This is a genomic window from Helicobacter sp. (assembly GCF_022511165.1).
In the GTDB taxonomy this organism is placed as follows: domain Bacteria; phylum Campylobacterota; class Campylobacteria; order Campylobacterales; family Helicobacteraceae; genus Helicobacter_C.
Genome location: NZ_JAFLSB010000003.1, coordinates 1 through 54153, shown reverse-complemented (window position 1 = coordinate 54153; position 54153 = coordinate 1). Strand labels below are relative to the sequence as shown.

Sequence of the window (54153 nt, the reverse complement as noted above, 5' to 3'; positions counted from 1 at the left end):
ACAAAGGTTTTGCTCGGTTACCTCGTCCTTGAGATGAGACTTCGCATAACTATCCTTAATCCTAAAGAGATGACTTGGAGGATAGGACAAAAGAGCTTAAAGTCTAAAAAGCCTTAAACCTCCCAAAGCTCTAAAAAACTCAAAAGCCTCAAAGAGCCTCAAAACTCTAAAAAGTCTTAAAGTCTAAAAACCTAAAAGAGCCTAAACCCTTAAAAGCTAAAGCCTAAAAAGCTCAAAGCCCCTAAAGTCCTAACCGCCCAAAGCCACTGAGCGCAAATCTTAAGGAAAAATAGAAAAAATAAAAAAGAACCCGTGCTTAGGCTTAAGCCCTTGAAGCATTCATACTTTAAGGCGCAAGCCCTAAGCTTCAAAGTGCAAAAGCCCTAAGCCTCCAACCAAAGGGAGGCTTAAGCTATCTTAAGAAAGCTTAGTTAAGCAATCTTAAGATATTTTGCTGAATAGCATTGGCTTGAGAAAGCGCGTAGCTACCAGATTGAGCAAGGATATTGAGCTTAGTAAATTCTGAACTTTCAGCTGCAAAATCCACTTCACGGATACCAGATTCAGCGGCTTTAACATTCACTTGAGTAATAGTGATGTTGTTAAGAGTGCTTACCATTTGTCCTTGAACAGAACCAAGGTCAGCTCTAATCTTATCAAGCATTTTTTGAGCAGATTCTGCAATATCCATTGTAATCATCGCACCGCGTAAGGTAGTTACCCCTGCACCAAGGTCTGCTGCACCAGAAGCAATCACTGCATTGAAGTTTTCCCCAGAAGCAGAGCGCACATCTTTGTTAAACACACCTGTGATGTCTCTTAGGTTCGCCGTAGTTTGTGCTACTTTGCCTTCATTATCATACCCAGTAGCGCTGATGTTTATCCCGCTTATCACGACATCTCTTGCGTCTGTTCGCACAAGTGAAAGGCGTCCAAAGTTTTTAGAACCACCATTTTGCAAATTTTGCCCACCATTAACAGTTTGAATTGCTAGAGGCTCGGTAATAGCTCCATTTTGTGCTTGACCACGAATTGAGAGCTCAATACCGCGTCCGTCTGTGCTTCGCAAGTTTAATCGCCCGATATTATCTGTGTAAGCTTCCACACCTGTGTGCATTGTAGCCGCATTGAAAGCTTGCAACAAACGACCATCGCTATCGTTTTTCTTAATCCCAATAATATCGCCAATAGAGAAGCCATTAAGCACCACGCCACCTAAGCCCCCAGAGGCAATCGCACTATCAGAAGTGGTAATAGCATTGGCTACTGCGCGAATACCTGTTTGGTCAGAGTTTTTGTTAATCACTTCTGCCAATACGCCAAGTCCAGTCCCTGCTGATGAAGAAACCCTTACAGATTCCAAAATGGCATCATTCACACCATCAACATTTTTGAAAACAACAGTTACTTCACCAGATTCAGTAACCATCGCACCTGTTTCAAGGCGCACTTGCCCGATTTTACCAGATGTAGCCGCACCAATTGAAGTTTTAATGGATTGGTTAGAATACGCACCCACTTGGAATTCTTTATTTGTAAATGAACCAGAGAGCAACGCCATACCATTATATGTAGTGTTGTTACCGATGTTGTCCAAACCTTCAATCAAGCGCTTAATGTCCATTTGAATCATTGAGCGAGATTGTGTGCTTTGTCCATCTTGTGCAGCTTGCACCGCTTTAGTTTTGATAGTATCAAGAATTTTAAGCTGTTCGTCCATCGCTTTGTCGGCGATTTGGATAATCCCCATACCATCATTTGTATTTCTAATCGCTTGTCCTAGCGCACTTGCTTGAGAGCGCAAACTATCAGCAATCGCCATACCTGAAGCGTCATCCGCAGCCTTGTTAATGCGAAGACCTGAACTCAATTTCTCCATCGAATTTTTGAGGTGATATTGAGTAAAGGTAGATTGAGCGTGCGCATTAAGCGCGTTAATGTTTGTATTGACTTGGAAAGCCATAGTAACTCCTTTTTTGTGTTTTCCTTAGGCGTCCTTGCCTTTAGGTTGAGATACATATCGGTAATAACGCAAGAATTTTAATAAATTTTCATAATTTTGTTGATTTTTTTGGGATTTTTGAGCTTTTTTAGAGAGTAAAGAGAGGTTACTTTTAGGGACACTAGGGAGATTAAAATCAATAAAGTAGCTTCTATATTATAAAAGCAGTAACTTTGACATTGCATAATTATTTCTATTTAAGTTAAAAGAAGCTTGTCTTTTTGTCTTTGGCTTAGATTCGGGCTACCTTATAGATTCTAAAGTCTTTGCTTAAAATCTATAAAGAGATATTATTTTAGGCAAGATAAAGGGCAATGTTATGTAAGGAGATTCTATGGAAGATGTATTTGACCCCAAACGCCTCACAATGAGCATACTTGCCTCGCCAGATATGGCAAACTTTAGCGGGGTAATGCACGGAGGAGAGCTAATGAAGCTACTTGATAGAGTAGCCTATGCGTGTGCTACGCGCTATTGCGGCTGTGGTGTGGTAACCATTGGCGTAGATGGTATGGTGTTTAAAAACCCTATCCCCATTGGCTCTTTGGTGCATTTCCTCGCCTCTGTGAATTATGTGGGGAGCAGTAGCTGCGAAGTAGGCATAAAAGTCATTAGTGAAGATATTAAAAATCGCTTTGTTACCCACACTAATAGTTGCTACTTCACAATGGTAGCCATTGATCCTAGCGGCAAAAGAGTGCAGATTCCACCGCTTGATCCCACAACTCCTGATGAAAAAAAGCGATTTGAAGATGCACGAAAACGCAAAGAAATACGAATGAAAATTAAAGAATAAAGCTAAAGCATAAGCCTAAATCCTTTTTTGAATCCTCTTATTTTGTAAATAAGTGCGCTCATTGTGCGCTTGTTTGCGCTTCACACGATCTTGGTTTTACCTTGCTTAAAAGCTCATTTGCTTGTTTAGACGAAAGACGCTCACTAAGATAGGCTTTAATATGAGGAAAAAACGCAAGAAGCGTTGGCATTAGCTCTCCTAAATCTTGAGATTGTCTAAGGCGATTAAGGGCATTTTCATCATTATGAAATATAAAGCTATTAAGATTAAAATCCGCAATCTTCATACGATAATACACATTGCCATCAGCGGTTTGCTCCAAAACTTGCGAGGGCAGAATCCTATCTGTCATAAAGCCATTTTCTGTATCAAAAAAGATATTATATCCGCAAATACTTTGCTTTGCTTCAAGGGCATTGAGGGCTTCATTAATGCTCTCTTGTTGTCTATAACATTGCTTATCTGCCACACCCAAAAGCATAAAAAAATCAAAATCCAATAAATGCTTTGCAAGGGAGCTTTTCTTAAAAGTATCTATATCAAATACTTCATCTAAGCGAATTTGAAACATCTCTGGAGCTACGCCCTTAAAACCTTGTTCCTTATAGGCTTGATAAGTAAGTGAAAGCATAAACTTTGCTTCAAATGGGCTAAGACACATTGGTTTTTTCTCATCTTTAGCATATTTTTCTCTTGCGGCAATCGTATTAATTTGTGTGACTTCTTGTGAGGAAAGCACAAGTGGAACTTTGATATATCCTGCCTCATCTTTTGGCGCAGAATCTATAAAGCTAATATTTAAAAACTTGCTCCTATCCGTCTGATCTAATACGAAAAATGCGTCCTCATACATCTCTACATCATCGTGAGAAAGCACATCTTTGTAATGCTCTAGCTCGGATTTAGCAGTGCGCAATAGCTCATCAAAATACATCCCATTTTCATAAAATTGTGATAATACATAAGCCCCTAGCACCAAAGAAGCCATATAATTATGATACAAAGATAAATCAAAGCGATGCTCGTTAATTTGGGTGTAATTAAAACCTTGCTTCAAATATTCTAATGCCAAAGGGAGATTTTCTTGTATATTATCACCCAAAAGTGCTAAAGTAAGATAATCAAGCCCATAAAGATAATTTGAGATAGTAATATCATTATATACATTTTTCAGTGGATCTCGCGCAGTTGAGATAAAATCCTGTGCTTCAGCAGAATGGGTATTATGGGCTTTAAATAACTCATAAGCGCTAGTTAATCGCCTTGTGTGTAAATGCACCTCATCGCTACTGCTTAAAGAAGTGTCAAATTGCTTATGATAAAACAAAAGTTGCCCAAACACTTGATCTATGGGTGCGCGGAGCTGCAAGACTTCATTTTTTATAAGCGCAATGGCTTGTCGATAAACCTTATAATGCTCTTCAGGGATAAAATCATCAAAATTATCCAAATCTTTCTCGACTTCTTCGCGCATCCTGTGGCTTATCATATGCTCCATTTCTCCATTGATAAGCATTAGATGATGTAGCCCGTGTAATGCCAAAATACGCACTTGGATACGAGATTCTAAAATATTGCTTAACTGCCCGCTTTCTTTGGCAAACTCAAATCGCCCATTAAGCAAATTACTCAAGGTATCAGTATTTCCTCTCTCATAATCCAAAAACAAAAGGGCAAGAGCAAGTTGGATTTCTACATTATATTTTTCGAGCAAAGGTAGCTGCATATAGTCTTTGACTGAATGACACAACACTCGCCATTCTTGGACTAATCCCATTAGCCTCTCAACCAAAGCTACATCAACTTTATTGCTTGTATTATTCCTATAAGCTTGCCACAAAAGCTTTTTAATCTCTTCTTCTTTTTCTGCCACAGAAACAAGCTCATACCCTTTGATATTTTCTTGTGAATCTTGTGGTAAAAATGATTGGGTATCTTCTTTTATCGGTGCATAGTAAGAGAGAATCTGATCGAGCAAATGATGAATTTCTGCTTTATCATCATATGTTAAGCTAGGCTCTTTTACTTCTTTGAGAGTTTCTTTTTCTTCCTTTGCCTCATTTGCTTCTTTAGCGGAGAACATATCATTACAAGCCACAAAGCCCATAATAACACAAACTGCCCAAACACCATTCCATACTCTTCTCATATATTCTCCTTATTTTTTAAGCTCTAGGGCAAAAGTATGTCTCTCCTCACCCACACGCACTTCAAGCTCAAGCTTCCCTACTTGCAAAGCAGAGGGCGCATAAAGCACAAAGCCTCCTCTTGGACTCCCCTTTGGCTCAAGTGTATTTTTTTGCAAAATGCTTGAGAGTATCACGGCGCGATTGCTTCTTTGCCAATCAAGCTCAATGCTTGTTATCATTCTTTCACGCGCTAAAAATTGCATTTCATCATATATATAAAATCCCCCCATATAGCCTCGATAGATAAAAGGTATCCCCCGACTTGGCATTGGAGAAGAGGGGATAAAAAGATGATAAGATTCTACAATAGAGCTAAAATCAAAATTTTGGGTTTTTAGTTCTTTGTCATTTAAGGCTGTGATAGGCTTTCCATTTTGATAAAGTGATATATCTTCTTTTGCAAAAATCACATTTTGTAAAGAAAGATTAAGGGCAGAAATAAAAAGCGCAAGAGGCACTGCATTTACGCCTCCTACAAGATGTTGCCCCACTTCAAGGCGCACCTTGCTTTTTGGCTTAAATGAATCCACAATTTGCACACCCTCATTATATAAGCTTACATTTGCAACCTCAAGCGTATAACTCGCACAAGCGTTAAAAACACCTCCATATATAAAACTAAAAATACAAAAAAATATCTTATATAAAATATGATTCATAGCCCTAAAAATCTACTCTTCCTTGCTTTTAGCTCCACCAATACAAAGTAAAACCACAGAAAACAAATTTGCCACCACTGCGCCTACGACAAGTGAAGTTGCAATCTCAATATCACCAAAGATTTGCAAGAATATAAAAGCAGGTATGAGATGAAAATCAGCCACAAGAGAGCTTGCTAAAAGCTCGGCAGAAAGGCTAGTTTTTACCCCTATGCGCAAAGTTGTAGCGATGAAATTAATCGCTGTGGCGATAAAAAGTATGATGATATTATTCTCATACAAAAACCCTAATGTGAAAGTCAAACTCATCAAACTAAAAAATACAAAAAAGACTTTGCCCCAATCCATTACTTACTCCTTATAAAGTTCCTTGCTCATACATTGCGCGTAATCGCTTCTTTTCCTCTTGCTTTTTGAGCTTTTCATTCTCTTTTTTATAATATTCATCGAGATTAAAACCAAGAAGCAAGGCAAGACGAGGCGCAACAAACATTGAGCTATAAGTTGCCACAATCACCCCTACAAGCATAGGAAGTGAAAATCCTACAATAATCTCCCCACCAAAAAGATAAAGCGTAAGCACCACAAAAAACACAGTCAAGGAAGTCAAAAGTGTGCGTGAGAGTGTGCAAGAAACCGCCTCATTAATCACATATTTCATATCTTTTTGCCGCTTAATCATCATTTGCTCTCTAATTCTATCAAAGATAATAATCGTATCATTAATAGAATAGCCAATAATCGTAAGTAGCGCGGCTAACACATCGAGGTTAAAATCTACATTTGCAAGTATAACTATACCAGAGACGATAATCACATCGTGCATAAGCGCTAAAACCCCAGCAAGAGAAAATCTCCACTCATAGCGAAAAGAAATATAAATCATCATCGCAATAAGCGCGATGACAAGCGCGATGATACCATTTGTTTTAAGCTCATCGCCCACTTTTGGACCCACAGAATCCACTCGGCGAAGCTCAAAAGTGCCGCTTGGCTCTAAAAGTGTAAGAATATCTTGTGCCATATTTTCATTCACATCTGTAGGAATATAAGGAATCTTCAAAAGCACTTCCTCTTGTGAGCCAAACTCGCTTACTTGTGAATTTTTAAACCGCTCATCTTGTGCGAGGAGTGTGCGGATTTGCGCTAATGGTGCGGCTTGAGTGTATTGAAGCTGCACCACAGAGCCACCGGCAAAATCAATGCCTAGATTAAAACCTTTTAGCCCTAAAAGCACAAATGAAGCGATGATTAAAAGAATAGATATTCCTAATCCATAGGAGCTATACTTCACAAAATCATATATTTTTACTTTTTTAATAAATTCCATTATTTTGCCTCCTTGCGTACTTCTTGTGTAGTTTGAGCAGGAAGGCTGATACCAAACCATAAGGCGATATTACCACTTTTTACAATTTGATTTAAAATCGCCTGATAAATGCCGTGTGTGCCAATGATTGCTGTAAGAATAGAAGCACTTATACCAATCCCCATTGTGATAGCAAAACCCTTAATCGCACCTGTGCCAAAGGCATAGAGCAATACAGCGGCAATAAGGGTGGTGAGATTAGAATCAAAAATCGCTCTAGATGCGTTTGCATAGCCCATTTCTATGGATTTAGCGATACTAAATCCCCCACGCAAAGCCTCGCGGATTCTTTCATTAATAATAATATTCGCATCAACTGCCATACCCACTGTGAGCACAATCCCCGCCATACCCGGCAAAGTCAAAGTCGCGCCAAAACAAGCCATTACCGCAATAATGAGCACAATATTGACAAATAATGCCACCACTGCAATCACTCCGGCAAGGGCATAATAGGCTATCATAAAAAGAATGACAAGCGCAAAACCACTTATAAGCGCAATCATCGAGGCTTTGATAGAATCTTCTCCTAAGCTTGGTCCCACACTGCGCTTTTCAAGCACTTCCATAGGCGCAGGGAGCGCGCCACTCTTTAGCGCAATCGCCAAATCACTTGCTTCCTCTACGCTAAAGCCACCGCTAATTTGTCCGCTTCCACCGCCGATTCTCTCCCGAATAACAGGCGCAGAATATACCTTGCCATCAAGCACAATCGCCATACGCTTACCGACATTTGCCCCAGAAAAATCACCAAAAATCTTCGCCCCCTTTGCATCAAGGCTAAAGCTTACGATTGGTTGATTATTTTGATCAAAACCAGCTCGAGCATCTGTAAGCATTTCGCCATCAAGGATAGGCACAGCTTTAAGCAAAATGACTTGATGAGATTGCGCTTTTTTTGCGCGTATATCTTGCTCTAATGAAGCAATATCTGCCTCTAATTTTTCATATTGCGCAGAATCTACTTGAGTAGCCAAAAGCTCATCTTTAAGTGTGCTAAGGGTTTTTTCAAGCTTTTGCAACTCGCCTGAATTCACAAAAGGCAAAATCACATCATTATATTTTTGCGCCTCAACCTCACTCATTGTGCTAACCCGCGCATTGCGCTCCTCATCAACTGCCATCATCTGCAAATGCGCAGGCTTAGCTATCAAATCCCTTGCTCTTTGTTCCTCTTGTAATGTCTTAATGCCCGGTAATTGCACAAGAATATTATCCTGCCCTTGTTGCGTAACGCTTGGCTCACTTAAGCCAAATTCATCAAGCCTATTGCGTATCGTGCCAATGGCTTGTTTGAGCGCATTCTCTTTAATTTCTTGCTCATACTCTGGGCTAAAGCTAAGGATATACTGCCCTGCATTCTCATTTATCTGCAATCCATTTATACTTGCTAGAATCTGCTCCAATTTTGGTTTTTCATCACTATCAAAAAGCTCAAAACTCACATTATTTTCAGTCGCTTTGAGATTATCGATAAGAATCTTCTCACGCCTTGTATCAAAGCTAATCTGTGAAGCAAGGGAAGAGAGCCGAGCTTTAATCGCCTCTTGTGTTTTCACACCCAAAAGCAGATTAAGCCCACCTTGCAAATCAAGTCCAAGCGAAATCTTACGACCACCTATATCTGTAAAAGAGGGCAAACTCAAAGCAATACCAAATATAGTGGCAACAAGTAGCACCCAAAGCCTATAATTGATGCTTTTATTTGCCAAAGAAGATTGAATATGCTGCTTTGCCATTTTTATGAATCTTGCGTAAGCTCATTTTCATCAAGTTTATAAGCAATAAATTCTCGCGAAAGGCGCACAATCGTATCATCATTTAAACGCACACTAAAAAATGTTTTCTCTGGCTTAACAATTTCAGCAATCAGCCCACCTGTGGTAATAATCTTATCGCCTTTTTGAAGCGCATCAATCATCTCTTGATGTTTTTTGCGCTTTACATTTGCTGGACGAATAAGAAGAAGATAAAAAATCGCTATAAAAAATACAATAGGAAGTAATGACATTATTACTTCTTGTGCTCCACCTTGCCCTTGCATAGTAGTCCTTTATAATAGAATAAATGCGGATTCTATCTTAGAATAGTTAAGATTTGGCTTTGCTGATTTGATGGTTGATGAGCAAAAACAACGAGCCAAGAATCCCTGCAATGCTTGAAGCAAGGAGAATTGCGACCTTTGAGACATCAGCAGATTGCACATTATCAAAGGCAAGATTAGAGACAAACATTGACATTGTAAATCCAATACCCGCAAGCATTCCTGCGCCAAAAATATGACTCCAAGTTACGCCTTGAGGACGAGCAGCAATCTTGCATTTTTCACATAAAAAGGTTAAGCCTAAGATTCCAACAGGTTTGCCCACAACAAGCCCAAGCATAATACCAAGCATAATATGATCAATATGGAAATCTATCTCTGCACTAATATCCACCCCTGCATTTGCAAAGGCAAAAAGAGGCATAATGATAAAAGCACATAAAGGTTGCAAGGCGTGTTCAAGGCGCAAAAGAGGATTCTGCACTTTGGTAAAATCTTGTGCTGCTTTATCAATCGCACTCATTTGGTCGGTATCAAGCAAGATATTTTTACGATCCTTGTCCTTATTTTCAAAGATTGTTATCATCTCCTGCACCACGGCAATAAATTCTTTTGTCTCAATTTTTGGCTTCACAGGCACACAAAATGCCAATGCCACTGCGGCGATAGTAGCGTGAATCCCCCCGTGATGCACACAAAACCAAAGCACAATTCCTATGCCTATATACACGCTTAAAGAGCGCACCCCAATATAATTCATAAAGCTCAATATACCTATAATGCCCACTGCGGCAAGTAAATATGATAAATGCAATCCTTCGGGCGATGGATAAAAAATCGCAATCACAGCAATCGCGCCTAAGTCATCAGCCACAGCTAAGGTTACAAGAAAGACTTTTAAGGCAAGAGGCACACGCTTACCCAAAAGCAAAATCACGCCTAAAGCAAAGGCAATATCTGTTGCCATTGGGATTCCAAAGCCGTGATATGAGGGGGTATTCATATTAAGCGCATAATAAATCACGCCCGGGACAATCATACCGCCTATTGCACCAATCACAGGAAAGGCAGCTTTTTGAAAGCCTGATAAATCCCCAAAAAGCAGCTCACGCTTAATCTCAAGCCCCACCATAAGAAAGAAAATTGACATCAATACATCATTAATCCAATCGTGTATGCTAAATCCATAGAATCCTCCAGCAAAACTAAAGCCAAAGGGTTGCTCCCAAAACTCCTTGTATAGATGCGATAGGGGAGAATTTGCAACTATCATCGCACTCACAGCACAGAAAAAGAGAAAAATACCACTAAAAGATTCTGCGCGAATAAAACTACTTAATGCCTCCGAAATCCTACTTGTCGTTTTCTTCATATATTCCTCCTTATTATTTAAATCACGCTCTGCTTATCTTTGAGCTTTTGAATCTCATCTTCAAGCTTTTGATGCTCTTCTTCCACACTCATACTCTCAACCTGCTTTTCTTGCCTCATCGTGCTAAGATATACCGCCAAAAGCCCAAGCACAACAGCAATAGAACTCGCTATAAGAATAGAAATCTTAGACATATCAATGCTTATCATATCATCTTTATAGGCTAAATTTGCCACAAAAATAGACATTGTAAATCCAATACCTGAAATAACACCCACAGATAAAATATGCGCATAGCTCAAATCTTTAGGTTTTGCAGCAAGGCTTAGCTTCTCACCCAAAAAACAAAACAAAAAGACGCCAATAGGCTTACCTACGACTAAACCTAAGGTTGTGCCTAGCATTACACTATTTAAACTTAAATCTATACCGCTTTGAATAGACACCCCTGCATTTGCAAAGGCAAAAAGTGGAACAAAAAAATACGCACACAAAGGCTGCAGGACAATTTCAAGGCGCACGAGAGGATTTTGGGCATAACGCGAATAAGTCCCTATGGTATCAAGCATATGCACGAGTTGAGAAGTTTTTGCCATATCAATCTTTTTCTCCGCATCTTGAGTATTAAACATAAAATTTTTGATATTTTTGACACTCCCTTTCCAAAAACTCATCTTTTCAATATCTTGAGCGTGTATCACATCATTCCAATCATTTGTTGCCACTTTCATTTTATCAAATTCTTTGAGCATATTGACAAAATATCGCCTATTCACACGCGTTCTCCCCGGGATTGCCATTGCCAAAATCACCGCTGCAATGGTTACGTGTATGCCGCTATGATGCACGCAAATCCAGAGCAAAATACCCACCAAAAAATACAAAGAGAGGTATTTTGTATCGCGATAATTGAGATAAATAAGCACAGCAATGAGTATCAATGAGGCATAAATCCACTGCATATCAAGCCCATTAGAATAAAAAATAGCAATCACCAAAATCGCGCCTAAGTCATCAGCCACAGCTAAGGTTACAAGAAAAATTTTAAGAATCTTAGGCACCCTATCACCAAGCAGCATTATTAGCCCTAGCGCAAAAGCAGTATCAGTACTCATTGCCACACCAAAGCCATTTTGATAGGCTGTGCCTGCATTAAAATAGAGATAAATCATCACAGGGCAAATAATCCCCCCAAATGCCGCAAGAAAAGAAAAGCTTACTTTTTTGAATCCAGCAAGTTCGCCATAGAGCATCTCACGCTTCATTTCTAAGCCCACAAGCAAAAAGAAAAAAGACATCAATATATCATTAATAAAATCAAGCAAACTTACTTTCAGCACAAAATCATCAAAAAATACACCAAACTCGCTACGAAAAAATGAAAAATACATCTCCGCATAAGAAGAATTTGCCACAAGCATAGCTGCCACAACACAAAAAGCAAGCAAAATACCACCAAAAGATTCGTGGGTAATAAAGCGATATAAACCCTCTTGCAATTTATCTTTAACATACGAATGTCGGCTAGGTGTAATCGTTACCTCTCCCATAGTTACGAAAACTCCTTGTATGAATAAGAATTTTGTGTTTAGGATTTTTTTGCAGATAAAACAAGGGCGCATTATACTCAAAGTAAGGTTAAAATGTAATAATCTTTACTTGCAGATTCTCTCCTACATATTTTATCCCATATTTCACCCTGCCTAAAGCTTTAAAAAAGCATATTTTAATCTCTCTTAATCTTAAAATATAAATTTATAGATTCTAGAAATAGCCCTTAAATATTGACTTCATATACCTGCTCACTGCCTTGCTTCAGTGGATAAATAATAAAGCCTCGTATGGATTTTTTTTGTTGATAAAGTGTATTTAAAAAACGCATATACCCCCTCACTTGCTCCTTTTGCTCTTCCTGCTCTCTTGCCCCACTTTTATAATCAAGCACAAAGCATTCTTTCTCATCATATAAAAGCGCATCAATGCGATAAAGACAAGATTGCTCGATATAGCTTACCTCACAAAGCATTTCCTTACCCTCTCTTAGCGCACTAAAGAGTGGATTCTCTATGGAAGCAAGGGCATAATCTATGGCTTGAGCAATGCTTTTAGAGCTTAAAGCAAAACCATAGCGATTAAAAAGAATATGCGCTATGCTCTCTTTATTTAAAGCAAAGCCTAAATAAAGCTCAAATACACTATGCAAAGCATTTCCAAAAATAATACTTTGCCATTGTGTTGCCTCAAAAATATGATGAGTTTGCTCTTGTTTAATAAATGCGCTTTGTCGCCCAAAATGTTGCATAGACTGAAGCACATTGATTTTTGTAGAATCTGCTTGCTTTTGCACAATATGAGTGTTTAGGGTGGGCAAAATATCTTTTTCATCATTTAAAAAGAGGGGTTCAAATGCGCTTAATTGCTCTTTTCTAGCAATACTTAAGCCATATTTTGCACGTGTAAAAGCTACATAAAGCACATTAAGCTCTTCTTGTTTGAGGCGATTTTTATGCGCCTCTAATGCCTGATTATACGCTCTATCAAAGCCATCACGCCCTCTGCTTTTATAATATATGCGCCCAATGTTTAGTCCATCATAGGCGTGTAAAAATCTACTCGTATCATTTTTTGGCTTATTCATTCTATCACACACAATCACATAGTCAAATTCCAAGCCCTTTGATTTATGAATTGTCATAATTTTTACGCCATCATTGCTTTGTGTAGGAGCATCACATTGTATTTTTAAAGCCATCTCTTGCACCTCATCAATACTCCCACATTCACAACTTAGCTCCAAAAATCGCATAGAAGTGCTTTGAGCTATACAAAAACTCTCAATCAAAGCAAGGACAATTTCCGCAGGGCGCATAGAATCATTAAAAGAGAGCGAGGTAATCTTAGAAATCACATTCGCACTCTCTTCATACGCCCTCCCCCATAATTTGCATATTTGTTTTTCATAAAATTTAAGCGCATTATTGATTTCATAGGAAGTAGGCGATACGCTAGATTGCGAAATAGATTCTAGAATCTGTGCATTAGAGTGTTTTTTTAAAGTCTCCTCTGCGCTTTCTTCTCCTGTATTTTTTGTCATTTGAGCAAGGCGTAAAAGCTTAATATAATTCAGTGCGCTTAAAAGTAGTCGAACTTCTTTTTTGCTAAAAAGCGAAGTGCTTGTTTCTGTAACAACGCTAATGTGTGGATTATGCGCATTTATATAATCTTTAAGCAAAAGGGCGTCCTCATTTTTAAACACCAAAATGGCAATTTGATTTTCATTTGCTCCATTATGGAGTAAAGATTCTAGCTCATCATATACCTGCACACTCAAAGTTTGGGCATCTTTGGTAGATTCTAAAACGCGCACATATCCACCCTGTATCGTATCATTAGGGCATTGGCTAGGAATATATCTTTGCTTATAGCATTCTTGGAATATACGATTATTAAAATCAATTACGCGTGGCTTTGAGCGGAAATTATAAGGGAGATTTTCTTTGTGTAAATCTCTTGTTGCCTCATCAAATACACCCGAAAAACTCCCCCGAAAGCCATAAATGCTCTGCTTTTCATCACCTACAACAAAAAGGCTTTTTTCATCAATTTTTTTACGCGAATCTCCTGATTTTATCTCATCAATAATAGGTTTTAGAATTTGATATTGCGTGAGGCTTGTATCTTGAAACTCATCAAGCAAAATATGCGTAATTTTATCATCAAGGCGAAAGTAAAAAAAATCTCTATCAATATTGCACCTTAAAAGCTCATAATTTTTTAGCATTACATCATTATAACTTAGATAATTTTCAATGCGATTTTGTCGCTGCTTGAAGCGATTAAATTGTGTAAGATACGCTCGAAGTAGCCTAAATACATCTTGTTCTTTTTTGACAAAATAAATTTTCATTAAATCAAAAATCTCCTCGCGCACCTTATCAAATGCACTCAAATCATATTTTTTAAGGTAAGAATGCTCATTCCATTTAAGGATACAATCAGGACTTTTTAGAATCTCTTCTGCGCTGCTTTTGCAAAAAAGCCTTTTTGCTCTTTTATCCCCTCCTTCAATCGATTGAATATAAGCATTAATACGCTCCATTCTTGCCTTTATCTCTTCATCAATCTCTTCTGGGCTAAGCCTAATAGGCTCTAAATCATCTCCTAGCGCATTTTGAATATCTTGAGCAGGAAAAAGGCAAAGTGAATGCAAAAAAGATAAAAATTGAGCGATACTCATTTTATGAAAGAGGCAAAATTTCACAAGAGAATCTACATCTTGTGTATGCAAAGATTGTAAAAAACGCTCATTTATAGCACCAAAATCCACATTCCCCACTTCAAAATACGCTGATACCCCCACATACCAACAAAATTTTTTTAATACAGCATAAAAAAACGCATCAATAGTCGTAATGCGTGGATTACTCTGCATAAATTCTGTATAGATTCGTTGGATATTTTGGCTTAAGATTTGATGATTTAATCCCTTTTTCTCGCATAAATCTTTATAAACAATATTTGCTGCATAAGTGTTATTATTAAGTGATATTTTTAAAGAATGCAAATGCTCATAGATTCTGTGGCGCATTTCATTTGAGGCTTTTTTAGTAAAGGTAAGAGTAAGAATCTGATGCGGATTTGCTCCACAAAAAAGCAGATAAATAAAGCGCAAGGCAAGGCTAAATGTTTTACCACTTCCTGCTGAAGCCTTAAGTGCTAAAAATTGTGCTTGTGTATGCGCCATAGCTATCCTTTGTAGATTCATTTGAGATAAGGATTATATCTCAAATAATCAAAGAGCTTAATGATAAATCTAATCAAAAAACAAACCTTGATTACACTTTACTAAACTTTTATGATACAATAACGCTTAAAATTTATCATTTATTTGAGTAAGAATTTTATGAAGGAGTTTATAATGTCAAAAAGTCTTTATGATACATTAGAAATTAGCGAAAATGCCTCAAGTGAAGAAATAAAAAAAGCCTATCGCAAACTTGCACGCAAATATCACCCAGATATTAATAAAGAAGCAGGTGCGGAAGAAAAATTTAAGGAAGTCAATGCTGCTTATGAAGTTTTAAGCGATGAAAATAAAAAAGCCCAATATGATCGTTTCGGCGATGCGATGTTTGGCGGGCAGAATTTTCACGACTTCTCACGCGCACAAGGAAGCAATGTCAATCTTGATGATTTGCTCTCCTCACTTTTTGGGCAGGGTGGCTTTAGCGCAGGAAATGGCAGTAGATTCCATTTTGGCGGTGGATTTGGTGGCTTTGGCAGAGATGATGATTTTGGCTTTAGTCACTTTAATACGCCAAATCTCAATATACAAGATAGTATTCAAATTCCATTTGAAAGCGCCGCACTTGGCGGAAGCTATCATTATAATGGGCGAAGTGGAAGCTTTGATATTAAAATACCTGTGGGCATAAAAGATGGCGAAACAATCCGCCTCAAAGGCAAAGGCAATTCACATAATGGACGAAGTGGGGATTTGCTCTTAAAGGTGCAAGTGGCTTCATCGCAAGAATACACACGTGATGAAGATGATTTATATAAAGATTTTGATGTGCCTCTTATCATCGCACTTTTTGGGGGTAAAATCACTCTACCTACGCTTTATGGCGATGCGACTATTACGATTCCGGCTAATACCAAAAATAACCAAAAATTCCGCATCAAAGGCAAAGGTATTAAAAATCGCAAGAGCGGTGATTTTGGGAATTTATATGCAAGGGCAAATATCATTTTGCCTCATACAGATAGTCTAAGCGAAGAACTACAAACAATGCTAAAAAAACAACTCGCATAAGGAGCATATTATGTATAGCTATGATGAGCCAGTATATCTTATTAGTGTGGTGGCAAAGATTCTAGAAATCCACCCCCAAACCCTGCGACAATATGAAAAAGAGGGACTTATACAGCCCGGACGCACTGATGGAAAAATGCGCTTGTATTCTCAACGCGATATTGACAAAATCAAAACAATCCTCAAACTCACGCGTGATATGGGGGTAAATCTCGCGGGAGTAGATATTATCTTGCGCCTCAAAGAAAGGCTTGATGAGCTTGATAAAATGACAGGAGATTTACGCGAAGATCTTGCAAAACATCAGGGCAAAAGCAATGTCTTGCAAACAAATGAAAGTTCCTATGAGATTATTTTATTTCAAAAAAAATAAAGTTGTCCCTTGCTAAATCTCGCCCAACTACTCCGCCCGCACACATTAGAGGAATTTATCGCTCAAGATCATATTCTTTCCCCCCAAAGCACACTTTTTAAAATGCTCAAAAATAATGCCATAGCACATTGTTTTTTTTATGGACCTCCGGGAGTGGGCAAAACGACTTTGGCACAAATTATTGCAGAAGAACTCAAAAAACCATTTGCCCTCTATAATGCTACAACCTTTAAAATCGAGGAATTGCGCCAATTTATTAAAAACTATGAAGGAGGCTTGTATCAACCGCTTGTATTCATTGATGAAATGCATCGTCTAAGTCGCACACAGCAAGAAGTGCTACTGCCTATTATGGAATCTTATAGTGCTATTATTTTTGGAGCAAGCACCTATAATCCCTTTGCCTCCCTCACTAATGCCATTCGCTCACGAAGCTTTCTCTTTGAGCTAAAACCCCTCACCGATGCGCATTTAAATGAGATTCTTACGCGTGGGCTTAACTATGTAGAAAATCATTTTCATAAAACCCCACATATCACACAAGAAGCAAGAGATTATCTCATATACTCAAGCGCAGGAGATGCCCGAGCTCTTCTTAATCTCCTTGATGCAGCTCTAAGCACGGGAGAATCTCATATCACACTGACTATGCTTCAATCCCTGCGCCCCTATGCCCTGCACGATGGTGCGAGTGAGGCACAAAGCCATTATAGCCTTATAAGCGCGCTTATTAAATCTATTCGCGGAAGCGATGTAGAGGCAAGTATTTACTATCTCGCGCGTCTTGTGAGCGCAAATGAAAATCCAGAATTTATCGCGCGGCGACTTGTGATTCTTGCAAGTGAAGATATTGGTAATGCCAATCCCAATGCGCTTAATCTAGCCACAAGCACACTCCTTGCAGTAAGCAAAATCGGCTATCCTGAATCTCGCATTATTCTCTCTCAATGCGTGATTTATCTTGCCTCTTCACCTAAAAGTAATACTGCCTACAAAGCAATTGATAAGGCTTTGGAGGCGATAAAAAATGGACTTATGCTTGAAATACCAGAGCATATTATGCCCTACTCTACGCATTATCTCTATCCACACGATTTTGGTGGCTATGTAGAGCAAAGCTATTTAGATAAAAATGGTGCGCAACATTTGCCTTTTGTAGAATCCACCACAAAAGGCTTTGAAAAAACACTCAATGAATGGCTTTTAAAAATTAAGCAAGAAACAAAAACATAAGGACAAATAATAGGGATACATATGAAAAATAAAAATTTTCTTGCCTTATTTTTTATGTTTTTTTATACCTGTAATGCCCTTGCGGCGGGGATTGATGCAAATCCAGATAAACGTGGTTGGCATATTGAGCTTAAACGATTCTCGGCAGATTTTAGCTCTACTTCTATACAAGGACAAAAGGAATATGAAGAATTCTCCGATAGTCGTATCAGCGGGGATTCTCAACTCATCGCGCAAGGAAATTTTAATTTTGGACTTGATTTTTATGCGCCTCGATATGTTGTGTTTAACTCTATTTTTGCAGAATATGGGCGCACAATCCTCATACGCGATAATGAGCGTATTACCAACACAATGGTAGATAGAATTATTCTCTCCACAGACTACACACACAGAATCTGGTATGTCCCTTCTTTTGTAGGAGGCTTTGAGGTGGGACCCTTTGGAAAAGCAAGCTACCAAAGTGGATTTGAAAATAAGCAAAAAATTACACGTCTTAGCGCTGGAGCTAAACTCTTTGATGGAATCTACCTCAAAGATTTCTCTGTGAGTGGCTTTGCTGAAGAAAACTTTACTGAAAATATCTCCGCAGCAAGCTATGGTTGGGAAGGTAGAATCAATATAGAATATAAAATCAACGAAGATTCAAAATTTTCTTATTATACAAACTTGCGCCATTATCTTTATAGCTCCACACCCGATACTTACAATCCCCTTTATCAGCTTGAGGTAGAAATTCGTTTAGATACAAAGCTCTATAATAAGCTTGCTATCGCACCTTTTGTGAAATATTATGCCCTGCAAGGACGGCACATTAGCAAATTGGGAAGTAACCTTTTTATCGGCTTTTCACTCTCCTTGAAACACACTTTTGTTGATGCAACTAAAAGGCAAAACTACAACTCCCTTACAAAAACAACTCCTTAAGCAGAGGAGCTAGAATCTTTGAAAGTTTTTATAAAAATATCTTTTTTGAATCTTACTTAATTTAAAAAAGCAGAGTAGCTTATAACACTTGTAAATTGAACCTTTATACCTTAGCTATCAATTTTCAAAATCGCCAAAAATGCCTCTTGGGGTAATTCCACTTTGCCTATGGCTTTCATTCTTTTTTTGCCCTCTTTTTGTTTTTCAAGCAATTTTCTTTTACGCGTTATATCCCCACCATAGCATTTTGCAGTTACATTTTTGCCCATAGATTTAATATTTTCTCTTGCAATGATTTTACTTCCCACACTCGCTTGAATCGCTACTTCAAAAAGCTGCCGAGGGACAATTTCTTTCATAGATTCAACTAATGCTCTCCCTTTTTCATAACTCTTTGATTTATCCACAATAATAGAAAGCGCATCGACAACTTCCCCTGCTACGCGTATATCAAGCCGAACCAAATCTCCCTCTCTATATCCAATAGGCTCATAATCAAAGCTCGCATAGCCCTTGGTGCAGGATTTGAGCTTATCGTAAAAATCCATAACAATCTCATTGCTAGGCAAAGCATACACGAGCATAACGCGCGATTGCGTGAGATAATCCATTTTTTCCTGCATACCTCGGCGATGTGAAAGCAAGGTAATGATATTCCCCACATATTCACTAGGGGTAATAATACTCGCCCTCACATAAGGTTCATAAATAGATTCTATCTTTTGTGTTGGGGGAAGCTCACTTGGATTTTGCACAAACACCATTGAGCCATCAGTAAGATGCACTTCATATACCACCGTGGGCGCGGTTGCAATGAGCGAAAGTCCAAATTCTCTTTCAAGACGCTCTTTCACTACTTCCATATGCAAAAGCCCCAAAAACCCTACGCGAAAGCCAAAACCTAGTGCCACACTTGTTTCAGGCTCAAAACTTAGGGCAGAATCATTAAGCTTAAGCTTATGCAATGCTTCACGCAATTCCTCAAATTTATCTGTTTCAATGGGATAGATTCCAGCAAATACAAAAGGTTTTGCTGCCCTAAAGCCACTTATTGGCTCATTTGTAGGATTATTTGCATCAGTAATTGTATCGCCAACTGCCATATCTGTGAGCGTTTTTAATCCAAGCGAGATAATACCAATCTCTCCGCATTCAATTCTTTGTGTTGGAATCTTTTGCACAGGGTGGGGATAATAGAGGCTTAATACCTCATATTTCTTACCACTGCTCATCATCTGCACTTCTTGTCCTACGCTCAATGCACCATCTTTTAATCGCACCAAAGCCAATGCGCCCAAATAATTATCAAACCACGAATCATAAATAAGGGCTTTTGTGGGTGCATCACTCTCTCCACTTGGAGCGGGAATATGCTCAATAATATACTCTATGAGAGCTTTTATCCCCTCTCCACTCTTTGCACTTACCTTGAGCGCATTTTGACAATCTAAACCTATGGTAGATTCTATATCCTCGCACACGCGCAAAGGGTCGGCTGCGGGCAAGTCAATTTTATTAATCACAGGCACAATTTCAAGATTATTTTCCATTGCAATATACACATTAGCAATCGTCTGTGCCTCCACACCCTGACTTGCATCAACAACAAGCAATGCCCCCTCGCAAGAAGTGAGTGAGCGTGATACCTCATAGCTAAAATCCACGTGTCCGGGCGTATCGATGAGATTGAGAATATAAGTTTTACCCTTGTAGGGGTAGTTTAAACGCACAGATTGTGCTTTAATCGTAATACCCCGCTCCTTTTCAATATCCATAGTATCCATAATCTGTGCTTTCATCTCACGCTCACTTACTGCTCCGCACTCTTGTATCAATCTATCAGCAAGGGTGGATTTGCCGTGATCAATATGAGCGATGATTGAAAAATTACGAATATGACTTTTCATTCATACCCTTTATTTGGCTTAATTTAGCGCATATTATAGCAAATAGATTTTAGCTCAATGTAACATACTCTTTAAAATGGCTCTAATCATTGCTATCCTAGCCTTGAAATTGCATTGTATTATTACATCATTTATGCAAGAAACCTTTGGAAACATAACGTTGCATTTGAGTAACATCACCCATAAGTCCGCCAGAGAGGATAAATACAAGCTCTTTGTGTTTAAAAGATTCTAAATGTTGGCGTATAAGGCAAAATGCAGGGCTATCATAAATCAAATCACACGCCACCCCTTTATTTAAAAGATACTCCCTCATCGCCCATATCTCCTTATGAGGCTTAGCAAACTTAAAGGGCGAATGCAGAATCTGCAAATGTGGCACATTTTCTCTCTCGCATTTCTTCTTGAGTTCTTTCTCGCTTCCAGCACAATTTAAAGCTATTAAAGTCGCTTTTGGAAAAAAATAATCCAAGGCTTTTTGCAAAGCAATCACCCCTACCCCGCTCCCACTGCTATAAAAAATAATCGGCTCACCCCCTATGCTTTGGGCTAATTCTTGAGCAAGTGTATTCATACCTTTGAGGGCGCACTCTACACTCCCACCTTGTGGGATAAAGAGGCTATGCTCATCAATGAGAGTTTTGGCATAAGATTCTAGGTGTGTAGTGCTACTGCCTCTTGGCAAGATATAAGGTTGCATACCATATTCAAGCGCATAGGCAAGATTCCCCATAACCATATTATTTTGCATAGCATCTCTGCTTAGATTCGCTTTATAAGAAAGATTTTGCATAGAATCTAAGTCCTTTTGTGCGCCAAGAGAGGGCATCACATATTTAAACCCTACACCCTTAAGCTTAGCCAAATAAGCCAAAGCAAGCATTGCATTGGATTGATTGCCCCCATAGCTTATCCAAGTTTTATATGCGTCTAATTCCAACAAAGCAGCAAATTTTCGTGCCTTATTGCCATTGCAAATGGGGTGGATTAAATCATCGCGTTTGAGATAAAATGAACGCCCAAATAATATCTTTTGCTCTATAACAGAGCGCGAAAAAGCAAACATTATTTACCTAAGCAAAATGTGCCAAAAAGCTTATCGAGTAATTCTGCGCTTTCATAGGGGTGAGTGATAGAGCTTATAGATTGTAGCGCATCTTTGATATGGTAAGCAAAAAGCTCTAGTTCTTCATTTTCAAACACTTCATAAGAGGTATGAATAGAATCGAGGGCATTTTTCACACAAGAAATTGCATAGCTAGAAGTAAGTATCAGGCTTTGATTTCCATTTTGCAAATTAATCACTTCTTTGAGGGATTCTATAACTTCTTGTGCTCCTTGTTTTTGCGCACTTATGGCTAATGGAGTGGGTAATATAGCTTTTTTATATGTATGTAAAAATGAGCGTAAATATGCCTCATCACATTGTTTTGGCAAATCAGTTTTATTGAGAATCACAAGGATATATTTATCTGCATAAGCTTTCAATATGTCTAACACTTCTGCATCTTTTTCATCAAAAGGGCGCGAAGCATCAAAGAGAGCAAGAATCATATCGCTTCTTTGCAATGCCTCTTTTGTCTTAGTAATCCCTATACGCTCAATCTCATCATCACTTTGGCGGATTCCGGCTGTATCAACGATGCGCACCAAGGCGCCATTAATATGAAGATTTTCTTCTATTGTATCGCGCGTTGTCCCCTCTGTCGCGCTCACAATCGCTCGTTCATACATAAGGAGCGCATTTAAAAGGGAACTTTTGCCAACATTTGGTTTGCCAATAATACTCAATGTATAACCCTCAATCAAACCACTGCGCGCAAGAGAAGATTCATATACTTGCTTTAATTCATCTCTTATTTGTTCCAAACGCCCTAATATATCCTGCCTATAATCCTCTTCTATCTCCTCGCTATAATCGATATTAACCTCAACAAGGGCGAGAATCTCAAGCAAAATTTCGCGTATGCGCTCTACAAAAATACCCACATCGCCTTTGAGCTGACGCATTAAAATCTTATTTGCCTCAAGGCTTTGAGAAGCAATAAGTCCTGCGATTGCTTGTGTTTGAGATAAATCAAGTCGCCCACCCAAGAAAGCGCGCTTGGTAAATTCTCCCGCAGATGCTACTCTTGCACCAAGTGCGAGGCAAACCTCCACAATTGCTCTAGCACTCACAAATCCGCCGTGGCATTGCACCTCGCATACATCTTGAGTTGTATAACTATGGGGGGCTGGAAAATAAAGCACAAGAGCTTCATCAAGTGCAACTCCTTGTGTATCGTAAATAGAGCATAAATGTGCATATCGTGGCTTAAAAAAATCTCTATGTGTAAGGTGCAAAGCGATTTGATAGGCATCTTTGCCACTCAAGCGCACAATACTAATCGCTCCAATGCCAACAGGTGTGGCAATAGCAACAATTGTGCTATCGTCTAAAATCGTTAATGATGATGTATTTCTCATCAGCCTCATTCTGCCGCACAGACACATACTTATCGGGAAACATATCACGCAACTTATTAAGTGCGATATAGACAAGAATCCCCTCAAGTGTCTTTGTCTGCGCTTTGCCATTAGCCCGAATAAGACGCGCTACATCTCTTAGATATATATCCATTGTTTCTTCTTGATTTTTCAAAAACTCTGCAATCTCTAGACGCAATGTGTAACCATATTTTGGATTAATCCAATTAAAAAGCAAATAGGAAAGTGCCTTATAGCGATAGCCTCTCTCACCAATAAGTAAGGCGCAATCGCGTCCATCAATATACACACAAAGCATATTATCAGCTTCTAAATGCACATCAAATTTATCAATTTCAAAAGGAAGCACCGCAAAGAGAGATTCTATCTCACTGCGAATCTGTGCCACATTTGAATCGTGATCTTGCTGAAGGGGAGCATCTTGCTTTCCCCAAATATCTTGTGAAAAATCCTGCTCAAGAGAATGCGAGTCATAGCTTGTATTTTTTGTAAATCCCGCCGAATGCTCTCTATACTCCTTGTGTGAAGATTCTCTATATGGCTTTGAATCTGTATATTCTCTTGTTTCTTTACCTTTGCTTACTTTTTCTTGTTTTGTATCTACAATAATAATTGCTTCTTTTTTGCCTAATCCCAAAAATCCATTACTAGGATTTTGCACAATCTCATATTCTAAATCGGCAACTGAACAACCAAGCTCTGTTGATGCCTTAATCAAAGCGGCTTCTAAACTTTTTTCTACAATTTTTTTCATTTTACCCCCTTTTGTTTCTTTTCTTTATGCGGTGTTGGATTATGATGATGTGCGTTATGATGCTCTGCAATCTCCTTTGCTTTTTTGTTTTCCATTACTTTATTAAGAGCCATTTGTTGAATAATAGAGAAAACATTATTAATTGTCCAATACAGCACAAGCCCCGCTGGGAAAGGAAAGATAATAAAAAATAATGTAAAAACAATGGGAAGCATTTTAAAAACTTTTTCTTGCATTGGATCTGTGAAATTTGAGGGTGTGAGTTTTTGAGAGATATACATACTTGCACCCATAAGTAAAGGAAGCACAAAATAAGGATCAATTGCGGATAAGTCATTAATCCATAAAATCCATTCTGAACTTTTCAGCTCCACTGCATTATGGAGCACACGATAAATGGCAAAAAACACAGGAATCTGCAAAAGCAAAGGCAAACAGCCACCAAGAGGATTTGCGCCGTGCTTTTTATATAAATCCATCATATGCATTTGAAGTTTTTGTGGATCATCTTTGTAACGCGTTTGCAAATCTTTCATTTTAGGGGCTAAGTCTTTAAGTTTTTGCATCGACATCATACCCCTATATGTGAGAGGATAAAGCACAATACGCACAATAAGCGTCAAAAGCACAATCGCCCAGCCCCAATTCCCGCACAAATCATAGAGATATTCAAGAAGGATAAAAAGCGGTTTAGCAAAAAAAGTAATACGTCCATATTCTACGACATCAGTAAGGCTTTCATCGATTTTTTGAAGTTCTTTGTAGATTTTTGCACCTATATATCCAGCAAAAGTCGCATTCCCCTCAAAACGTACATAAGGCATAGGATTATGTGCATTGTCTCCACTCATCACAACATACAAGCCTTGAGGCGCATCAGTAAAAAACAAACTTGTATAATACCTATCTACACTTGCTATAAAGCTTGAATAGCGCACATCAGCCGCAGTTTTGGCAAGATAATCGCTTGTAGCGTCCCCATCTTCGATTTTTGTCAAAACCCCATCTGTGCTATTACGTGTTATTACACCACGAAAGGCATAAGTATCAGGGTCAGCAGTAGGGCGCATACCATTACTCACAAAATACTCTATATCAGGGTTATTAATCTCTATGCGCACATCATAGCGGAGATTTGGGTGAATAGTAAGATATTTTGTTAGCACAACATCGCCAAGATTCTGTGTAAGAGCAATTTCAATAGGTGCACTTTCTAGGGTAATCTGCGATATGCTTGTTGTATATGGAGTGTTAAAGGCTTTTTGATTAAGGCTACTATCACTAAAACGCACTTCCATTGTATGAAGCCCAGCCTCATCAAATAAGGGCAGTTTATCCAAGGTTTCTCTATGTGATACTTTCATACCTAGCACTTCGCCTATCATACCAAAAAGACTCTTTTGCTCACCACGTGTAAAATGCTCATCTTTAAGATAAACCTGCTTAATCCTTCCAAGCGCATCAATATCTATATCGAATGTATCAGAGTGAATCTGCACGAGAATGCTTTGTTTTAAAGATTGCGAATTACTTATAGTGGGGGTATGCGTAGCCTGTGTGTCTTCTAATAAAGATTGACTAGGAGCAGTAGGAGATAAAGTGTCTTGGGAGCTAGAGATATGAGAATTTACCTTATCTATGTTTTCATTGCCTGAAGTATTTGTAGATGTGGGAGTTTGAGCAGGAGTTTGTGGGAAAAAATACGCATATACAGCAAAAAAAGCGATTGAAAGACCTACTGCAATAAGCACACGCGAAAATGATATGCCATTATCTTGTTCATTAGGACGATACATAATTATAACCTCTAAAAAAGTGATTTAATGATATAAACTCGCACAATGTAAGTTTGGTTAAATGTCTGCATTATATCTAAAAAACTTGTATTTGCAGTAGGGACGAACCAATATTTCACCTTTTTGCGCTTAAATACAATGTTTTTAAACAGAATCTTTGCTTGAGGATAGGCAATGCCTCCTGCAAAAAATGGATTGCAACTTAAGATTCGCAATAAAGACTTATAAATAGCCAAAAAAGGGTTGTCAAAATAAAGAAGCCATAATGTGTATTCAGAACAACTTGGATAATACCGACAAGCCCCTACGCTCAAAGCAGAAAGGTATCTTTGATAGAATCTAATGCCTAAAATAAAAATTTGCCGCATTATATACAGCATCAAATGCAATCCTCGCGATATTTTATGCCCTTGCAACATTAGCATTCCATTTTATATGAGGGCATTCTAGGATAAGAAACTTTTGGCAATTTTGCGCATATTTCTTGAATCTTAGCAAAGCCAAAAAGCAAATCTGTCTTTAATGTCGCAAAATCAAGGCAAGTAATACCTTCTTTAGCGACAATAACAAATATAAAATCCTTATAATCCATACGATTTTCATATACGATTGCTTTGATGCGCCTTTTTACAAGATTGCGCTTATTTGCCTTGCCAATTTTGCGAGAAATACTCAAGCCAAGATAAAGTGCTGCTTGGCGAGATAAAATAGCGTGGAGAATTTTTTTTTCTTTAAAATGATGAGGCTGAAAATGCGAGATTGAGAGTGCATAAAGCACAAAATGCTTATGAAAAAAACGTTTTGCATTTTTATAGATAAAGTCAAATTCTGCCTTTGTTTTTAGAGAATCTAACTTTATCAAAGACTAAACCTATACTGAAAGTCTTTTGCGACCTTTTGCTCTCCTTGCATTAATCACACGGCGACCATTTTTTGTTTTCATTCTTGCACGAAAACCGTGAGTGCGTTTTCTAGGTGTATTGTGAGGTTGATAAGTTCTTTTCATATTTTAGCCTTAAATTATAAAGTAAAGTCGATGATTATGCCTCTTTTATGCTTAAAAATAGGTTATTTTGACTGAAAATCCCTACTAATATCAAGGATTTTTAGCAAATCTTTATTCGCCTTTGTAATTACCCGAAATTCCACCCGCCTTGATTTATCATCATCTTCAAGCGGTTTAGCAAAAGATAAGCCATTGGCACGAAATACCTTAACCAACCACTCCTTATAGGGATTAATATTTTGAAGATTAAAACAATATTTAAGCACCTCTAATGCCCTTGCTTGTGAGAGTTCAGCATTACCAAGATAGCGCTCCTCAAGCGTATGGGCTGCAAACCAAGTTTGTGAAGTATGCCCCTCAATGCGAATCTCCTCAATATTATCTCGAAATCTCTCCAAAGATAGAATCTTCACATAACGTGGAAAAAAATCATCTAAAATATCTTTAAATCGCTTTTTTACCTGCTTTGCTCCAGTATCAAATAAGACTTCAGGCTCATTAAAGCGAATCGTATTATCCTCATCAATAGAAGCGTCCCACGCTTTTAAATCCTTACCAAACTCTTTAAGCAACGCCTCATAAAGCTCTTGTTGCAAATTAGAATAATCTTTTGCAATGGTGCTCATTGCTTCATTGAGTTCTAAAAGTTTTTGATTTTGAATCTTAAGATCCTCTTGTGTTTTTTGCGTAATAAGCATAAAAGACACCATAATGAGCAAAAAAATCATCATAATACCAGCCATCATATCAGAAATACTAATCCATTGATTATGCTTCATACTCGCCCTTTTTATTACCTAGAGCCGATAATTTCACGCACACGGCGCAAAAACCACTCGTAATTCTCCTTAAAATTCTCCATACTTGCGCTCATTTGAGAATCAAGCGTATTAAATGTGCCTTTAATCTCCTCTTGTAAGGATTTATTACCCTCTATATTTTCATTGATTGTATTTTGCACATTACGATAAAGTTCAATGAGCTGCATACTATTATGCTGAATCTGCGCATTAAGATTGCCTAAATGCGAGAGGAGATTATGTTGCAGAGTGCCAAAATCTTTTACCACCTGCACACCCATATCTTTAGGAATAGCCACTGAATCTTTGGTAAGTTTTTGCATAATTTTAAGATATTCATTCGCAAGTTTTTTGATAAATCCACTCATTTGCTCATATTGGGCATTCACATAAGCATCACTTTTTGCACTAAGTTCATTTAGCCCCTCAAGTCTTGCTTTTATCATCTCTTGCTCTTTATTCAACATACTCTCTATATTATTATTTGCAATTGTAAGATACTGCTCTTGCATACTCTTCATATCTTTGAGCATATCCTGCATCACTACTTCATTGTGGGAATTGAGATAAGAAAGACTAGATTCTAGGCTCTGCACAATTGCGGTATGATTTTTAGCAATATGCTCTCTTAAACGCGCAAATTCTTGAGCATTATGCTCACTTGATTGCGTATTTTGTGTGATATTTTGCTCCAAAAGTTTGCTTAGGCTCACAATATGCGTATTTGCACTACTTATAATCTCTTCAAACAAGCCCTTGCTTTGCTGCACAAGCTCATTGCAATGCGAATTAAAACCTGTGCTATGAGACTGAAGTATGTTGCCAATATGCTCTTTGGCCGAACTTGAGCTTTGATCGATAAAGCTTCTTAGATGTTGCATATTTTGCTCTGCATATGAATCTAAATGCGTAAAATAAGCACCAATCTGCCCCTTTAGCTCATCAATATGCTTACTTGCTGTATGTTCTAGCTCGTCCATATTCTGTGTAGCTTTCACAAAGAAGTTATCCATATTATCTAAACATTGTCGTGCGTGTGCGCCAAGTGTAGCAATTTCTTGAAGTTTGGCATTAAGCATTTCACCCTTAGCACGCATATCTTCAATAAGCCCTAAAGTCTTAGCATAAAATTCCATTGCGCTTGTATTTTGTGCAACCACAGATTCCAAAGTCGCCTGTGTGCTATTCATCGCATTTGCGCTTTCATTCATTGCTTTATGTGTTTGAGCAAGCAACTCTTGGGTATGTTCGATAGTTTGCTTGTATTGCTCCTGCCAAGTAAGGAGTTGCCCCACTGCATTATTAAGTTCTTTAAAATTCTCGCCAAATTGGTTTTGTAAATTATGATTAAAATCCCTAATAACAAGCTCAAGTGCGCCAATAAGTTCTTTAGAAGCACCCGAAGCAAGTTGTTTAATTGTGGCTTGTAAAGAGGTATTAATATCCTGTAAAAGCGTATGTGTAGTTGTATTTATAGTGCGCATCTCCTCTGCAGTAGGCAAAGCAAGAATCTTATTATTAAGCTCTATGATACCTCGCAGGTGATCAAGATTGCTCATTTGTGTCAAAACATAATCCATATTCATATCTTGCGCACTTTTCACACCTTTTGATTTTTGTATAATTGAAAGCGCAATAGCTAAACCCATACCTAAAATAGAAGTGTAAAATGCTGTCTTTAATCCATTTAAGAGCAAAGGCACAGAATCTTGTAAAGCAAGAGTATCAAACCCAATAAGTCCTATAAAAATCCCTACAAAAGTCCCAAGTACCCCTGTACTCATAATGATTGCTTTAAAATCTTTATGTGCAAGATCACCAAAGGTGCGAAAATCCCACACAAATAACCCCACCATTAAGATAGTAAAACAAATATTTACAAGCCAAATAATCTCTTGCATATTTCCTCCTTAAATGCTATTTTTGCTCGGTTGTAACATATACATCATTAATGCCTTTATCACGTAGCATTGTGGTAACTTCAAGAAAATACTCCAAATTGCTCTGTCTATCACTATAGATAATCACCTGCACATCTTGATCAAACTGCCAAACCTGTGCTTTAAGTTCATCAAAAGACAAAGGTGTATCATCAAGAAAAAATTGTCCTTGCTTATTAATTGTAATAGAATGTGATTGTTTATTATGAACATTTTGTCCTTGTGTTTCCTCAAGGCGAGGCACATCAACTTGTATGTGGGAACGCACCACAAAAGATGCGCTTGTGAGTACTATCACTAATAACACGAGCATAATATCAATAAAAGGAATAAGATTAAGAGAATCTATCTTTTTCATACATCATACTTTGTAGAAGTTTTTGGTAAAGGATTATGCGCAATATCCCAAAGTGAGAGAATCACCTCCGCCTTGCGCAATAAAAAATTATAAAATGCAATGGAGGGAATAGCTACAATAAGTCCGGCTGCTGTTGCCTTAAGTGCAAGAGAAAGTCCTACCATAATGCTTTGGGTATCAATGAGTGCATTTGAGCCAATCTCCACAAAAGTAACCATAATCCCAAAGACCGTTCCTAAAAGCCCTATATAAGGTGCATTTGAGCCAATAGTCGCAATGAGCGTCAATCGCTTATGTAATAAAAGCTCCAAGATTCTTTTATCTTCAAAATGTGCTACATCAATTTTATGATACACCCATAAACGCTCAAATACCACACCTAGCATTACCACACTCAAAAAAAGCAAGAACCCAAGCACCCCATAATCCACAATATCTTTCACTACCTCACTCCTACAGCCTTTTGCCATAATCTTTCATATTTGCCCTCGCTTCACGTTCAAGCATTTTTTTCTTAATGCTCTCACGCTTATCGTGAAGTTTTTTTCCTCTCACAAGTGCAATGGTAAGTTTAATTTTATTTTTTTGATTGCAATAAATGTTTAATGGAACAATCCCCAAACCCTGTTGCATAACACTCCCAAAAAGCTTATCAATCTCTTTTTTGTGAAGCAAAAGTTTGCGCACTGCGCGTTCATTTGGCTTAAAATACGCATAAGTATGCTCTAAAAATGAAATATGAGCGTGAAACAAAAATGCCTCGCCTTTAATAATTTTTACAAAACTATCTTTGAGATTTACTCTCCCCGCACGAATGCTTTTAACTTCACTTCCAGCTAAGACGATGCCACTTTCTAGGGTTTGTAAAATCTCGTAATCAAAATAAGCTTTTTTATTTTTTGCAAATACTTTTTTTTGCATCTTATGCCCTTAGCCTAAAAAAGCTACTTCCGCTTCCGCTAAAATACCACTCACTTCCAAGCTCTTGTGCGATATTCTTAAGCGCAGGATACTCTAAAGTTGCACTTACAAATAAATCATTCATTGCCTCTCTCGGTTCTTTTTTACAGAGTAAATCCTTGCTTGTAAGCCTAAACCACTCATAAGTAGGTGCGCTATAAGTAAGAGTGCGATTTTTTATAGCTTTTGCATAGCATTGATATACTTTTTTTGTATCACAAAACACATCTGGCGTATGAATCTCATAATATGTAGGAGATTCTGCAAAAGATTCTATATTTTCGCCTCGCCCACACACATTTGCGCTTTGTGCGCCACTTGCAAAAAAACTCACATCAGCCCCTACTTTTTGAGCAATATGTATCAGCTCATTTTCACTTAGTCCATATTCACAAAACACATTTGCTGCGCGTAAAAATGCTCCTGCATTTGCGCTTCCTCCACCAAGTCCTGCACCTTGTGGGATAGACTTTTGCACCTCTACTTGAAGAGATTCTAGTCTCTGTGTGTTTTTGCCCTGCAGGGTTAAAAAATCCCTCATAGCGCATTTTGCTTTAAAAATAAGATTCTCTTCTAAACTGCAACCAAAATCGCCTTTAAGCACAAAAGTAGAATGCACCTTAAGCTCCATTACATCGCAAAGCCCATTACGAGCTTGAACAAAACGCGAGTTGAGCTGATGAAATCCCTCTTTATGCCCAATAATCTTCAAAAAAATATTAAGCTTTGGATAAATTTGAACAATCACTTGCGCCTCTATTTTTTTACTTTGAGCAGAGATTGAATCTGCTTTAGGGATTGTTTATCCGCAATTTGTGAGGCTTGTTTGTTTGCAGAAGTAATCATTTCTTTGAGTTCACCGCGCAAAATCACACAAGATTCTGGTGCAGAGAATCCTAACCGCACGCTACCCTTATCAATAGAAATAATCCTTACTTCTATATCATCGCCTATCATTACACTATCATCTTGTTTGCGTGAGAGAATGAGCATACTCTATCCTATTTAAAATATATTCTACATTGCCGTTTTCACAAACTTCAATTATAGAGAAAAAATCATCAAAACACACTATATATTTGCCTTTTTGTATATTTTTTAATGTGATTTTTCTACCAAAATACATATCTTGTGCATCAATACAATCTCTTTCAAGCTTTGGATAGGGCAAATAATCAAGAGGATTCAAGATTTTTACACCCTGCAATGATGTAACACTCATCTCTCCCTCGCTTATACGCTCAAGGTATGAAAGCGCACCATTTGTGCCTAGTCTTTGTGCTATCATTTCCCCTATACTGCGCACATAACTACCCTCACTCACACTCACTTCAAAGCTTACAAAAGGGTGGCAATAGGAGAGAAATTGTATATTATAAATATCCATTTGCACTTTAGCAAGCTCAAAATCTATCCCTGCTCGTGCGAGTTGGTAAGCTCTTTTACCCTTGATATGCTTTGCACTAAATTGTGGTGGAGCATACAATATTTTCCCCCTTACAGAGGCAACAGCAGATTCTACATCGCTTTGTGGATATGCTTTAGGCAATGCAATAGACATCATATTTTCAATATCTAAACTCCTTGAATGCGCACCTAGCCACAAAGTCGCCCTATACACTTTAGGTGCTTTATGTAAATGCGCAAAAAGTCGCGTATAACTGCCAAATCCCACAACAAGTGTGCCTTGAGCAAAAGGATCGAGTGTGCCAAGATACCCTCCTTTTTTGCATTGAAAATGTTTTTTTAAAGATGAGAGATAAGCATTTGAGCTTATAAATGGTGGCTTATACGCCGCTATAAGCAATGAATAGCTCATACTCCCCCTTTCTCTTGTAATAATGTTTATCAAATATTATAACATCTATAATATTCTAGTTTTTTAGAACATTTGTGATTATCAAATTGTATGTATTATTTTTAAGGAGCAACTATGGCACAAGAGGTATTCCTCCAACACAATACCCTAATTACTTCAAAAACAGATTTAAAAGGCATTATCACCTATGGCAACAATGATTTTGTGCAGTTTAGTGGTATGAAAGAAGAAGATTTTTTAGGCAAACCCCATAATATTATCCGCCACCCTGATATGCCTCGCATTGCATTCAAGCTTTTATGGGATAGTGTCCAAAATGGTAAGGAATTTTTCGCTTTTGTGAAAAATCTCTCAAATGACAAAAACATTTATTGGGTTTTTGCAAATATCACGCCCTCTTATGATGATAACAATAAGATTATTGGCTACTACTCTGTGCGCCGCTGTCCAAGTAAAAAAGGTGTGGCATTTATGAGTGATATTTATGCCAAACTCCTTCAAGCAGAAACACAAGGAGGTATGAAAGCTTCTCTAAAACTCTTGCAAGATACTTTACAACAAGCACAAACAACTTATGATGAGCTTGTTATTGCTCTGCAAAATACACACAAAACAGATGGATACTATGGCGCAAGTTAGAATCTAAATTACCATAACTTCAAATCTGTATCTGTCTTCTTATAAAGATTCTTGCTTTTGCCCTCGATTTCATACTCAAGCGCAAAACCATATTTAATACCCGTTGTGCCTGATTTCTTCAAGCGAATATTTTCATAGGTATCAGGTGGGATTCTAAGACTTGTTACCGCTGCACTACTACTTGGAGGAATCCGCCTAGAAACTTCCGCTTCATTGACCATCTCTCCATTAACATATAAAGCTATGTATCGCACATTTACAATCTTATCACTTTGGTTTGTAATATTAATATTCACATTCCCATTACCTAGGTTAAATGATGAGGCATTAAGGATCACATCATCATTTCTAATGCTCACCGCAGGAAGCGAATGTGAAGCAAGAATATAACGCGCAGGAGTGTCACCCCTATGATTTTCTGCATACATATCCGCACCATTTGATAAAAGCAATTTTATCATTTCTGGATTCTTTTTCATCACAGCATAATGCAAGGGTGTATTGCCCAAATGCTCATCAGCAACATTCACATCTGCACCCTTAGCAATGAGAGCTTTGGCAAACTTATAATTATTGAGTGCTACGACTTTAAGCAAGGGTGTCTCGCCGTGACTCACTGCATTCACATCAGCCCCACGCTCAATAAGCAAATACAAAATCTCCATATTACCCTTACGCGCTGCATCATAAAGTGGTGTGCTTCCGCGCAATCGCGCCTCTACATCAGCCCCAAGACTAATGCCCTTTCGCACCTCTGTGTAGTTATTGCTAAAAAGCAAATAATTATACCTATCATTTGCCCCATAGCTTGATGCGCATAATGCCATACAAACATACATTATTGCCAATGTATGTGAAAAAAGATTCTTCATCGTTGCCATCTTATTCCTTTTTCATAAAATATTGTTCGCTCAATGCCCTTACTTTCGCATATACACTATCAAATTTCATACCAAAAGTGCGCGATTGCGCAATACTTGTTATAAAATTTGTATCACCTATATAGCGAGGCACAAAGTGCATATGTAAATGCTCTGGTATGCCTGCTCCACCCGCTTTTTTGATATTTAAGCCCACATTTATACCTTGCGCACCATACGCATAAAGCAATGCTACTGCCTTATGCGAAAGCGTGTGTAAATGCAGCCATATCTCCAAAGGAAGCTTTTCAGGAGAATCACAATGAGCAAGTGGTAAAAGCATAAAATGTCCAGGTGTGTAGGGATAGAGATTCATTACGCCAAATACTAACTCATCGCGATAAATCACATAATTTTTTTCATCTTCTTGGGGATTATCTGCAATAGAGCAAAAAACGCAGCCTTGCTCACAAGAGCCAAAATACTCGTTCCGCCAAGGCGCGTAGATTCTATCCATTACCCCTCCTTTACCTCAAATATAACTTGGCGCATCATTACTAAAAAGCACCAAATCATCGGCTTCAGTGCAGGATTTGAGCATATCTTCAAGTGCATTTTTAGAATGTAAAATAATTTTTTGCGCTTTTTGGATATGTTTGCGCAAAATCTTACTATTGAGTTCGCCTGTGATAATAACAATATCAAAAACCTCATCAATAGCTTGTGCAAGCTCGATATTTGCCTCATCTGTGCTTTCTACAATACCGGGTGTTACGATAATTTTCCTGCCATTATAGAGAGAAGAAAGCCGAATAGCCTCTTTCATACCCTTAAGATTCCCATTAAAGCTATCATCAATAATTAATCTCTCATTTGCCTCAATTTTATGCAAACGATGCAAGATAGGCTCTAACCTCCTCACCGCCTTTTGTATATCCTCTATCCTAAGCCCTAGCTCCACCCCCATATAAATAGCCACACTCAAATTTGTAACATTAAACCGCCCCAAAATCATTGTTTTAAACTGATACCACTCATCTTTAATAAAAAGTTCAAAACTTGTGCCATCAAGATTCGCCTCGATATTGCGCACATTTTCAGGGAAGTATTGAATCTTCTTGAGTGTGCTTGGCTCTAGGGTAGCAGGTGGAGTGGGATTATCTTTAAACACAAAAGCCTTTTTTAATCGCGCACTTTGCAAAAGCTCAAACTTTGTCTCTACAATATTATCAATATGCTTGAAATACTCTATATGCTGCTCCCCTATTTCGCCAATAACCGCATATTGAGGATTCAAAAAATGCGCGATTTGAGCAATATCGCCCTTTAATCGCGCACCAGCTTCAGCGATATAAATTTCAGTTGTATAATCAAGGTTATTATTAATATCTGCTACTAAACCTGTATGTGTATTAACACTACGAGGTGTAGCATAGACACGATATTTTTCTTTGAGAATCTGTGCAAGAAAATTTTTTATACTTGTTTTGCCATAGCTCCCTGTTACACAAATAATCATAAGGCGCGACATTATCTTAAGCTTATCACTAGCCACAACGATAAAGCGATCAAGTAAAACTTTTTCATATACACCAGAAATCACAAACGCAAAGCCAAGCGGCATTAAATCAAGCAATGCGCTTGTTATTTCCAAAAAATAACACATTACCTCATTAAGTGCCATAAAAAGTATGAGAATGATAAAAAGCCTAACAATGCGCATTGTAAAAACAAGCTTCTTATCAAGCCTAAAATGCCATATAGCAAGCATCAAAAAATATACTGCGCTTACAGCAATGGTAAGATAATTATCCATAGGGTGTGGGAAAAAAAACACAACCACATATGCAATAAAAGGCACAATACAATAATAAAAATGCCACATAAATTTATGGTGCATCAAAATAACTCGTTTAAAGCTGTAATTATACCATTGTAGATTCAGTGCAGTATAAAATGCAAGGCAAAGAACAAAAATCCATTGAGCTATCATAGTGACAATTAGCATATCTTTGACTTCTCCTATCTCAAAATCTCAAAGTCGTGCAAACTTTCATCAATATCTAATGATGTAACCTCCACACGCTCAATCACACTGCGAATTGTCCCCGCTTTAATAATTTTTTCCAATATATCCAAATCCGCACTCTCACCTTGTGCCACCGCACGCACACTTCCATCTTCTAGGTTGCGAATATGCCCGCTAAGGAGTATTTCCTGCTCGTTGATAGCATCTACCTTTGCTTTGACAAACTTGCGAAAGCCCACGCCTTGCACACGACCAAAAACCATAAATTGCCTACATTCTTTCATTGCTCGCTCCTGTATAGATTTTGAATGACCTCGCCCTGCTTTAAAAAAAAGTAGTGATCCCCTTCTAGGGCAAAAAAACGACTTTTTTTAATAGATTCTGCTATTTTTTGACCACAAAAAAGCGGGGTGGCACGATCATCTTTGCCCCAAAAAATACTTGCCCTCCCTTCAAAAGCAGCAAATTGTGATGAAAAATCCTCATCAACGACATTTTTAAAGGTTTGATACATTCCCTCATTCATATTTTGCACATCACTTGAACGAAATATTTTACCTGAAAAACCACATTTGCGCATCATTTTTGCTAACATAATCTTAGCACGAACCAAAAAAGTTTTAGGCACTTTAATACCAGCAGATGAGAGCAAAATGAGTTCTTTAGGCGCACAAAGCACGGCAACCTTTCCTCCAAAACTATGTCCTACAAGTGTTGATTCTTGTGTTGAAAAACCACTAATTTCAAAAAGAAATTTTTGCACAATCTGTGCATAATCTCGCGTATGCAGAGGCTTTGTATTAGGACTATTACCAAAACCGGGCATATCAACATAAATATGTTCGTATGGAGCAAAATATGCCCCAAAAGCAAGCTTCATCACTTCTTTATTGCTTCCCCAGCCGTGTAAAAAAAGCATTATAGGAGCAGATTCTATGTTATTTGCAAGAGGTTTGCGCCTCTCATAACTTAGCTCAAATTGCTCCCCCTGATACTCTATACGCCTTTGTGCCATATCCCCTCATTTTCCTTTTGCGTGATGAATCTGCTCTATATATTTATAGCTTACCTTGATAGAATGTTTTTTTGGCAAATTGTAGGCTAATTCCTCAAGCACTGATGCAAAGTCCTCAAATAAATAATTTGCCATAGAGCCGGGTATAGGATTAATCTCATTTAAATACACTTCATTATCAATTACAAAAAAATCGCATCGTATTAAAGCTCCTTCAAACGCATTCTCATATAATTTAACAAAGTTTTCTTTAATACGCTCCTCAAGTTCAGGATTAATATCTGCTTTTAACACTTGCGATGTGCGTGAAAAATCTAAATATTTATGTTCAAAATCAAGTAATTCTTTCTTGCTTGGCTCTTCAATAATAGAGTATCTAAAAATATGCTCTGTGCCACTTTTTACCTTGCACCCTGCAAGATTGTATTCCTTAATGCCGCTTCGAAAATGCTCTACTATAATACTATCATCATATTCAAAAGCCAAATCCATAGCGTATTCTAGCTCTTTTGGCTCATTGACTACACTTACACCTATGGAGCTACCAAGCCGCGCAGGCTTTAAAATCAAAGGATACTTCAATGCGCCAATTTGCGTATTTCCACGCGTAAGAACAGCATAATCCAAAGTTTTTACTCCTCTCTCTTTGGCAAAAAGCTTTGTAAAAGCTTTATTAAAACTCATTACGCTTGATTCTACACGAGGACCAATAAATGGAATATGATAGAAATCAAGTAAAGCGCTTATGCTTCCATCTTCGCCATCTGCGCCGTGAATGAGATTAAGCACAATAGGAATTTCAATAGGGCTTAATCCAAAAAAAGTTTTTTTATAAAATCCGCCGTGTTGTAAAAATAATTCTGTGCATTTTTTATATGCACCAGAGCTAAAAAACTTTGACTTCATAGAATCTATTGGTATGAGATAGAATCGATGCTCACAATCTATAAAAATAAAAGATTCAATCTTCTCTCCAAGCACCTTTTTAAGCGCAATAGCACTCACAATGCTAATCTCGTGCTCAAAGCTCACGCCCCCAAAGAGTATAGCAAATCTCATTTTTTCTCCTTATTTGTCTTTTTTGATAATGCCTTATCACGCTCTAATTCTTTGGCAAGATACTTACCTGTGTAGCTCCCGCTTTGAGTATAGTTTTTACTCATATATTCCACCGAGCCACAATCGACAATCTTCCCACCACCAGCACCACCTTCAGGTCCAATATCAATAATATAATCAGCATTTTTAATCATATCCAAATTATGCTCGATGACAATCACAGAATTACCCAAATCTACTAAATGATGAAGCACCTTTGTGAGCCTATCTACATCGGCAAAATGTAGCCCTGTGGTTGGCTCATCAAGCACATAAAGCGTTTTGCCTGTATCTTTGCGACTTAATTCTTTAGCGAGTTTAATTCTTTGAGCCTCACCACCGCTTAGTGTAATAGCATTTTGTCCTAAAGTAATATAGCCTAAGCCCACATCTTGGAGTGTTTGCAGTCTTTGGGCAATTTTTGGCACTTTTGCAAAAAACTCGAGCGCACTATCTACACTCATTGCTAATACATCAGCAATATTTTTGCCCTTGTAGGTAATTTCTAATGTTTGGGGATTATATTTTGCGCCCTTACACGCATCACATTTTACCATTATATCAGGCAAAAAGTGCATTTCGATTTTAATCTCCCCTTCACCCTGACATTTCTCGCATCGCCCACCTTTGACATTAAAACTAAAACGTCCTATATCATAGCCTCGCATTTTAGATTCTTTAGATTCTGCAAAAAGAGCGCGTATATCGTCCATTGCTCCTGTGTAAGTTGCAGGATTGCTGCGAGGTGTGCGCCCAATAGGACTTTGATCTAAATAAATCACCTTATCCAAATGCTCCAAACCTACAATCTCTACACCATCGCATTTTTGCACTTTTTTAGCATTATTAAGAAGCTCTTGGGCAACAGGGAGCAAAGTCTGCAAAATTAGTGAGCTTTTGCCCGAGCCACTCACACCTGTTACACATACAAATTGAGAAAGCGGTATAGATACATCAAGATGAGCAATATTATGAATATTTACATTATGAATCTCAAGCCATTGTGTGATAGTGCGCTGATGAGGATAGGAAATAATTTTTGCACCTTTTACATATTCTGCAGTGAGTGTGTTGCTTTGAAGTAGTTCTTTCACATTACCACTAAAAACGACTTCGCCTCCACGCAATCCTGCCTCTGGTCCAATATCAACAATATAATCTGCATTTAAAATTGTCTCTTTATCGTGCTCAACAACAATAACGCTATTGCCCTTTTCTTGCAAGCTACGCAAGGTTTTAATCAAACGCAAAGTATCGCGCTCGTGTAGCCCAATACTTGGCTCATCAAGCACATACATCACGCCTGTAAGCCCACTGCCAATTTGACTCGCAATACGAATACGTTGAGATTCTCCCCCACTAATACTTCGTGCATCTCTACCTAAAGTGAGATAGCCTAAGCCTACATCATAAAGAAAAAATAATCTCTCGCGAATCTCCTTTAAAATCGGCTCGGCAATAAATTGCTCCTGTGGATTAAGATAACTAAATGCGCTCGTATTGCTAAAAAACTCATATACCTTTTGTATGGGCATATCAATAAGCTCTCCAATACCAAGCCCTGCAACTTTAACGCTTAAAGATTCTAATTTCAAACGATGTCCATTGCAAGTAGGGCATATTTTCTCTGTCGTATAATCCCCCAAATTTTTATCATCTTTAAACATATCATAAGCAATTTGTAATATTCCCTTCCAAGGACGCTTAAGAGTGCTACTGCGCCAAGTAATTTCTACTTCTTTTTCGCTTCCATAGAGTAAAGCATTTTGTTGTGAGCTACTTAGCTCATCAAAACTCATATTTGGATTAATTTTCGCATCTTTGCAAAAAGCATAAAAAAGTTCAGCATAATAATTACGATTAAACCCAAAAATAATCTTAATGCCACCCTTATTAAGGGGTTGGGACTTATCAAGGATTTTTTTCAAATCAATAGCATATTTTGCTCCAAGCCCCAAACAATCCTCACACGCGCCTTTTGGAGAATTAAACGAAAATCCAAGTGGCTCTAGCTCCTCAAAGCTTACCTTGCACTTAAAACACGCAAAATGTTCAGAATAATGCAAATATTTTTTTTCATCATTTTCAAGCAGCTCTACTTCAATTTCTCCATAAGATTCTTTCAAGGCTTTTTCCACACCTTGAGCAATGCGTGTGTGATTCTCAATAGAATTTACCACTCTATCAATCACTACTTTAATGCTATGTTTTTTATTTTTAGCAAGCTTTATTTCCTCATCAAGTCGCACCATTACTCCATCAATCATTGCACGCACATAGCCCTTTTGGCGCAAAGATTCTATTTTATCACTAAAACTTCCTTTTTTTTCTTTTACAAGAGGTGCAAGGAGTATCATCTTTGCTCCATTTGGAAGATGTAAAATCTGCTCAATAATATCTGTTGTGCTCATTTTTTGAGAGATTTTCTCTCCACAAATATGGCAATGCTGCACCCCCACACGCGCATAAAGCAAACGAAAATAATCATAAATTTCGGTAATTGTGCCAACAGTCGAGCGCGGATTCTTGCTTGTTGTCTTTTGATCAATAGCAATAGCAGGAGTAAGCCCCTCAATTTTATCCACATCAGGCTTACCTACTTTATCTAAAAATTGCCGCGCATAGCTTGAGAGGGATTCTATATATCGCCGTTGCCCCTCTGCATAGAGTGTATCAAAAGCAAGAGTTGATTTACCAGAACCCGATAAGCCTGTAAAAACAACAAGTTTATTTTTGGGGATACTTAAGTGAATGTTTTTTAAATTATTCTCGCGTGCGCCACTAATGCGAATGTGATTATAATCTTTCAAACTCTTATCCTTAAAGATACAAAAACTAAAGGCGTATTATATCGTGCTTAATATGTTTTTGTGCTAATAACACACCAATAGATTCTATAAATTCTCCCTCTTTTTTAGAATCCTCACTCCACTCTAAAAACACGGACAAAGTGCAATTTTTGCTATATTCTTTAGGGGTGGGAACAAGCTGCAAGGTAAAGCTAAAATCAGCAAATAAAGGAGAACTCAAAGCTCTTTGTGTGGCAAATGCACCTAAAGAGTTTTGAAAAATAATATAGGCCTGAAAGGATTGGATAGAATCACACATAAGCCTTAATCCTACTTAGATTCTACCCTGCATATACTTCATAAACTACAAATTAAGCATTTTTACATTCAAGGCTGCAGGAATTGCCTCAAGCTGTTTTAACGCTTCACTCGGCACTTGTGAATCTACAAGAATCACTGCCATTGCCTCTTTGTTTTGACGCGCAAGGCGGAAGTCAGCGATATTAACTTGATGGCTACCCAAAATACTTCCTACTGATCCAATTACACCGGGGACATCGGTATTTCTAAAGAGTATAATGCTTCCCTTTGGCTCAATATCAAATTGAAAATGATTGATTGAAATAAGACGCAAATGCTTATCTTCAAACACCGTGCCGCCCAAAGTAATACTCTCATTTTGCGTGCTTAATGTAATAGAAATGCGATTTTTATAGGTATCACTCTCTTGCTTTATAGAAGATTTTACATCAATACCGCGTTCTTTAGCGACAAATGGAGCATTAACATAATTAATCTTATCGCCCAAACTCGCATTAAGCGCACCTACAAGGGCAAAAGTCTGCAAAGAATCCACATATGCACTAATCTCACCCTGCGCCTCTATATGAATAGAAGTAATCACACCTTTATTTGCTTGAGTTGCCAAAAAGCCTAATTTTTGCATCAATTCAAGATAGGGCTTTACCATATTTGGCAATTCAGATTCCTTAACCGGGAGATTAAGAGCATTAGGATAGCTTGAGCCACGTGCAGCCTCAATAGCTGCCTCTGCAGCTTGAATAGCGATTTGCTCTTGGGATTCTAGTGTATTTGCACCAATATGGGGTGTTACATAGATATTTGGTAAATCAAGCAGGGCATTATCAATAGCTGGTTCTTTACCAAATACATCAATCCCCGCCCATCTAATTTTGCCGCTCTTAAGCGCATCATAGAGATCTTTTTCATTATACAAACCACCTCGTGCGCAGTTAATCAAAATCACACCATCTTTCATTTTTGCAATTTGGGCTGCTTTTATCATATCTTTAGTTTCAGCATTTTTGGGCGTGTGGATAGTAATAATATCACAGGCAAGAATCTCATCAAAATTCGTTGTATAAGCAACACCCACATCAGTTGCTTTTGAGGGTAAAATATAAGGATCATAAGCTATCACTTCCATTTCAAAAGCCTTTGCGCGGATTCCCACGCGAGAGCCGATATTACCAAAACCAATAATGCCTAATTTTTTACCCTTAAGCTCTGTTCCATACCAATCCTCACGTTTCCATTTGCGCTCATTTTTAAGCTGTGTATTTGCTCCGGGAAAATTACGCACCGCATTGATAAGATGAGCCATTGTAAGCTCTACTGCGGCGATAGTATTTGCAGTTGGCACATTCATCACCACAATCCCTTTGCGAGAGCAGCCCTCAATATCGACATTATCCACACCTACGCCCGCGCGCACCACTGCTCGTATCTGCCCTGAAGATGTCAAAAATGCTTCATCTACATCGGTTGAACTCCGTGTGATAACCACATCAGCATTGGCAATCTTACTCAGCAAATCTTTTTTAGGCAAGGAGGCAAGATTCTCCATTTGAATATCATTCTGTGCGCTCAATAAATCAAGTCCACTTTGATGAATATGGTCGCACACAATTACTTTATATTTCATAATCACTCCTTTTTTGCGGTTTATTGCACACTAAATTGCAGACGATAATATTTTAAATCCTCTAAAAGTTTCTCATACATTGCCTCATCACTCACAAACACCATTAGTTTAAGCACATCGCCTGATTTATAGTAAGCAGATTCTATATTATTTTGTGCTAAAACCTGCTTGACACAAGCAAATTTATACTCATCAAGCTCATCAATACTAATAGCTGAAGGCGTAGTATGCTTAGAATCTGGAGTAACAAAATCAAAACGAATGCTAAGCTCTGTCGCAGGATAAGCATAAGGTAGTTCATTATTATTTGGAACAAAACTTAGCCAATCCTCACTTTTATATTCTATTTCCCCACCTACTTGGGGAAGCTCCATAGGCTCAGCTTCAAAAGGTGGCGGAACTGATATTTTCTCTAAATACAAAACACCATAAATTGCCGCACTTATGACAGCTAAAAGCCCTACAAGAAATGCAAGCTTTTTCATTACCTCTTACACTCTCCTACAAGCGATTTTTAAGTTTATCGCCAAGTGTCATTTTTTCATCAGAATTAAAAGCCTTGAGCGTTTCTTTTTCTTTTTGTCTCTCTAGTCTTTTGATAGAGGCTCTCACTTTGTTGTTTTCTTCATCAATATGTGCAATAACGCAAGAAATTTCATCGCCCACTTTTATTTCTTCCTTTTTGAGCGGATAAATATCTTCATTGCGGATGAGTGCCTCCATTTTATCGATTTTGACAAAAATACCAAAATCTTTAATATCTATCACCGCACCTTTTACAACATCATCAATCTTGTGTGTTTTAGCAAACTCTTTTGCAGGAGAATCTAAAAGCGCCCTGCGAGAGAGGGAGATTCTCTCATTTTCTCTATCAATTTTGATAATTTTAACCTCCACCTCATCGCCCTCTTTAAACTCATCTTTGCATTTACGACTTTTGTCCCAATAAGCATCTTCATTATGAAGCAGTCCATCAACACCATCTAGCTTTATAAATGCACCAAAATCTGTCAAAGTTGCCACTTTGCCTTTGATAATGCTCCCTACTTGATGTGTTTTGGCAAATTTCACAAAAGGCTTATCAAGGAGTTTTTTAAGAGAGACACGCAATCTTTTAGTCTCAGTATTAATCTCTATAATCTCTACATCAATCTCTTGCCCCATACTCAAAAATTCCGAAGGGTGCTTGATATTCTTATCCCACGAAATTTCAGAGATATGCAAAAAGCCCTCAATATCATTACCTAAATCCACAAATGCCCCATAAGGCTCAATATTGCTCACACTTACTTTAATAGCATATCCTACCTCAAGTTCTTTTTCTATCTCTGCCCACGGATCATCGCTCAATGCCTTCATCGAAAGAGAAAGACGTCTTTTTTCATCATCAAAACTTAGCACTTTAACTGTTACTTCATCGCCCTCTTTGAAGTTTTTTGATGGATTAATAGGTCCTTTGTGGCTAAGCTCCGTATAATGCACAAGTCCCTCTACACCACCTATATCAACAAAGATTCCAAAAGATGCAATTTTTGTAATCACACCTTTTTGTATAGCTCCACTCTCAAGGAGTTTGTCGCTCAACTCTTTGCGTTGCTTATTATCAATCTCAAAAAATCTCTTGCGTGATACAACAATTGAATTGCTCTCTTTATCTACTTTGATAATCGCCACCTTATAGCTCTTGCCTATAACCTTATCATCAGTGTGGATTGCAGAATCTCTACGTGGCATAAATACATCTACACCATCATATTCCATCACAAATCCACCCTTATTTTTCTTTACAATCTTTGCTTCAATCACTTTATCTTTATAGTTATCCGCAAGTTGTGCGATTTTTTCGGTGATTTTTTTCATCTTTTGCGCTTTTGTATAAGAGGCAATTGGTCCTTGCCTACCCGATGAGATATACACCTCAATCTTATCATTTTTCTTAAAAAGCACATTGCCATTTTTATCAGTAATTTCGGCGATTCTAAGCTTTGCCTCACGCTTTTGCCCTTGCACTGCCACATCGGCATATTCATCATTCATCTCTACAATCTCGCCAATTTGTATCGCGCCCTTAATAGCCTTTTTTTCGCTTGCTTCAAATAAACTCGCAAAATCCTCTTCATCGACAATAGAATTATCGTGATCCAAATTCACTAACATTAAACACCCTCTTTATGCCTAAGAATTAAAATCGAAGTATTCTACCAAAGCAAACCTTGCCATACCTTAAGAATCCCCTAATCTACACAAAATCTCCTAAAATTGTTCAATTTTTGCCTTTACACCCTCTATAATCCAATCCGGCGTAGAAGCACCTGCAGTGATTCCACATAGTTTCTTGTCGGCAAACCATTGAGATTTTACCTCATCTTTATCCTCAACCAAATAGCTATCTGCACAATATTCTTTTGCAATCTTAAAAAGCTGCTTTGTATTTGAGGAATTTTTACCACCTACAACCACCATTATATCCACCTCTTGACTAAGTTCAAACACAGCTCTTTGATTCTCAAATGTCGCATTACAAATAGTATTAAACACACGCACTTCATTTACCTTGGAGGCAAGAAGAGCAGCAATCTCGCCAAATTGCTGGGCTTGTTTAGTAGTTTGGGAGACAAGGGCAACTTTTTTTTGCAAGATATGACGATCTATTTCATCAACATTTGCTACAATCACTACATTTTCGCCATAGCTTGCCACACCTTTTACCTCTGGGTGATCTTTATCGCCAAAAATAATAATTTGATAGCCTTCTTGGGACATTTTTTTGACAATTTTTTGAGGCTTTGTTACAAAGGGACAAGTCGCATCAATCACATTATTGCCACGTTCTTTAAGAACCTTCAAATCCCCTTTAGTGATGCCGTGTGTGCGCACAATCACATCTTTATAAGCTTGCACCTCTTCTAAACTCTCACCCAAACTCACATTAAAGTCCTTTTTTAAACGTTCAATCTCTTTAGCGTTATGTATGAGGGGACCAAAAGTAACCGCGTTAGCATTACTTTGGGCAATTTGAATAGCTCTTTTTACGCCAAAACAAAAACCATATTTTTGAGCAAGTTTTACCTGCATTGCAAATCCTTAATGCTTAATTTAATCTTCATTTATGTTCTCCACAGATGTAATAGAGGAAAGATAAGTTAAAAATTGTGGAAAAGATACATCAATACACGCACTATCTTGTATCTCGCCCCCACATACAAGCTGGGCTATGGCAAAACTCATTGCGATACGATGATCTCCAAAAGAATCCACCCTTGCTCTTTTGAGTTCTCCTCCACGCACACTAAAGCCATCTTCAAACTCTTCACATTCTATGCCCATTGCGCGCAAGTTTGTGATAGTGGCGTGGATTCTATCACTTTCTTTTACACGCAATTCTTTGGCATTAGATACCTTTGAAATACCTTTAGCCACCGCAAAAGCAATACTTAGTGCTGGAATCTCATCAATAAGCCACGCTATCGCACTATCTACATTTACAGCCCTTAAATTCCCGCCACATACCTCAATATCGCCCACCTCCTCATAAGGGGATTGATGATATTCATATTTGACTTTAGCTCCCATAGATTCTAGAATTTTAAAGGCTTCAATACGCGTTTTATTTAAAAGCACATTTTTAAGTTTGACTTTGGATTGTAGCACACACGCAGCTAGGGCAAAATAAAACGCACTTGAAGGATCAGAGGGGATTTGAAGAGCAAAAGATTCTAATTTCTTATATGGCTGCCCCTCAAAAATCACCTCATACGCACCATTACTCTGCTCTTTGGTATGTATTTGCACACCCATACCACGCAACATATTTTCTGTATGGTCGCGGCTTAAAAATGGCTCAACAAATCGAGATTGCCCTTGAGCTTGAAGTCCTGCAAGAATCATCGCACTTTTGACTTGTGCAGAGGCAATATGACTTGTATAATCAAAAGATTCTAGCTGTGCTCCTTGAATACCTAAAGGCGCATAAGCATTATCTTGCCTCCCTGTGATATGCGCACCTATGCTATTTAGAGGGTCGATAATGCGTTTCATTGGGCGCTTATTCAAATATTCATCGCCGCTTAAAACAAAAAATCCCTTAATGCCGCTTAAAAGCCCTGCAAAAAGCCGCATTCCTGTTCCTGCATTTCCGCAATCAAGCACTTTATGCGGTTCTTGTATGGCTTTTGGGGGAATAAGCTTTAATCTCTTTGCATTTTGCTCTACTTGAAGCCCCAATTCACGCGCGATGTGCAAAGTATGCAGAGTATCCTCCCCCATTAAGTAATTCTCTACCTCACAAGGAGCTTGAGCCAAAAGCGCAAACATTGCCGTGCGATGCGAGATAGATTTATCCGTAGCAATACCTTCAAACTCGCGTTCAAAGCTTTTTGCTGGGGCAATTTTTGTGATACGCATTCTCTCTCCTTAAAGCCTTAGAGTTCAATGCACATTATAACAGCAAGATTCTAGTCTTTGGCAATTTTGATGTAAAAGATTTTATCATCTGCGCCCTCATCAAGCGAAATGCTCCCATTATGGGCGTTGATAATCTGCTGGCACAGCGCTAACCCTAAACCATTGCCTTTAAGCTTTGTCGTTTTAAATGGCTCAAAAAGTATATTTTTATCGGCAATATCCTCGCCATTATCGCTAAAAATAAAGCACCAACTTGCCTCATCTTCGCTAAAACTCACCTTTACCACGCCATTTTCGCACTCGCCCTCTTCAATGGCATCAATAGCATTTGATAAAAAATTTTGCAACACGATGCTTAATAAATCAAAATCCGCAAAAAGATGTGTATTAGATGTGAGATCAAATACAAAATCAATGGGCTTAGAGTAAGTATAATAGCCTATGCTTTGGGTAAGGTCATTTTCAAATTCGCTCAAATGATGTGAAGTGCGATTGGCATTGACACCCTTTGTCCAAAGCAAAGTGGTATTAATCAACCGCTCCACGCGCCAAATCGCTTTTTTCATTTCAAGCACAAGAGGCTTAATCTGTATATCACCACGTTTTAAAAGCGTTGAAGTAAGGAGTGAAATAGAGCCTATGGGATTGCGAATTTCGTGTGCTAGATGTGCAGAGATTTGCCCCATAGATGCTAGTCTTTCTTGTCGTTTTTGGTTGGTAATATTTGTTGCACTCATTACTTTTTTGTCATTTTTTACACTAATTTGCAAGAGATAAAACTGCTCCTTATAGGCAACTTCACTCTCTCCCTCTTGCAAATGCACCACACCCTCAAACATATCTGCAATCTTACTTGCCTCTGCATTTTGGTAAAACACACTGCCATCAGATTCTAGCACACAAATGGCTTGAGGGATAAGCTCAAGCACCCATTCATAGAGGGCTTTGAGACTATTAAAATCATTTTGAAGCTTGATAAACTCCTGCTCTGTGCCATAGGTGCTTTGAATAAGCGTAGCTAAAGATTCAAGCAAAACACTTTTGTCATTGCTGTTTAAATGCTCTAAAAGATGAGGATTGATGAGACTATTTTGATTGTCCATAAGGATTATTTTTCCCTTGCGCAAGGTTGGTTGTATTTTTCTTACCTGCACTTTGCTGTTCTTTTAAATAATTAAATAACAGCTCACTATATCCAAAGCTCCCACTTAGCTCTTGGCTTAGCTCATCTATATACATAGAATGATAAATATCACTGCCGGGCTGCTTAGGATAGAGTGTATCATCATTTTTAATCGCTGTTTCTAGCATAAATTTGAGCAAAATAGATTCAAATTGATCAGTTTGCTCTTTGAGTGCTTTATCTTCTTTTATTTCATTAAGACGCGCTTGGCTTAGGGTAGAATCCTGCGCCTTTTGGTAATTCATCATTGCCATAGAGGTATTAATGGGACTTATCATAACTACTCCTTGTGTGCTTTAAGATTCTCTCATATAACTACATCACTTCAATCTCGGCTCGTAATGCGCCAGATTTTCGCATACTCTCCAAAATGGAAATCACATTGCGCGGTGTTGCACCCATTCTTTGCAATGCTTTTACCACACTTGAAACCGTAGGCTTCCCGCCATCTGTGCTACTGATTGTGCCTTGCGCTTTGCTCATCATTGTGCCATCTTCAAGCTTAATAGCTTCGGGATCATCAGGCATCTCATCAGAGATTTTAATCGTAATATCGCCGTGCGTAATCACCACAGGATCAATTGTAATGCCAACTCCTGCCACAATCGTGCCAGATTTTTCATCAATCACTATGCGCTCTTTAGATGTATAATCCACCTCGACTTCCTCCACTAATGCCAAAAACTCTACCATACTCAAATTTTCAGGCTTTGTGAGTCTAATCGTGCGCGCATCAACAGCCAAGGCAACCGCATCAGAAAAAACCTCATTGAGTGCTTGTTGAATCTTAATCGCATTTTGCAAATCCGATTTTTTAAGACTTAAAGTCGCATTTTGCTGATTGTAGAGATTATAGCTCACTTCACGCTCTACACTTGCCCCACCAATAATTGTGCCAGAAAGCGCGCTCCCACTCTCGCCCATAAGAATATTACCTTGCGCTAAGGCATAAATATTACCATCTACACCCGTTAGAGGAGTCATTACAAGTGTTCCACCGCTAATAGATTTTGCATCGCCAATAGAAGAAACAAGAATATCAAGCTTATCGCCCTGTCTTGCAAATGGTGGCAAAGTCGCCGTTACCATTACAGCAGCAACATTTTTTGATTTAATATCATTTGCAGAAAGTTTCACATTCACACTCTCTAGCATATTAGCAACGCTTTGCATCGTAAATTTTGAGCCACTCTTATCGCCGCTCCCATTTAAGCCTATCACTAAGCCATACCCTACAAGGCTATTTTCTCTAATCCCTACAACTTGCGCTACTTGAGAGATTTTCTGTCCATACACAAAGGACATCGTGCATAATATCCCAAATATCACACATAATACGAATCTCATTATTGTCTCCTTACGCGCTCTATTCGCATTTGCTCCGCTCATCTATGCTTCCTTAGCTTTATAAGATTCTATGCTTTACCAAAGCAATTTATATTCCTTAAATTACATCACTTTTCATTATCAACATTAACAAAATGCGCTATAATAGCACTTTTTAACTTTCTTGTTTTTCGGAGTATAGCGCAGCCTGATTAGCGCGCACCCTTGGGGTGGGTGAGGTCGTGGGTTTGAATCCCGCTACTCCGACCATTTGTAACATTTTCAACACTCCCACTTATCCTTGCTTGATTTCAATCATATCATCAATATTCTAACACAAAGCCGACAAGAAATGCTTGGAATTACCACAAAATCTCTTGCTATATCAAGGGAACAATGGCTCAAAATGCTTAGATTCTAGAATCTTATTTAATTATAAATACTTATTTTGATTCTTTTTTATTTATAGAGAAAGGCTTAAATGTGTAAGTATGAATTAATGCTTTGCATTGCGAAAGTGAGCTTGTAGATATACGCGCTTTGGTAATGTCCGCCTCCACTCCCCCTTAAAATCCCAGCTCAAGCTTCTTTGCTACTCAAAGTGCTGCTTAGGCGATATGTCTTACGCCCCCTCTACAATGCCTTTAAGGCAAGACTCATTTTATTACAATAAAGATATACCTTAATTGCGAGGAGACTTAAAGCAGAATTAAAAATTTATATGCCTTTGCATCGCACATTAGCGATTTTTGCTATATAGCTCGCAACCTTGCTGATACCCCATAGAACAAGCCTGTGCATAAAAACTAAGAGCTGCTCCTTTATTTTTTGCTACACCTTTACCTTTTGCATACATATCCCCTAGATTCATACAGCCTGCGACACTTCCGCCCATACACGCGCGTTGATACAAGGCAAGGGCATCTGCATAGCTTTTATTTACAAACTTCCCCTCCTCACTCAATACACCTAAATTATTACAGCCATCAGCTTCAGAGCGAGAGCAAGCCAAGCGATAAAGCTGCACGCTCACATCATAATTTTGCTTCACACCAAGCCCATTTTGATACAAGATTCCAAGATTGCTACACGCTTTAAGCATTCCTCCATCACAGGCTATTTTATAGTAATAAGCCGCTTTGGCATACCATTGCACGCCATTTTCGCCTTTCATATACTCATACGCAGCAAGATAGCAATCCCCTATTTCGCCATTATTGCAGCCTGTGATATAAGGAGCGATGCGCTCACGCATTTGCGCACTTTCATATTCCTCCATATTCTCATCAGCAAGGTAAGCCCCAAACGCCACGCCCAAAGCTATGCCAAGCATTCCAAGCATTATAAAGATTCTCATTTCTCCTCCTTGAGCTTGAATGCTCTATACATCTCACACCCTTCTTGCAAGCCAAAATCACAAGATAAACCATAATACTCCATTGCTTTTTGCTTATCTTTTTTCATACCCTTACCTTTAGAGAGCAATTCCGCGAGGTTAAAACACGCCCTATCATCTCGCACCAAACACGAATCAGCATAATACAATCCTGCTTGTTTATAGTTCTTTTTTACGCCTAAGCCCTCTTCAAACATCACACCTACATTATTACACGCTCTCCCATAGCCACTTTTGCAAGATTGCGCATATAGATTGAGGGCGAGGCTATAGTCCTGCCTCACGCCTAAACCAAAATGATGCAAGATTCCAAGTGAATTACACGCAGGAGAGAATCCCCCCATACACGCCTTATAATAATAACTCGCGCTCATTGAGTAATTTTGAGCAACACCGCTTCCTTGAAAATACAATGTCCCAAGGGCGTGGCACGCACCCATATTATCATCATAGCACGCATCTTCATATAGCCGCACTGCTCGGCTTAATTCGCCATTTCTCCACGCATTATAGGCTTTTTGCAATGCTCTATCTGTGCTAGAATCTTGCCTAGATTCTTGTGCTTCAATTTCTGCTATATAAGAGCCAAGAGCATCTAGGGCATCTGCCCCGGTTAGTTCCCGTGCAGGTAAGGACTGCATCAAGCCCAACAATGTGATTAATGCGATTAACATAAGACTATAAAGCTTCATCATTATCCAAGCCTTTTTATAATGATTTTATGGAATCTTATATGCTAAAAGTGTTCCTTTTTGATTATATATCTCTAATAATTTTAATTTTTTTAGTTTAAGAAAATCAAATTTCACATTATTTTCTATTATTCCTACATCTCACAATATTATCCCTCACTCCATAGATGTGTGATAGGAATATATATTGCAAAAATACATTATACTTGCTTTTACATATAAAATATGCGAAAATGGCACGATTTTTTCTTATTCTCTATTATTTTGTTATAAACAAAATTGCGGAGTCGGAGGTAAAAGGCAATATGTTGAAATATTTCGCATATCCATTAGGCATTGTGATTTTAGCCTTAAATAGTAGCTTTGGCTTGGAATTTGGCTCTATGGGACAGGTATCTGCTGGTATGGGCGGGGCTGGAGTAGCGCTCAAAGATTCTGCTTGGGGGCTGTATTATAACCCCGCATTACTTGGCGCAGATAGACGCACAAAAGTAGGATATAGCTTTGGATTGCAGTTTAAAGAGCAAAATTTAATGCAGGTAGCAACCATTGATACAGATAATTTAAGTAATTTTCCCGATAAGCTCAATGAGCAGATTCTAGGCGGTGGCAAAAGCGTGCAGTTTGGTAATACTACCATTGATGGTGCGCTTGGTAGCACACTTGATGCACTCTTTCCAAACCCTGCTACCCCCGGACAAATTACCGCAAATGACTTAAGCGGTTTGCTTGATGAGCTAAGTGGTGGGAATACAACCTGCACTACCTTTACAGATTGTGCGGCAGAGCTGAAAGGCGACCCTGACTTAGCAGAGAGATTTAAAAAGAAGCTTGTTGATGCAGCAAATAAGGGCGGTAGCCCTTTGGTAGGGGATTTGCTTTCAGGTATTAATGCCGATGTGCTTGGCGATGTGCTTGATGGCATTAATAGCGCAAATAGCGCAAGCGATATTGCTGATACGATTTTAGACAAAGCCGGCACACTTACCTTAAAAAAAGGGGCAGATTCTACGATTGATAAGCTTTTAAATGACTTTGGCGTGATTGATGAGGCATTGCGCTCTAATGATGTGAATCTCGTTACCCAAAATGGCTTTGTTGTCCAATTTGCAGGGGATAAAAAGCAAAGACGCGTAGAAAGTGATGCGCTAGGAAGTATTAATATTCAAGAGATAGATTCTGGGCGTGGGGCTGTGGGAATTGGGCTTTTTGCCTCTGCTTTTACAAACGCCTCCGCACAGCTTGACCCAAATAATAATCAGCTGATTTTTGAGCTAGGAGGCAAATACTATGATGTAAGTGTGAGTGGGGATAATATCTCGCTTACATTAGATTCATCAGGTAGGAACAATCTTGATGGCTCAATTATGAATGAAAATGCAAATCACACGCTCTATACTAATGCCCTAGCCCTTATAGAAATCCCTGTGGGCTATGGGCATACCTTTTTTACTCCCACAGGAGAGCTAAATGTCGGCATAGCCGTGAAATTTATGCAAGCTATCGGTTATGGACAGAATCTTAAATTTTCTGTGGGAAAAACGCCCGATATAGATTTTAATAAAGATGATTTGGATATGGCGCAAACCTTTGGATTTGATGTGGGGCTACTCTATAGCCCAAAAATGATAAAAAATTTTAACATAGGGCTTGTAGCAAAAAATCTCAATGCGCCTACGATTAAGCGCAGCAATAACCTCGAAGATACCACACTTAATCGCCAAGTGCGTGCGGGAGTAAGCTATACAATGAAAGATTTTCTTACCTTTGCCTTTGATGCTGATATTTTAGCAAATGATACGCTCTCGCTTTCAAGTCCAAAAAGTCAATTTATGGGGGGGGGAGTGTTAGCAAACTTTAAAAAAGTAGATTTTAGATTAGGAGCGATGCAGGATTTACGCTCTAAAAGTGGCGAAGGTGTGATACTTACAGGAGGGCTAAACCTGCTAGGATTCCTTGATGTGGCATTACAATATGGCTTAGGCAAAAACATCACACTCTATAATGTAAATGTATCAAATTATATGAGTTTGCGCGTGGGTGGGCAATTTAGCTTTTAGGCAATTTTCTCTAAATGTTCTAAAAGCGTAGATAGGGATTTTATAGTTAAAAGCCAATGTTAAAGCTATTATTTTACTTTAGAAAAATGTGAAACAATGAGCCTTAGGCTT

At 38.3% G+C, this 54153-nt stretch carries 51 protein-coding genes and 1 tRNA gene; 8 read left to right on the top strand and 44 right to left on the bottom strand.

From position 1 onward, the window contains the following. Nucleotides 1-427: 427 nt before the first annotated feature. Nucleotides 428-1963, bottom strand: a complete 1536-nt coding sequence (locus J1E28_RS00960; protein WP_291026069.1) for a flagellin A — start codon at nucleotides 1961-1963, stop codon at nucleotides 428-430. Between the two features lie 373 nt (nucleotides 1964-2336). Here J1E28_RS00960 and J1E28_RS00955 point away from each other — a divergent pair, with 373 nt between their 5' ends. Continuing rightward, on the top strand, nucleotides 2337-2798 hold the full coding sequence (locus J1E28_RS00955) for an acyl-CoA thioesterase (RefSeq protein ID WP_291026068.1): 462 nt from the start codon (nucleotides 2337-2339) through the stop codon (nucleotides 2796-2798). 58 nt (nucleotides 2799-2856) lie between these two features. On the opposite strand, the gene J1E28_RS00950 is transcribed toward J1E28_RS00955, so the two are convergent. The 9 genes from J1E28_RS00950 to J1E28_RS00910 form a co-directional block, all read right to left on the bottom strand. Continuing rightward, on the bottom strand, nucleotides 2857-4947 hold the full coding sequence (locus J1E28_RS00950) for a hypothetical protein (protein WP_291026067.1): 2091 nt from the start codon (nucleotides 4945-4947) through the stop codon (nucleotides 2857-2859). Between the two features lie 9 nt (nucleotides 4948-4956). Next, nucleotides 4957-5646 carry a hypothetical protein gene (locus tag J1E28_RS00945; RefSeq protein WP_291026066.1) on the bottom strand — a complete coding sequence of 230 codons (690 nt, stop codon included), beginning with the start codon at nucleotides 5644-5646 and terminating at the stop codon, nucleotides 4957-4959. Nucleotides 5647-5658: 12 nt separating this feature from the next. Beyond that, nucleotides 5659-5994, bottom strand: a complete 336-nt coding sequence (locus J1E28_RS00940; RefSeq protein ID WP_291026065.1) for a DUF6394 family protein — start codon at nucleotides 5992-5994, stop codon at nucleotides 5659-5661. Nucleotides 5995-6004: 10 nt separating this feature from the next. Further along, the gene (gene secF, locus J1E28_RS00935; protein ID WP_291026064.1) at nucleotides 6005-6976 is read right to left on the bottom strand and encodes a protein translocase subunit SecF; all 972 of its coding nucleotides are present in this window, start codon (nucleotides 6974-6976) and stop codon (nucleotides 6005-6007) included. Then, complete coding sequence (gene secD, locus J1E28_RS00930) at nucleotides 6976-8754, bottom strand: protein translocase subunit SecD (protein ID WP_291026063.1); 1779 nt, start codon at nucleotides 8752-8754, stop codon at nucleotides 6976-6978. Before secD ends, secF begins: the two co-directional genes overlap by 1 nt. Before the next feature lie 2 nt (nucleotides 8755-8756). Then, nucleotides 8757-9059: a preprotein translocase subunit YajC gene (gene yajC / locus J1E28_RS00925; RefSeq protein WP_291026062.1), complete on the bottom strand. Its 303-nt coding sequence runs from the start codon at nucleotides 9057-9059 to the stop codon at nucleotides 8757-8759. A gap of 46 nt (nucleotides 9060-9105) precedes the next feature. Continuing rightward, entirely contained in the window at nucleotides 9106-10431 is a 1326-nt protein-coding gene (nhaA, locus tag J1E28_RS00920) for a sodium/proton antiporter NhaA (protein WP_291026061.1), read from the bottom strand. A gap of 17 nt (nucleotides 10432-10448) precedes the next feature. Further along, nucleotides 10449-11981 carry a Na+/H+ antiporter NhaA gene (gene nhaA, locus J1E28_RS00915; protein WP_291026060.1) on the bottom strand — a complete coding sequence of 511 codons (1533 nt, stop codon included), beginning with the start codon at nucleotides 11979-11981 and terminating at the stop codon, nucleotides 10449-10451. A 227-nt stretch (nucleotides 11982-12208) separates the two neighbouring features. Then, complete coding sequence (locus tag J1E28_RS00910; protein ID WP_291026059.1) at nucleotides 12209-15175, bottom strand: RecB-like helicase; 2967 nt, start codon at nucleotides 15173-15175, stop codon at nucleotides 12209-12211. Nucleotides 15176-15349: 174 nt separating this feature from the next. Between J1E28_RS00910 and J1E28_RS00905 the strand changes: the two genes are divergently transcribed. From J1E28_RS00905 to J1E28_RS00890, 4 genes are read left to right on the top strand one after another with little or no spacing between them, the layout of a single operon-like run. Continuing rightward, entirely contained in the window at nucleotides 15350-16246 is an 897-nt protein-coding gene (locus tag J1E28_RS00905; protein ID WP_291026058.1) for a J domain-containing protein, read from the top strand. A gap of 10 nt (nucleotides 16247-16256) precedes the next feature. Further along, nucleotides 16257-16619: a helix-turn-helix transcriptional regulator gene (locus J1E28_RS00900; RefSeq protein ID WP_291026057.1), complete on the top strand. Its 363-nt coding sequence runs from the start codon at nucleotides 16257-16259 to the stop codon at nucleotides 16617-16619. Between the two features lie 9 nt (nucleotides 16620-16628). Continuing rightward, nucleotides 16629-17852 (top strand): replication-associated recombination protein A, encoded by a 1224-nt coding sequence (locus J1E28_RS00895; RefSeq protein ID WP_291026056.1) that lies wholly within the window; start codon nucleotides 16629-16631, stop codon nucleotides 17850-17852. Between the two features lie 21 nt (nucleotides 17853-17873). Continuing rightward, the gene (locus J1E28_RS00890) at nucleotides 17874-18779 is read left to right on the top strand and encodes a hypothetical protein (RefSeq protein ID WP_291026055.1); all 906 of its coding nucleotides are present in this window, start codon (nucleotides 17874-17876) and stop codon (nucleotides 18777-18779) included. A gap of 110 nt (nucleotides 18780-18889) precedes the next feature. On the opposite strand, the gene lepA is transcribed toward J1E28_RS00890, so the two are convergent. From lepA to truB, 16 genes are all read right to left on the bottom strand, one after another. Next, complete coding sequence (lepA, locus tag J1E28_RS00885) at nucleotides 18890-20686, bottom strand: translation elongation factor 4 (RefSeq protein ID WP_291026054.1); 1797 nt, start codon at nucleotides 20684-20686, stop codon at nucleotides 18890-18892. Nucleotides 20687-20813: 127 nt separating this feature from the next. Continuing rightward, nucleotides 20814-21752 (bottom strand): pyridoxal-phosphate dependent enzyme, encoded by a 939-nt coding sequence (locus J1E28_RS00880; protein WP_291026053.1) that lies wholly within the window; start codon nucleotides 21750-21752, stop codon nucleotides 20814-20816. After that, a complete protein-coding gene (gene mnmE / locus J1E28_RS00875; protein WP_291026052.1) occupies nucleotides 21752-23152 on the bottom strand; it encodes a tRNA uridine-5-carboxymethylaminomethyl(34) synthesis GTPase MnmE in 1401 nt (466 codons plus the stop codon). The genes J1E28_RS00880 and mnmE overlap by 1 nt, the downstream gene beginning before the upstream one ends. Then, nucleotides 23115-23927 (bottom strand): Jag N-terminal domain-containing protein, encoded by an 813-nt coding sequence (locus J1E28_RS00870; RefSeq protein WP_291026051.1) that lies wholly within the window; start codon nucleotides 23925-23927, stop codon nucleotides 23115-23117. Before J1E28_RS00870 ends, mnmE begins: the two co-directional genes overlap by 38 nt. Further along, complete coding sequence (yidC, locus tag J1E28_RS00865; protein WP_291026050.1) at nucleotides 23924-25723, bottom strand: membrane protein insertase YidC; 1800 nt, start codon at nucleotides 25721-25723, stop codon at nucleotides 23924-23926. Before yidC ends, J1E28_RS00870 begins: the two co-directional genes overlap by 4 nt. Nucleotides 25724-25734: 11 nt before the next feature. Next, entirely contained in the window at nucleotides 25735-26103 is a 369-nt protein-coding gene (yidD, locus tag J1E28_RS00860; protein ID WP_291026072.1) for a membrane protein insertion efficiency factor YidD, read from the bottom strand. A 38-nt stretch (nucleotides 26104-26141) separates the two neighbouring features. Then, nucleotides 26142-26585, bottom strand: coding sequence for a ribonuclease P protein component (gene rnpA, locus J1E28_RS00855; protein ID WP_291026049.1), 444 nt, complete (start codon nucleotides 26583-26585; stop codon nucleotides 26142-26144). A gap of 9 nt (nucleotides 26586-26594) precedes the next feature. Next, nucleotides 26595-26729 (bottom strand): 50S ribosomal protein L34, encoded by a 135-nt coding sequence (rpmH, locus tag J1E28_RS00850; RefSeq protein ID WP_011114959.1) that lies wholly within the window; start codon nucleotides 26727-26729, stop codon nucleotides 26595-26597. A gap of 62 nt (nucleotides 26730-26791) precedes the next feature. Beyond that, nucleotides 26792-27508, bottom strand: coding sequence for an OmpA family protein (locus J1E28_RS00845; protein ID WP_291026048.1), 717 nt, complete (start codon nucleotides 27506-27508; stop codon nucleotides 26792-26794). Nucleotides 27509-27522: 14 nt separating this feature from the next. After that, complete coding sequence (locus J1E28_RS00840; protein WP_291026047.1) at nucleotides 27523-29430, bottom strand: hypothetical protein; 1908 nt, start codon at nucleotides 29428-29430, stop codon at nucleotides 27523-27525. Nucleotides 29431-29446: 16 nt separating this feature from the next. After that, nucleotides 29447-29827: a biopolymer transporter ExbD gene (locus J1E28_RS00835; RefSeq protein WP_291026046.1), complete on the bottom strand. Its 381-nt coding sequence runs from the start codon at nucleotides 29825-29827 to the stop codon at nucleotides 29447-29449. Then, nucleotides 29824-30270, bottom strand: a complete 447-nt coding sequence (gene exbB, locus J1E28_RS00830) for a TonB-system energizer ExbB (protein WP_291026045.1) — start codon at nucleotides 30268-30270, stop codon at nucleotides 29824-29826. Before exbB ends, J1E28_RS00835 begins: the two co-directional genes overlap by 4 nt. A 10-nt stretch (nucleotides 30271-30280) precedes the next feature. Further along, a complete protein-coding gene (smpB, locus tag J1E28_RS00825; RefSeq protein ID WP_291026044.1) occupies nucleotides 30281-30748 on the bottom strand; it encodes an SsrA-binding protein SmpB in 468 nt (155 codons plus the stop codon). A 1-nt stretch (nucleotide 30749) separates the two neighbouring features. Beyond that, nucleotides 30750-31535 carry a 4-(cytidine 5'-diphospho)-2-C-methyl-D-erythritol kinase gene (locus J1E28_RS00820; RefSeq protein WP_291026043.1) on the bottom strand — a complete coding sequence of 262 codons (786 nt, stop codon included), beginning with the start codon at nucleotides 31533-31535 and terminating at the stop codon, nucleotides 30750-30752. A gap of 8 nt (nucleotides 31536-31543) precedes the next feature. Then, a complete protein-coding gene (locus J1E28_RS00815) occupies nucleotides 31544-31780 on the bottom strand; it encodes a carbon storage regulator (protein ID WP_291026042.1) in 237 nt (78 codons plus the stop codon). Further along, the gene (truB, locus tag J1E28_RS00810) at nucleotides 31752-32606 is read right to left on the bottom strand and encodes a tRNA pseudouridine(55) synthase TruB (protein ID WP_291026041.1); all 855 of its coding nucleotides are present in this window, start codon (nucleotides 32604-32606) and stop codon (nucleotides 31752-31754) included. Before truB ends, J1E28_RS00815 begins: the two co-directional genes overlap by 29 nt. A gap of 114 nt (nucleotides 32607-32720) precedes the next feature. Between truB and J1E28_RS00805 the strand changes: the two genes are divergently transcribed. Beyond that, nucleotides 32721-33245, top strand: coding sequence for a PAS domain-containing protein (locus tag J1E28_RS00805; protein WP_291026040.1), 525 nt, complete (start codon nucleotides 32721-32723; stop codon nucleotides 33243-33245). Nucleotides 33246-33253: 8 nt separating this feature from the next. Here J1E28_RS00805 and J1E28_RS00800 read toward each other — a convergent pair whose 3' ends face one another. From J1E28_RS00800 to J1E28_RS00725, 16 genes are all read right to left on the bottom strand, one after another. After that, on the bottom strand, nucleotides 33254-34126 hold the full coding sequence (locus J1E28_RS00800) for an ankyrin repeat domain-containing protein (protein WP_291026039.1): 873 nt from the start codon (nucleotides 34124-34126) through the stop codon (nucleotides 33254-33256). Nucleotide 34127: 1 nt separating this feature from the next. Continuing rightward, the gene (locus J1E28_RS00795; RefSeq protein WP_291026038.1) at nucleotides 34128-34622 is read right to left on the bottom strand and encodes an HIT domain-containing protein; all 495 of its coding nucleotides are present in this window, start codon (nucleotides 34620-34622) and stop codon (nucleotides 34128-34130) included. Nucleotides 34623-34637: 15 nt separating this feature from the next. Beyond that, nucleotides 34638-36113, bottom strand: a complete 1476-nt coding sequence (murF, locus tag J1E28_RS00790) for a UDP-N-acetylmuramoyl-tripeptide--D-alanyl-D-alanine ligase (RefSeq protein ID WP_291026037.1) — start codon at nucleotides 36111-36113, stop codon at nucleotides 34638-34640. A gap of 14 nt (nucleotides 36114-36127) precedes the next feature. Further along, nucleotides 36128-36418: an acylphosphatase gene (locus J1E28_RS00785; protein WP_291026036.1), complete on the bottom strand. Its 291-nt coding sequence runs from the start codon at nucleotides 36416-36418 to the stop codon at nucleotides 36128-36130. Then, nucleotides 36415-37149 carry an alpha/beta hydrolase gene (locus tag J1E28_RS00780; RefSeq protein ID WP_291026035.1) on the bottom strand — a complete coding sequence of 245 codons (735 nt, stop codon included), beginning with the start codon at nucleotides 37147-37149 and terminating at the stop codon, nucleotides 36415-36417. The genes J1E28_RS00785 and J1E28_RS00780 overlap by 4 nt, the downstream gene beginning before the upstream one ends. Before the next feature lie 6 nt (nucleotides 37150-37155). After that, entirely contained in the window at nucleotides 37156-38208 is a 1053-nt protein-coding gene (locus J1E28_RS00775; RefSeq protein ID WP_291026034.1) for a D-alanine--D-alanine ligase, read from the bottom strand. Then, on the bottom strand, nucleotides 38205-41057 hold the full coding sequence (uvrA, locus tag J1E28_RS00770; RefSeq protein WP_291026033.1) for an excinuclease ABC subunit UvrA: 2853 nt from the start codon (nucleotides 41055-41057) through the stop codon (nucleotides 38205-38207). Before uvrA ends, J1E28_RS00775 begins: the two co-directional genes overlap by 4 nt. Before the next feature lie 25 nt (nucleotides 41058-41082). After that, nucleotides 41083-41355: a putative Se/S carrier-like protein gene (locus J1E28_RS00765; protein ID WP_291026032.1), complete on the bottom strand. Its 273-nt coding sequence runs from the start codon at nucleotides 41353-41355 to the stop codon at nucleotides 41083-41085. Nucleotides 41356-41400: 45 nt separating this feature from the next. Further along, on the bottom strand, nucleotides 41401-42981 hold the full coding sequence (gene serA, locus J1E28_RS00760; protein WP_291026031.1) for a phosphoglycerate dehydrogenase: 1581 nt from the start codon (nucleotides 42979-42981) through the stop codon (nucleotides 41401-41403). A gap of 20 nt (nucleotides 42982-43001) precedes the next feature. Next, a complete protein-coding gene (locus J1E28_RS00755) occupies nucleotides 43002-43466 on the bottom strand; it encodes a hypothetical protein (protein WP_291026030.1) in 465 nt (154 codons plus the stop codon). A gap of 16 nt (nucleotides 43467-43482) precedes the next feature. Then, nucleotides 43483-45138 carry a 30S ribosomal protein S1 gene (locus J1E28_RS00750; protein WP_291026029.1) on the bottom strand — a complete coding sequence of 552 codons (1656 nt, stop codon included), beginning with the start codon at nucleotides 45136-45138 and terminating at the stop codon, nucleotides 43483-43485. 96 nt (nucleotides 45139-45234) lie between these two features. Further along, on the bottom strand, nucleotides 45235-46056 hold the full coding sequence (locus J1E28_RS00745; RefSeq protein WP_291026028.1) for a 4-hydroxy-3-methylbut-2-enyl diphosphate reductase: 822 nt from the start codon (nucleotides 46054-46056) through the stop codon (nucleotides 45235-45237). A gap of 21 nt (nucleotides 46057-46077) precedes the next feature. Continuing rightward, nucleotides 46078-47385: a 3-phosphoshikimate 1-carboxyvinyltransferase gene (aroA, locus tag J1E28_RS00740; RefSeq protein WP_291026027.1), complete on the bottom strand. Its 1308-nt coding sequence runs from the start codon at nucleotides 47383-47385 to the stop codon at nucleotides 46078-46080. Nucleotides 47386-47435: 50 nt separating this feature from the next. Then, nucleotides 47436-48488, bottom strand: coding sequence for a HAMP domain-containing sensor histidine kinase (locus J1E28_RS00735; protein WP_291026026.1), 1053 nt, complete (start codon nucleotides 48486-48488; stop codon nucleotides 47436-47438). Further along, entirely contained in the window at nucleotides 48472-48813 is a 342-nt protein-coding gene (locus J1E28_RS00730) for a rod-binding protein (RefSeq protein WP_291026071.1), read from the bottom strand. Before J1E28_RS00730 ends, J1E28_RS00735 begins: the two co-directional genes overlap by 17 nt. Before the next feature lie 70 nt (nucleotides 48814-48883). Then, complete coding sequence (locus J1E28_RS00725; protein ID WP_291026070.1) at nucleotides 48884-49915, bottom strand: flagellar basal body P-ring protein FlgI; 1032 nt, start codon at nucleotides 49913-49915, stop codon at nucleotides 48884-48886. A gap of 171 nt (nucleotides 49916-50086) precedes the next feature. Between J1E28_RS00725 and J1E28_RS00720 the strand changes: the two genes are divergently transcribed. After that, nucleotides 50087-50164, top strand: a tRNA-Pro gene (locus tag J1E28_RS00720). A 469-nt stretch (nucleotides 50165-50633) separates the two neighbouring features. On the opposite strand, the gene J1E28_RS00715 is transcribed toward J1E28_RS00720, so the two are convergent. Together J1E28_RS00715 and J1E28_RS00710 are read right to left on the bottom strand one after the other, a co-directional pair. Then, nucleotides 50634-51251 carry a tetratricopeptide repeat protein gene (locus tag J1E28_RS00715; protein ID WP_291026025.1) on the bottom strand — a complete coding sequence of 206 codons (618 nt, stop codon included), beginning with the start codon at nucleotides 51249-51251 and terminating at the stop codon, nucleotides 50634-50636. Further along, nucleotides 51248-51985: a tetratricopeptide repeat protein gene (locus tag J1E28_RS00710; protein ID WP_291026024.1), complete on the bottom strand. Its 738-nt coding sequence runs from the start codon at nucleotides 51983-51985 to the stop codon at nucleotides 51248-51250. The genes J1E28_RS00715 and J1E28_RS00710 overlap by 4 nt, the downstream gene beginning before the upstream one ends. Nucleotides 51986-52290: 305 nt before the next feature. On the opposite strand from J1E28_RS00710, the gene traF reads away from it, so the two are divergent. Then, nucleotides 52291-54042, top strand: coding sequence for a conjugal transfer protein TraF (gene traF / locus J1E28_RS00705; protein WP_291026023.1), 1752 nt, complete (start codon nucleotides 52291-52293; stop codon nucleotides 54040-54042). The last annotated feature ends 111 nt before the right edge of the window (nucleotides 54043-54153 follow it).

Bases quoted from the DNA above. Each gene is read 5' to 3' on its own strand.
- J1E28_RS00960 (WP_291026069.1), bottom strand. From the start codon at position 1,963: ATGGCTTTCCAAGTCAATACAAACATTAACGCGCTTAATGCGCACGCT.
- J1E28_RS00955 (WP_291026068.1), top strand. From the start codon at position 2,337: ATGGAAGATGTATTTGACCCCAAACGCCTCACAATGAGCATACTTGCC.
- J1E28_RS00950 (WP_291026067.1), bottom strand. From the start codon at position 4,947: ATGAGAAGAGTATGGAATGGTGTTTGGGCAGTTTGTGTTATTATGGGC.
- J1E28_RS00945 (WP_291026066.1), bottom strand. From the start codon at position 5,646: ATGAATCATATTTTATATAAGATATTTTTTTGTATTTTTAGTTTTATA.
- J1E28_RS00940 (WP_291026065.1), bottom strand. From the start codon at position 5,994: ATGGATTGGGGCAAAGTCTTTTTTGTATTTTTTAGTTTGATGAGTTTG.
- secF (WP_291026064.1), bottom strand. From the start codon at position 6,976: ATGGAATTTATTAAAAAAGTAAAAATATATGATTTTGTGAAGTATAGC.
- secD (WP_291026063.1), bottom strand. From the start codon at position 8,754: ATGGCAAAGCAGCATATTCAATCTTCTTTGGCAAATAAAAGCATCAAT.
- yajC (WP_291026062.1), bottom strand. From the start codon at position 9,059: ATGCAAGGGCAAGGTGGAGCACAAGAAGTAATAATGTCATTACTTCCT.
- nhaA (WP_291026061.1), bottom strand. From the start codon at position 10,431: ATGAAGAAAACGACAAGTAGGATTTCGGAGGCATTAAGTAGTTTTATT.
- nhaA (WP_291026060.1), bottom strand. From the start codon at position 11,981: ATGGGAGAGGTAACGATTACACCTAGCCGACATTCGTATGTTAAAGAT.
- J1E28_RS00910 (WP_291026059.1), bottom strand. From the start codon at position 15,175: ATGGCGCATACACAAGCACAATTTTTAGCACTTAAGGCTTCAGCAGGA.
- J1E28_RS00905 (WP_291026058.1), top strand. From the start codon at position 15,350: ATGTCAAAAAGTCTTTATGATACATTAGAAATTAGCGAAAATGCCTCA.
- J1E28_RS00900 (WP_291026057.1), top strand. From the start codon at position 16,257: ATGTATAGCTATGATGAGCCAGTATATCTTATTAGTGTGGTGGCAAAG.
- J1E28_RS00890 (WP_291026055.1), top strand. From the start codon at position 17,874: ATGAAAAATAAAAATTTTCTTGCCTTATTTTTTATGTTTTTTTATACC.
- lepA (WP_291026054.1), bottom strand. From the start codon at position 20,686: ATGAAAAGTCATATTCGTAATTTTTCAATCATCGCTCATATTGATCAC.
- J1E28_RS00880 (WP_291026053.1), bottom strand. From the start codon at position 21,752: ATGTTTGCTTTTTCGCGCTCTGTTATAGAGCAAAAGATATTATTTGGG.
- mnmE (WP_291026052.1), bottom strand. From the start codon at position 23,152: ATGAGAAATACATCATCATTAACGATTTTAGACGATAGCACAATTGTT.
- J1E28_RS00870 (WP_291026051.1), bottom strand. From the start codon at position 23,927: ATGAAAAAAATTGTAGAAAAAAGTTTAGAAGCCGCTTTGATTAAGGCA.
- yidC (WP_291026050.1), bottom strand. From the start codon at position 25,723: ATGTATCGTCCTAATGAACAAGATAATGGCATATCATTTTCGCGTGTG.
- yidD (WP_291026072.1), bottom strand. From the start codon at position 26,103: ATGCTGTATATAATGCGGCAAATTTTTATTTTAGGCATTAGATTCTAT.
- rpmH (WP_011114959.1), bottom strand. From the start codon at position 26,729: ATGAAAAGAACTTATCAACCTCACAATACACCTAGAAAACGCACTCAC.
- J1E28_RS00845 (WP_291026048.1), bottom strand. From the start codon at position 27,508: ATGAAGCATAATCAATGGATTAGTATTTCTGATATGATGGCTGGTATT.
- J1E28_RS00840 (WP_291026047.1), bottom strand. From the start codon at position 29,430: ATGCAAGAGATTATTTGGCTTGTAAATATTTGTTTTACTATCTTAATG.
- J1E28_RS00835 (WP_291026046.1), bottom strand. From the start codon at position 29,827: ATGAAAAAGATAGATTCTCTTAATCTTATTCCTTTTATTGATATTATG.
- smpB (WP_291026044.1), bottom strand. From the start codon at position 30,748: ATGCAAAAAAAAGTATTTGCAAAAAATAAAAAAGCTTATTTTGATTAC.
- J1E28_RS00815 (WP_291026042.1), bottom strand. From the start codon at position 31,780: ATGCTCATTCTCTCACGCAAACAAGATGATAGTGTAATGATAGGCGAT.
- truB (WP_291026041.1), bottom strand. From the start codon at position 32,606: ATGAGCTATTCATTGCTTATAGCGGCGTATAAGCCACCATTTATAAGC.
- J1E28_RS00805 (WP_291026040.1), top strand. From the start codon at position 32,721: ATGGCACAAGAGGTATTCCTCCAACACAATACCCTAATTACTTCAAAA.
- J1E28_RS00800 (WP_291026039.1), bottom strand. From the start codon at position 34,126: ATGGCAACGATGAAGAATCTTTTTTCACATACATTGGCAATAATGTAT.
- J1E28_RS00795 (WP_291026038.1), bottom strand. From the start codon at position 34,622: ATGGATAGAATCTACGCGCCTTGGCGGAACGAGTATTTTGGCTCTTGT.
- murF (WP_291026037.1), bottom strand. From the start codon at position 36,113: ATGCTAATTGTCACTATGATAGCTCAATGGATTTTTGTTCTTTGCCTT.
- J1E28_RS00785 (WP_291026036.1), bottom strand. From the start codon at position 36,418: ATGAAAGAATGTAGGCAATTTATGGTTTTTGGTCGTGTGCAAGGCGTG.
- J1E28_RS00780 (WP_291026035.1), bottom strand. From the start codon at position 37,149: ATGGCACAAAGGCGTATAGAGTATCAGGGGGAGCAATTTGAGCTAAGT.
- J1E28_RS00775 (WP_291026034.1), bottom strand. From the start codon at position 38,208: ATGAGATTTGCTATACTCTTTGGGGGCGTGAGCTTTGAGCACGAGATT.
- J1E28_RS00765 (WP_291026032.1), bottom strand. From the start codon at position 41,355: ATGTGTGATTCTATCCAATCCTTTCAGGCCTATATTATTTTTCAAAAC.
- serA (WP_291026031.1), bottom strand. From the start codon at position 42,981: ATGAAATATAAAGTAATTGTGTGCGACCATATTCATCAAAGTGGACTT.
- J1E28_RS00755 (WP_291026030.1), bottom strand. From the start codon at position 43,466: ATGAAAAAGCTTGCATTTCTTGTAGGGCTTTTAGCTGTCATAAGTGCG.
- J1E28_RS00750 (WP_291026029.1), bottom strand. From the start codon at position 45,138: ATGTTAGTGAATTTGGATCACGATAATTCTATTGTCGATGAAGAGGAT.
- J1E28_RS00745 (WP_291026028.1), bottom strand. From the start codon at position 46,056: ATGCAGGTAAAACTTGCTCAAAAATATGGTTTTTGTTTTGGCGTAAAA.
- aroA (WP_291026027.1), bottom strand. From the start codon at position 47,385: ATGCGTATCACAAAAATTGCCCCAGCAAAAAGCTTTGAACGCGAGTTT.
- J1E28_RS00735 (WP_291026026.1), bottom strand. From the start codon at position 48,488: ATGGACAATCAAAATAGTCTCATCAATCCTCATCTTTTAGAGCATTTA.
- J1E28_RS00730 (WP_291026071.1), bottom strand. From the start codon at position 48,813: ATGAATTACCAAAAGGCGCAGGATTCTACCCTAAGCCAAGCGCGTCTT.
- J1E28_RS00725 (WP_291026070.1), bottom strand. From the start codon at position 49,915: ATGAGATTCGTATTATGTGTGATATTTGGGATATTATGCACGATGTCC.
- J1E28_RS00715 (WP_291026025.1), bottom strand. From the start codon at position 51,251: ATGAGAATCTTTATAATGCTTGGAATGCTTGGCATAGCTTTGGGCGTG.
- J1E28_RS00710 (WP_291026024.1), bottom strand. From the start codon at position 51,985: ATGATGAAGCTTTATAGTCTTATGTTAATCGCATTAATCACATTGTTG.